This is a genomic window from Methylococcus capsulatus str. Texas = ATCC 19069 (assembly GCF_000424685.1).
Lineage (GTDB): Bacteria > Pseudomonadota > Gammaproteobacteria > Methylococcales > Methylococcaceae > Methylococcus > Methylococcus capsulatus.
In genome coordinates, this window is the sequence record NZ_AUKJ01000008.1 from 1 (window position 1) to 49459 (window position 49459).

Consider the following 49459-nt stretch of genomic DNA (forward strand, 5'->3'; position numbering starts at 1 on the left):
AGCGCGTGATTTTTCTGGTGGGCCAGGTCGAGGACTACATGGCCAATCTGGTGATCGCGCAGTTGCTGTTCCTGGAATCGGAGAATCCCGACAAGGACATACATCTCTACATCAACTCCCCCGGCGGGCTGGTGACGGCGGGACTGGCGATTTACGACACCATGCAGTTCATCAAGCCGGACGTCAGCACCCTCTGTGTCGGCCAGGCCGCCAGCATGGGGGCACTGCTGCTGGCCGGGGGCGCGGCCGGCAAGCGCTACTGCCTGCCGCATTCGCGGATCATGATTCACCAGCCGCTGGGGGGATTCCAGGGGCAGGCCTCGGACATCGACATCCATGCCCGGGAGATTCTGGCGGTGCGCGACCGCCTCAACAAGATTCTCGCCCATCATACCGGCCAGCCCATCGAGAAGATCCAGATCGACACCGATCGCGACAACTTCATGGGCGGAAACGACGCGGTCGAATACGGCCTGATCGATAAAGTACTCGTGAGTCGCGCATCCGGCGCGGCCTGAGCGGCCGCGATCCGGCGCACGGCCCGCCAGTCAATGGGTGAGTGACAGCCAAACACCGTTCCCAACCCGGGGAGTCAAGCGCCATGAACGAAGACAGGAAAAACAGAGAGTCCGGCAAGCTGCTGTATTGCTCGTTCTGCGGCAAGAGTCAGCACGAGGTAAGGAAACTCATCGCAGGCCCCGCCGTGTTCGTCTGCGACGAATGTGTCGAGCTGTGCAACGACATCATCCGCGAGGAGTTGCAGGGCAGCGAGGCGGGGTGCGTGGAGGGCCTTCCCAAGCCGAAGGAAATGAAGGCGATTCTGGACCAATACGTCATCGGCCAGGAGAAGGCCAAGCGCATCCTCTCGGTCGCCGTGTACAACCATTACAAGCGCCTCAAGGCCAGAACCTTCAGGAACGATGTGGAGCTGGCCAAGAGCAACGTCCTCCTGATCGGTCCGACCGGTTCCGGGAAGACTCTGCTGGCCGAGACCCTGGCGCGGGTGCTGGACGTCCCCTTCACCATCGCCGACGCCACCACCCTCACCGAAGCCGGGTACGTCGGCGAGGACGTCGAGAACATCATCCAGAAGCTCCTGTTGGCCTGCGATTACGACGTGGAAAAGGCCGAGCAGGGGATCGTCTACATCGACGAGATCGACAAGATTTCCCGCAAGGCCGACAGCCCATCCATCACCCGCGACGTGTCCGGGGAAGGCGTGCAGCAAGCCCTGCTCAAATTGATGGAGGGCACCGTCGCTTCGGTGCCGCCGCAGGGTGGGCGCAAGCATCCACAGCAGGAGTTCCTGCAGGTCAACACCGCCAACATCCTGTTCATCTGCGGCGGCGCCTTTGCCGGCCTCGACAAGACCATACGCTCCCGTTCGGAAAGGAGCGGCATCGGCTTTTCCGCCGAGGTAAAAAGCAAGGAGGAAAACACCAATGTCGGGGAGATCCTGGCGGGCGTCGAGGCCGAGGATCTGATCCGCTACGGTCTGATACCGGAGTTCATCGGCCGCCTGCCAGTCGTGGCGACGCTCGAGGAACTCGACGAAGCGGCACTGGTCAGCATCCTGACCGAGCCGAAAAACGCCCTCGTCAAGCAGTACGCCCGGCTGTTCGAAATGGAAGGCTGCGAGCTGGAAATCCTGCCGGAGGCCCTCGGAGCCATCGCCCGGCGCGCCATGGAGCGCAAGACTGGCGCGCGCGGCCTGCGGACCATCATCGAACATGCACTGCTCGATACCATGTACGAATTACCTTCTGCCGAGGATGTCGAGAAGGTCGTGATCGACGCGAAGGTGATCCGTGGCGAAGCCGAGCCTCATAGGGTGTACCGCAGCGTAGAGAGGCAGCGCGTTTCGGCCTAGCGGGCCGGCAATGGAAGAAAGGCCAGGGCGACCTGGCCTTTCATTTTCCTAGGGTGGTGTCGTATGCGGGTGTAAGATGTCACCCCCGCAGGCTGGGTTGAATCTACGACGTCGAACGATATCTCCCGATGAGCGCGAATCCCATTGACTCCTTCATTCCTGAAGATATCCGGACGCTCTATGAGATCCATAATTATCGCAATGCGGCGCAAGTGCTGGCGACGGGTTGTCCGGAGGAGTTTCACGAAATCATCGATGCGCTGAGCGCCTTTCGGCTGAGCCTGGCCGACATTCGCAAGCCGGGTGGTAATGAGTCGGACATACCGAAGCGGGTTTCCGGGCTGCTGCGCGCCAAAGGCTGGATGGAAACGCGGATCAAGGGCGATCTTCTCATTACCAAGGTGGCAGGATCGGGCGGAAAAGTCCTCGGATTGGAGGACGATGGCGAGGGAGATGAGGGAGACGCACTTGACGGAATCGAGGCGCTCAGAAAAAAGGGCTGCAGCGTCGAGCACATCACCCGTGAAAATTTTCTCGATGGACACAAGGTGGATTACGTGAAGAATCGTGTCGCGTTCGATCTGGAATGGAACAGCAAGGATCAGACATTCGATCGTGATCTCTATGCTTTCCGCGCGTTCCATGAGTGCGATTTGATCGACGCGGCGGTTCTTCTGACGCGCAGCGCTTCGCTCAATACGGTTTTCGAAAAATTGGGCCCGGAGTTGGATCGCGACGGAAATCCCAGGCTCGACGGCAAAGGCCGGCCCAAACTCATCAAGTCCAAATACGGCGCCAGCACGACATGGATGGGCAAGCTGCTGTACCGGCTGAATGCCGGACGGCACGGCGGTTGCCCGGTCTTGGCCGTTGGCATTACACCCAAGCTTATAACGGACTGGGAAGAATATGACAGAGAACACGCTTGATCCCGCCGCCGATTTGCTCGAGCGCCTCGGCGACAAACGTTTCAGGACGATCCTCGCCGATCCGCCGTGGCAGTTTCAGAACCGCACGGGCAAAATGGCGCCGGAGCACAAGCGCCTGAACCGTTACGGCACGATGAGCCTCGAGGCAATCGCGGGATTACCGGTGGAGCGGCTAACGGCCGACACAGCGCACCTGTATCTGTGGGTGCCGAATGCCCTGCTGCTGGAGGGTCTGAAGGTCATGGAGGCCTGGGGATTCACCTACAAGACCAATCTCGTCTGGCACAAGATCCGCAAAGACGGTGGTCCGGATGGCCGAGGCGTCGGATTTTATTTCCGGAACGTCACGGAGCTGGTGCTGTTCGGCGTGCGCGGGAAAAATGCGCGTACTCTGGCGGCGGGCCGTCGCCAGGTGAATTTCTTGGCTACCCGGAAGCGCGAACACTCGCGAAAGCCTGATGAGATGTACGGCATCATCGAGGCGTGCAGTCCGGGACCGTATCTGGAACTGTTCGCACGAGGTGCGCGGGATCGGTGGTCGGTGTGGGGTAACGAGGCGGACGAAAACTATTACCCGAGATGGAACACCTATGCCAACCACTCGCAGGCCGAAATCTGCCCCTTTGAATGAGGCCAGGCGGAAGCAGCGCGCTCGGTAGTGTAGCGTTCACCAGTTCGGTGCATTCCGTCGGTTTGTCGCAAACCTGACAACGGGGCGCTCGTCGGGTCGTCTTGACCCTCCAGCCCTTCCCAATCCGTACCATACCGGTCCTGTTTGCCGGGTCGGTCCTTCCACGAAGGATGCCCCGCCGCTTTGCCCGGTCCGCCCTTGTCGAAAACGAGACAAACCCCGGAGTCTCCGTATTCGACCAAAACACTGCAAAATCAAAAGGCTACGCGTTTGTCCGGAAGTGGCCCAGCGTTTGCTAGATAGAGGTCAAGGCAAACCGCCCGTCCCTCTGGCGAACTCGGAGAACAGCCAATGAAGCTACCGGTCTATCTCGATTACTCGGCTACGACGCCGGTCGACCCACGTGTTGCCGAGAAGATGATTCCATTCCTGACGGAAAACTTCGGCAACCCTGCCAGCCGCTCCCATACCTTCGGCTGGACCGCCGAGCAGGCGGTGGAGAACGCGCGGGAGGAAGTGGCGAAGCTGGTCAACGCCGATCCCCGGGAAATCGTCTGGACCTCCGGCGCGACCGAGTCGGACAACCTCGCCATCAAGGGTGCGGCCGAGTTCTACCAGACCAAAGGCCGTCATCTGATCACCGTGAAGACTGAACACAAGGCGGTGCTCGATACCATGCGTGAGCTGGAGTCGTCCGGTTTCGAGGTTACCTATCTCGAGCCGATGGCCAACGGTCTCCTGGATCTGGACGCCTTCAGGGCGGCGATCCGGCCCGACACCGTGCTGGCTTCGGTAATGCAGGTCAACAACGAGATAGGGGTGATTCAGGACATCGCGGCGATCGGGCGGATCTGCCGGGAACACGGCGTGATCTTCCACGTCGATGCCGCCCAGGCCACTGGCAAGGTCGAGATCGATCTGGAGCAGCTGCCGGTCGATCTCATGTCTTTCTCCGCCCACAAGACTTATGGTCCCAAGGGCATCGGCGCCCTCTACGTGCGCCGCAAGCCGCGCATCCGCCTCAAGGCACAGATGCACGGCGGTGGCCATGAGCGGGGTCTGCGCTCCGGCACCCTCGCCACGCACCAGATCGTCGGCATGGGGGAAGCCTTCCGCATCGCCCGCGAGGAGATGGCGGCGGAGAACGAACGCATCCGTCGGCTGCGTGACAGGCTGCTGGCCGGTCTCGCGGACATGGAAGAGGTGTTCATCAACGGCGATCTGGAACAGCGGGTGCCGCACAACCTGAACATCAGCTTCAACTACGTGGAGGGTGAGTCCTTGATGATGGCCATCAAGGACCTGGCGGTGTCCAGTGGTTCGGCCTGTACCTCGGCCAGCCTCGAGCCTTCCTATGTGCTGCGTGCTTTGGGCCGCAGTGATGAGCTGGCCCACAGCTCGATCCGCTTCACTCTGGGCCGCTATACCACGGCGGAGGACGTGGATTTCGCCATCTCCCTGATCAAGGACAAGGTCGCTCGCCTGCGCGAGATTTCGCCCCTGTGGGAGATGTACAAGGACGGGATCGACCTCAACACCGTTCAGTGGGCCGCCGCGCATTAGACACGCCCCACCCTCTTCACCATCCAATCGGGAGAACAACCATGGCATACAGCGATAAAGTCATCGACCACTACGAAAATCCCCGCAACGTCGGCTCCTTCGACAAGGACGAAGACGGCGTGGGCACCGGCGTCGTCGGCGCTCCGGCCTGCGGCGACGTGATGAAGCTGCAGATCAAGATCAATGAGGAAGGCGTGATCGAGGATGCCAAATTCAAGACCTATGGCTGCGGTTCGGCGATCGCCTCCAGCTCGCTGGTGACCGAGTGGGTCAAGGGCAAGACCGTCGACGAGGCCCTGGCCATCAAGAACTCCGATATCGCCGAGGCATTGGCGCTGCCACCGGTGAAGATCCACTGCTCCGTGCTGGCCGAAGACGCCATCAAGGCCGCCGTCTCGGACTACAAGGCCAAACTGGGCGTGGCCGATGATGGCTACGAAATTCGCAAATCGGCCGCCTGAAGGCGAGGACGACGTTATGACAGCCATGACCAGCATCGTCGATCTGACGCCTTCCGAGCCTGCATTGATATTCACCGGCAACGCCGCGGCCAAGGTGAGCGAATTGATCGCCGAGGAAGGTAATCCGGCGCTCAAGCTCCGGGTCTATGTATCGGGCGGGGGCTGCTCGGGGATGCAGTACGGCTTTGCTTTCGAGGAGGCCGTGAACGAGGACGACACGACAGTGGAGAAGGATGGTGTCGTCCTCTTGGTCGACCCGACCAGTCTGCAGTATCTGCAGGGTGCCGAGATCGATTACCAGGAGGGGCTGGAGGGTTCCCGTTTCGTCATCAAGAACCCGAACGCCACGTCGTCCTGCAGTTGCGGCAGTTCCTTCTCGGTCGACGGCGGCGCAAGCTGTTCGTCTCACTGACACCCGTGTGCCAGAAGGAGGACGAGATGGCGGTGACACTGACACAAAAAGCGGCGGCACAGGTCCAGAAGCATCTGGCGGCGCGGGGTACCGGCGTCGGCTTGAGGGTCGCCGTCAAGACGTCGGGCTGTTCCGGTCTGGCCTATGCCCTGGAATTCGTCGACGAGCCGGCACCGGAGGATCAACGTTTCGAAAGCCACGGTGTCACCGTGCTGGTCGATCCGAAAAGCCTGGTCTATCTGGAAGGCACCGAACTGGATTTCGTGCGGGAAGGCCTGAACGAAGGCTTCAAGTTCAACAATCCCAACGTCAAGAATGAATGCGGTTGCGGCGAGAGTTTCAACGTCTAGGAGCGATGGCCATGAGCGAAATGGCGCCCCGTAACTATTTCGAGTTTTTCCAGTTGCCCGAAATGTTCCGGCTGGACCAGAGCGTCCTGGACAGCCATTACCTGGAGCTGCAAGCCCGCGTCCATCCGGACAAGGCGGCCCATCTGAGCGACGTGGAAAAGCGCCTGTCTCTGCAATGGGCGACTTTCGCCAACGAGGCCTACCAGACCTTGAAGCGCCCGTTGGAGCGGGCGCGCTATCTGCTTCGCATCCACGGCGTGGATACGCGGGAAGAAGACAATACGGCGATGCCGGCGGAGTTCCTGCTGGAGCAGATCGAATGGCGGGAGGAAATGCAGGATGCCATCGCCGGCCGCAGCGAAGCGGCGCTGGACCGGCTCGGTTTCCGGCTGAAGAAGGAAATGGATCATCTGATCGAATCGCTCGGCGCCATGCTCGACGTCCAGCAATCGCATCCGGATGCCGCGGTGCTGGTGCGCCAGCTCGCCTTCCTGGAAAAACTCAAACGTGATCTCGATCAGGCGCACGCCCTGCTGGAGGACTGATGCTGCTACAGATTTCCGAACCCGGCGCCGGCGTGAAGCCGCAGCGGCGGCTCGCGGTGGGGATCGACCTGGGTACGACCCATTCGCTGGTGGCCACCGTCCGGGACGAACAGACGGTAGTGTTGGGCGATGCCCAAGGGCGGGTTCTGTTACCTTCGGTGGTGCGGTACCTCGGTGCCGGCGCGATCGAGGTCGGCTACGAGGCCAAGGCCCGGCAGGCCGAAGATCCCGAGAACACCTTCGTGTCGGTCAAGCGCTACATGGGCCGCGGACTGGGCGACCTCGCCAGCCATCACGGCGCGCCCTATCGTTTCGTCGAAGGCGAGGGCATGGTGCAGTTCGACACCCGCGCCGGGCGCATCAGCCCGGTCCAGGTCTCGGCCGAGATTCTCAAGGTCCTGCGCGACCGGGCGGTCGCGGAGCTGGGCGGTGAGCTGGCGGGGGCGGTCATCACGGTGCCGGCCTATTTCGACGAGGCCCAGCGCCAGGCGACCAAGGACGCCGCGAAGCTCGCCGGGCTGGAGGTATTCCGGCTGCTCAACGAGCCGACCGCGGCGGCGGTGGCTTACGGGCTGGACAACGCCGCCGAGGGCGTGTACGCGGTCTACGATTTGGGGGGAGGCACCTTCGACATCTCGGTGCTGAAACTCACCCGCGGCGTATTCGAAGTGCTCGCCACCAATGGCGATCCGGCTCTGGGGGGGGACGATTTCGACCGGGCGGTCTACGACTGGCTGCTCGCCCAGAGCGGGCTGAACGGCCTCTCCAGCAGCGACGCGAGCCTTCTCCTGACCGCCTCCCGTGCCGCCAAGGAACGGCTCTCCGAACAGACGGAGGCGACCGTCGACACCGTGCTGTCGGACGGCTCCCGGATCGTGGCGACCTTGAGCCGCGACACCTTTGCGGAGCTGACCGCCGGTTTGGTGAAGAAAACGCTCACCCCGGTGCGCAAGGCTCTGCGCGACGCCGGACTGGCCATCGACGACATCAAGGGCGTGGTCTTGGTCGGCGGCGCCACCCGCATGCCCTGCATCCGGGAGGCGGTGGCCGAATTCTTCCAGCAAACGCCGCTCACCGATCTCGATCCAGACAAGGTGGTGGCGCTCGGCGCCGCCATGCAGGCCAACCTGCTGGCCGGCAACCGCGCGGGCGGCGACTGGCTGCTGCTCGACGTGATTCCGCTGTCGCTGGGCATCGAAACCTTGGGCGGCCTGTGCGAAAAGATCGTGCCGCGCAATACCACCATACCGGTGGCGCGGGCCCAGGAATTCACCACATGGAAGGACGGCCAGACCGCCATGAGCATCCATGTGGTACAGGGCGAGCGTGAACTGGTGAGCGAATGCCGCTCGCTGGCGCGCTTCGAGCTGCGCGGCATCCCGCCGATGGTGGCGGGTGCGGCGCGCATCCGGGTGACTTACCAGGTCGATGCCGACGGCCTCCTCAACGTGACCGCAGCCGAGCAGACCAGCGGGGTCGAGGCGAGGATCGAGGTCAAGCCGTCCTACGGGCTCAGCGACGCCGAAGTGGCGCGGATGATCGAGGATTCCTATCTGCATGCCCGCGACGACCTGGAAGCGCGGCGGCTGCAGGAGCAGAAGGTCGAAGCCGCGCGTCTGATCGAGGCCACCGAGTCGGCCTTGACCGAGGACGGTGGACTCCTGACCGAGCAGGAGCTCGAGGTGCTGGTGAAAGGCTTGCAGGTTCTCAAAGGCGCAATGGAGGGCTCGGACTGGCAGGCGATCAAGAATGCCGCCGACGCGCTGAACGAGGCCAGCACGGAATTCGCCGGGCGACGGATGGACCACAGCATCAAGGCCGCCCTGACCGGCCAGAAGCTGGAGAGTTTGGGAGTCTGAGCATGCCGCAGATCAAGGTGTTGCCCCATGCCGAACTGTGTCCGGAAGGCGCCGTCATCAAGGCGAGCTACGGCCAGAGCATCTGCGATGCGCTGCTCCACGGCGGGATCGGGATCGAGCATGCCTGCGAGATGGCCTGCGCCTGTTCCACCTGCCACGTCATCGTGCGGGAGGGCTACGAATCGCTGAACCCGGCGGACGACGCCGAGGACGACATGCTGGACCGGGCCTGGGGACTGGAGCCGCATTCCCGCCTGGCTTGCCAGGCAGTGGTGAGCAAGGCCGACCTGGTCATCGAACTGCCACGCTACAGCCGTAATCTGGCCAAAGAACTCAAGTGAGGCCAGCCATGGTTACACAGCGGGTCACCATCAACGACACCACCCTTCGCGACGGCGAGCAGACCGCCGGCGTCGCTTTCACCGCCGAGGAAAAGCTTTCCATAGCTCGTGCGCTGGCTCGGGCCGGCGTGCCGGAAATGGAAGTGGGCATTCCCGTCATGGGCGCCGAGGAGCAGGAGGTGATCCGGGCCATCGCCGGCCTGGGACTATCGGCCCGGCTGATGGTCTGGGGCCGGATGTGCGAGCGGGATCTGGCGGCGGCCGCCGATTGCGGCGCCGATCGGGTGAACCTGTCGATCCCGGTATCGGACATCCATCTCCGCCACAAGGTGAACCGGACCCGCGAATGGGTGTTGGCCAGCATCGACCGTTTCGTGAAGCGGGGGCTGGACACCGGTCTGGAGGTCTGTGTCGGGTGTGAGGATGCCTCCCGCGCCGATCCCGACTTCATGCTGCAGGTCGCCGAGGCGGCGCAGCGGGCCGGCGCCCGGCGGGTCCGCTTCGCCGACACCCTGGGCCTGCTGGAGCCGATGTCCACCTTCGAGCGCATCCGCCGGCTGGCCGTGGCCACCGATCTGGAAATCGAGATGCACGCCCACAACGACTTCGGGCTGGCGACGGCCAACACCCTGATGGCGGTGCAGGCCGGGGCGAGCCATGTGAACACCACGGTCAACGGCCTGGGGGAGCGGGCCGGGAACGCGGCCATCGAGGAAACCGTGATGGCTCTGCACCAGCTCTATGGCGTCGATACCGGCATCGCCGTCGATCATTTCCCGGAGATTTCCGGACTGGTGGCGGCCGCCTCCGGCCGGCCGGTGGCCGCGAACAAGAGCATCGTCGGCGAGGCCGTGTTCACCCATGAGGCCGGCATCCATGTCGACGGTCTGCTCAAGAACCTCATCAACTACCAGGGCGTGGATCCGAAGGATCTGGGCCGTGAGCACCGTCTGGTGCTGGGCAAGCATTCCGGTACCCACGCGGTGAAGCGGAGCTTCCGCCAGCTCGGGATCGAGCTAAGCGAAACGGACGCCGGCAGGCTGCTCAAGCGCATCCGCATCCACGCCAGCCAGACCAAGCGCCCGCCCAGCGAGACCGAACTGAAGCTGTTCTACGCCGAAACCTCGGTGTCGTTCCAGCCGCGTCCGGGTCTTTTCGGCTGAGACGCGGGACCGGCAATGTAACAAACCTGAAGGGTAAGGAATCATCATGAATCCGGTTTTGCAGCGCCTACAAAGTTTTTCCGCGGCCGAGGAATTCCTCGATTTCTTCGGCGTGGAATACGAGCCCTCGGTCGTGCACGTCAATCGGCTGCACATCCTGAAGCGTTTCAACCAGTACCTGAACCGCAGCCCCGTCCCGGACGACATGGACGAGGCCAATGCCATGGCGACCTGCAAGGCGCTGTTGAAACAGGCCCACGACGACTTCGTGAAGTCCACGGCGGCCCAGGAGAAGGTCTTCAAGGTGTTCCAGGATCAGGATGGCAAGAGCATCTCGCTGGACAGCTTGAAGGCCAGCCTGGCCACGCGCGGCCAGCGGGCCTGAGATTTCGCCCTTCTCCCCCTGCGGGAAGGGAAAGTGTGCGGACGAGTGCCGCGGGTCCCCGGTGAGGGGACCGACGACGATTCAACAAAGGAGAGGACTTTTCATGCCAAAACCCAGTAAACACGTCTTCGTCTGCGCCCAGACCCGTCCGCCCGGCCATCCGCGCGGTTCCTGCGGCCAGCTCGGTTCCACGGCGGTATTCCAGACCTTCATGCAGCAGTTCGAGGCCGGCCAGCTCTACGGCCAGTTCGCGCTGACCAGCACCGGCTGCCTGGGCACCTGCGATCTCGGGCCGACCGTCCTGGTCTATCCGGAGGGCGTGATGTATTCCAAGGTGAGTCCGGCAGACGTGTCCGAGATCATCGAAGAACATCTGAAGAACGGCCGGCCGGTCGAAAGGCTGCTCGCCCCGGCCGCGCTCTGGAGCTGACGGGAGCCGGACGATGACCGCCAGCGCCGATCCCCTGCGCTCGTTCTACGCCGGCGAGGTACCCGCCCAGGTGGGAGTCCTCCTGGAGCAGGCGATGAGCGCCTATGCCGACACCGAGCAGGCCGAGGCCTACTTGCGGCAGGCGCACGCCGCGGCGCCCGAGGCCTTGTCGGTCTATTTCTCGATGTACAAATTCTATTTCTACAAGGGACGCCTGGCCGATGCCGAGCGGGTCGTGCGGATGGCGCTGGAGGCGGCGGCGCTGCAAGGCGGTTTTCCGAACGACATCGAGGCATTGACGCCGGCCACCGTCGACTGGCAGCGCTACGACGCGCCGCAGCATTTCTACCTGTTCTCGCTCAAGGCGCTGGCCTTCATCCGCCTGCGCAGGGGCGACAGGGAAGACTGCGAACGCCTGTTGGCCAAGCTGGGCGAACTGGACCGGACCGACAGTGTCGGCGCCTCCGTGATCCGGGCCTTTGCGGATGGGAGCGCGGCCTGACCGGACTTTTGGAATTTTTTACACCCACCAAGACACACACTTGAGAGGACGTCACATGTCTATCCTGACCATCCAGCCTTCCGGAAAAACCGTCGAGACCCGGGAAGGCGCATCCCTGCTCGAACTCATCATGGAAGCCGGCGAGGCCATCATGCACAAGTGTGGAGGCAACGCGCAGTGCGGCTCCTGCCACATCTTCGTGCAGGCGGGGCGCAAGAGCGTTTCCAGGATCGGCGCCGAAGAGAACGCCCGGCTCGACACCATCGTCGGCGTCGGTTCCAAGTCCCGTCTGGCGTGTCAGGCCAAAGTCACCGGCGAGGAGGACATCACCGTCGAACTGCTGGGCTTCGCGTCCGGCCTGTAAGTAGTGCGTTCCACACCTTCTCCTTTCGGGAAAGCCGGCGAAATCTCAGCCATCATCCCCTGCCGGGGACGAAGCGACTGGCGATTGGGCGGCATCGTCCCGGAAGGAGGGGTGAGGGCGAAAATTTCCTTCCAGTCCCAGAGGCACGTCCATGAGCACCATCGAAGACACCATCCGCGACCAGATCGCCAAACATCCGGTCCTTCTCTACATGAAGGGCGTGCCGGAGATGCCGCAGTGCGGCTTCTCGGCCAAGGCCGTGTCCTGCCTGCAGGCGGCCGGCGTACCGTTCGCCTATGTGAACGTCCTGGCGGCCCCCTCGATCCGGGAGACGCTGCCGAGCGTATCGCAATGGCCGACTTTTCCTCAGCTCTTCGTCGGCGGTGAGCTGGTCGGCGGCAGTGACATCGTCAGCGAACTCGCGGCGAGCGGTGAGCTGAAGACCCTCCTCGAGGCGGCCGCGGCCGGTCAGGCGCAAGGCTAGAGTCCATGGAAATCGACGAAGTCCGCACCCTCATCGAAGCGGGTATCCCCGGCTGCGAAGTCCGGGTGGAAGGCGAGGGCTGTAATTTCTCCGTAGTGGTCATCGGCGAGGCCTTCGAGGGGCTCAGCCCCGTAAAGCGCCAGCAACGGGTCCTGGCCGCCGTCAGCGAGCCCTTGTCCACCGGCGCCTTGCACGCCATCAGCATGAAGGTCTACACGCCGGCGGAATGGAGTCGGCAGGCCGGTTCCGCTTGAGTTCAACCAGGAGACGAGCCATGCCGTTATACGATTTCCACTGCCGCGACTGCGGCCAGACCACCGAATTGCTCATCAAGGCCAGTGACACGCCGCTCTGCCCGCATTGCGGCAGCGGCGCCATGGAGAAGCAGTTGGCTCAGATCGCGCCGCACATGAAGACGCCCGGACTGATCCAGAAGGCCCGTGCCCAGGCCGCCAGGGAGGGGCACTTCAGCAATTACAAACCGTCCGAGCGTCCGCGCTTGAAATGACCCATCGAACCCTGGGGCGAGGGCAGTGCCGTGAAACTTCAGATCGAAAAGCCTTATGTCGAAGCCATGGTCACCGAGTTCCCGCGTCTGGCAGGGCTGCAGGACCAGCTGCGGTTCGGGAACAAAGCGGAGATCGCCTTCGCCCAGCTGGAGAATGCCGAGGTCAATTTCCTGCGCAACCTGTACGAGGAGGCCGGTCCGGACTTGAAGCAGCGGGCGGTAGAGATTGCGGTACTGCAAAAAGCGCTCAACGACGATGGGGTACGCTTCGAGGCGAACGAATTGGAGCAGGCGGTGCCCGCCATCGCCCGCTATCTCGCGACCGATGCCATTCGCGGCTGGGTGTTCACGGCCAACGTCACCAACCGGCCCTTGCCTTACGTCGTCACCCGGCTCGATTACATTCCGGAATCGAACGACGAGACCGGGAAGATCATCATCGAACTGAAGGCCAACGCCAAGGGCAGTCTCGCCACGGTCGCGCTGCGGATCACCGCCAGCGATGTCGCCGGGCGCACCGTGGGGGAGATCTTCGCCGCCAAGGGATTCCTCAAGGAGACGCCCGCGCTGATCGACGACTACGATCGCATCACCGCCCGCTATTTCGACTGGCGCGCCCGCTACGGCGCCCAGTTTGCAGGGCAGGGTGTCGGTTTCTACGCCGAGGATCCGGCCGCCACCCACCGCGACACCGACTGGTCGCGCAAGGATGTGGTGGTGCTGTCCTCGGGCGGTGGCAGCGCTCGGCTGGTGAACGACGAAGGCATCCTCACCCAGCGGGCGCTGACCCTCGATGCCACGGGCGACATTCTGGGGCCGTATCTGCGCAAAGCGGCCAAAAGCAACCGCTACGACGCCGAGGATGAAGTCCAGGAGTTGCAGGACGCGATGCCGGAAGGGCTGTTCACCCAGCTTCCGGTGCATCCCTACATCCTGATGTTCCATCTGGAGCTGCATCATTATCTGTGGGTGCATGTGGAGGACATCGCTCCCTACGAATACCGGCCGGACTTGAAGCGCAAGCTGGTATTGCCGGAGGAGCAGACCGACCTGATCGACATCCTCACCGCCGAGATGGACGTGCTGATGGATGACATCGTGGCTGGCAAGTCCGGCGGCACCACCGTGCTTTGTGCGGGTCCCCCGGGCGTCGGCAAGACCCTCACCGCCGAGGTCTATTCCGAGATCATCCGGCGTCCGCTGTACCGGGTGCATTCCGGTCAGCTCGGTCTCAACGTGGCGGCGATGGAAACCTCGCTGAAGGACGTGCTGACCCGGGCGCAGCGCTGGGGCGCCGTCATGCTGATCGACGAGGCGGATGTCTACATCAAGCGCCGCGACGACGACATCACCATGAACGCGGTGGTCGGCGTGTTCCTGCGGGTGCTGGAATATTTCAACGGCCTGCTGTTCCTGACCACCAACCGGGTGGACGACATCGACGAGGCCATCGTCTCCCGTTGCATCGCCCTCATCAAGTTCCATCCGCCCGAACGGGAGGACCGCTGCAAGATCTGGCGGGTCATGACCGAGCAGTTCGCACTGGCGGTGGACGAGGCCCTGATCGGCCAACTGGCGGACGCTTTTCCGGCTGCCACGGGACGCGATATCAAAGGCTTGGCCAAACTGGTGGCCAAATATTGCTCGCACAAGCAGGCCGCGCCCAGCCTGGAGGTGTTCAAGCGCTGCTCGATCTTCCGCGGCATGGATCTCGGGATGGCTGAAGGGGACCGCGATGGGTGAACGTTTCGTCGTCGCAGAGATGAACACCCATCACTTCATGTTCCGAGGGGCCGGCGCCACGGCGGAGGCGGCCCGCCGGGCGCTGCTCAAGGCCTGGGCCGCACATCGCAGCGCGCTGCTGGCGCTGTACCCGGAGCGGGAAGGCAGCCTTCCCGAAGCCGAAAGGATGGAAGAGCATTTCAGGATTCATTACCTGGAATTCGAAGCGGACGCCGGATACCGTTGGCCGGACCGGCTGGTGTAATGGAACAGGATCGAACCCACCATGAACTATGCCTTCCCACCCGCTCCCGTGATCACCCTCGACGCCATGTCGAGCAAGCCGTTTCCGGTGCGCCGCATTTTTTGCCTCGCCCACAATTACCCTGAATCCGGCCGGGAAGCGGTCAAGCCCGCCGAGCCGGGCTTCTTCCTGAAGCCAGCCGGCGCCATCCTCCAGAACAATGCCGTGCTGCCGTATCCGCCCGGCACCGGCGCCCTGTGTCCCGAGGCGGAAATGGTGGTGGCACTGCACAAGGGCGGCCGCAACATTCCCGCGGACAGGGTCGATCACGAGTATGTGTTCGGCTATGCCGTGGGTCTGGACATGACCCTGCGCGATGCGCTCGATCACGCCATCGCCCAGGGCCTGCCCTGGGACAAGGCCAAATCGTTCGACCATTCCTCGCCATGCTCGGCGATCACGCCGGAGTTCTACGCCGGCAACATCGCCAGCGGCAGGATCGAGCTCAAGGTCAACGGCGAGGTCCGGCAGAGCGGCAACGTGGCCGATATGCTGTGGAAGGTGCCCGAGACGGTGCATTATCTTTCCACCCGGATGGAGCTGTTCCCCGGCGACCTCATCTACACCGGCTCGTCGGGTCTGGCCGGTCCGGTGTTCCAGGGCGACGTGATCGAGGCCACCGTCGCGGGATTGGAGCCCTTGATCATCACCATCGGATAGCGGAGGTAGCCATGCAGGTGACGACGATCCTGGTCGACGGCGTGCCCAGGGCGGTGGTCCGGCCCAACGACCGCAAGGATCTCGCCCGCTTTCTGCGCAATGGCCGTGCCTATTTCACCGCCGACACGCCGGACGCGGAACTGAGCCACCGTCCGGCCGACGAGGCCGAGGCGGCGCGCTGGCGTTCCGCCTACCGCTTGCATCTCGCCTGGGGCGGCAGCGAGGAATGGTTTTTCGGTGTGCCCTTGTAGCTTGAAGCCTCATCCCCGTTCTCTCTTCCTCTGGAAGAGGGGAAGGGGTGAGGGATGCCTACTTTCCGAGGCTGATACACACGGATATTCCACTGCATTTTCGTAGATTCGATTGGAGAGACCCATGGCGTTCATCATCACCATCGAGGGCGAGCACGCCGCCCTCGCGTCGGAAGACGAGATTGCCGACGGCATCGCGGCGGCGCGCGAGGTGTTCGCCCGCAACGAGGCGGATCCGCTGGCCTGCCAGCTTGCCGTGACCAAACTGGAGCAGGACGAACTGCTCAACCGCGAAGAAGCCCTGCTGTGCCTGATCTGGGACGAGGCCGAAGAAGCCGCCTTCCGCGCGGTGACCTTGGGCTGGCTGAGCCGCGCCGTCGACATCAAGCTTGCGGTTCGGGCGGAGTCGGGCGAAGAGGTGGTAGCCGTCCGCCTGACTCATTGAATTCACCTTCACTCGGGAAAACTCCCATGATCCATGTCGTCGAGGTAACAAGCCCGGGCAAGGCGAACGCCTGGTTCGCCTTCGACCGGGAGGACTTTTCCCGCAAGGTGAGCGTCGCCAAGGCACGGGAAGGCCGCGTGATTTTCACCGTGACCAGCCCCCGCCGGTTGCTGGAAGCCGCCGGCCTCACGCCGCAATCCCCCGAAGCCGGGGCCAGCCACGGCCCGATATTCGAACTGGCGGAAAAGCACGGCTGGGACACCGACCTGTACCGGGCCGACGATCTCCTGGGGGAAGGCGTCTATGACCCCGAGCCGGTCTCCGAGTTCGAAGCCTGTGTCGCAACCCTCGCGGAAGGGCTCCACGCCTGCCGGGTCTACCTTTCCGACGAGTCGGCCACCCGCGCCCTTTACGGCGACCCGTTCTACCAGGGCCGGGAGGGCTTCCCGGCGCACATGGCGCTGCGGGAACAGCTGATCGCGCTGGAAGTCATATCGGACGACCTGTGAGCCGGCGGTTCCACCGATGACCGTGGAGCAACTGATACGGGCGCTGCTCGAAATGCCGAGAGACGCCGTCGTTCTCTACGAAGGAGATGCCGGCTATGCGCGGGTGGGAGGGATCGATCTTCAGCGGAATGGAAACGGCGTTCCGGACGAAGTGATCCTGTCCCCCGATATGAGCGAGTGATCGCATCCCGGCGGAAAGTCTCCTCGAACCTTGGCACGCCCGTCCAATCATGGTTTCATTGCCCCCGTTTGGTGCATGCGGTCTCCCGGAAGGGTGAGAATCCGGCGGAGATGGCTTCCGGTCGGCGCGGACCGCGCCACGATACACAGACGGGGGAGTGATGGGGCAAGGTCCGAAATTCTTCGGTTTCAGCTTGTTGGGATGTCTGCTGGTGGCGCGGCCGCTCGAGGCGGCGGAGCTCGATGCAGCGGATACCGCTTGGATTCTCACATCGACCGGCTTCGCCTGGTTCATGACGGTGCCGGGGTTGGCCTTGCTTTACGCCGGCCTGGTCCGCACCAAGAACGTACTCTCTGTCCTGGCCCAGTGTTTTGCCGTCGCCGCCCTGGTGTCTCTGGTCTGGATGGGCGCCGGCTACAGCCTCGCCCTGGGTGGGGGGGAGTCCTCGTCGCCATGGCTCGGCGGCACGTCCAGGCTGTTCCTGCACGGTCTGACGGCCGACTCGGCGGTCGGGCCCGTTTCGGAAGCGGCGTACTGCATCTACCATCTCGGCTTCGCCGTACTGGCGCCGACGGTCATGGTCGGTGGCTTCGCCGAGAGGATGAAGTTCTCGGCCATGCTTTGGTTCACCACCCTGTGGATGCTGCTGGTCTATGCGCCGGTCTGCCACTGGCTGTGGGGCGGCGGCTGGCTGGCCCGTCTCGGTGCGGCGGACTTCGGCGGCGGGGTGGTGGTCCATGCGACCGCCGGCGTCTCGGCGCTCACGGCCGCCTGGCTGGTGGGGCCGCGGCGTGGGTTTCCGGATGCGCTCATGCCGCCCCACAATCTGACCCTGACGGCGGCCGGCGCCGGGATGCTGTGGATCGGCTGGCACGGCTTCAGCGCCGGCAGCGCCTTGATCACCAACGGTGCGGCGGCACTCTCGATGTTGAACACCCACTTGGCCGCTTCCGCCGGCGCGATGGTCTGGATGGTGGCCGAGTGGTGGCGCTTCGGTCGCCCCACGTTGCTCGGACTGGTGACCGGCATGATCGCCGGCCTGGTCGCGCTGTCGCCCGCGGCAGGTTACCTCGGGCCGCAGGGTGCCGTCATCGTCGGTGGCGCGGGCGGGCTGGCCTGTTTCTTCGCGATCCCCTGGATCCGGCGCAGGCTGGAAATCGACGATGCCATGGACGTGTTCCCGGTGCATGCGGCCGGCGCCCTGCTGGGCGTGCTCCTCACCCCCTTGGTCGCCGGCGGGGCTTGGGGCGGTTCGGGATTTCCGGGTGATTTGGGGGTGGGGCAGCGGATCGGCGTTCAGCTCGTCGCGATCGCTGCCGCCGGAGTTTGGAGCGGAACCGTCAGCTATTTCATACTCAAAGGTCTGAACCGTTGGCCGGGACTGCGCGTCGGCCCCGACGAGGAGACCGAAGGACTGGACTTGAGTTCGCACAACGGCAAGGGCTATTACTTCTGAGGCGGCGGTTCGCTCCGGGATGAACGGCGCGGCCTTCAGCGTTGGTCATTGGGCGGCGGTCAACGGAAAAAACGGGTATTTCGCCTGATTCAGCCGAGCCCCCGGATCGGGAGAGTCCAGCGGATGCCCTTTTTTCCGGTCAGGCCCGCTCGACCGACGGTAGCAACGGCAGCCCCAGTTCCTGGAGAAACCCGTTGTGCCGCTGAGTGGCCGTCTCGATCTTCCGGTCCAGCGCCACAAGCTCGGCATGCACCGCCGCCAGGTCGATTTCCTCCTCGGCTTGCGCCGTGCTCACGTAGCGCGAGATGTTCAGGTTGTAGCCGTTGGCCTCGATCTCCTCCATCGTCACGCGGCGGGCGTAGCGCGCTTCCTCCTTGCGGAACTGGTAGGTGTCGATGATCTTTTCGATGTGCCCCGGCAGCAGCTTGTTCTGGCGCTTGCCTTTCTCGAAATGCTCGGCGGCATTGATGAACAGCACGTCATCCGGCTTCTTGCACTTCTTCAGCACCAGGATGCACACCGGGATGCCGGTGGAAAAGAACAGATTGGCGGGCAGGCCGATCACCGTGTCGATATTGCCGTCCTTCAGCAGTTTGGTGCGGATGCGCTCCTCCGCGCCGCCACGGAACAGCACGCCGTGGGGCAGGATGATGGCCATCACGCCGTCCTGCTTCAGGTAGTGGAAGCCATGCAACAAGAAAGCGAAGTCGGCGGCGGATTTGGGTGCCAAGCCGTAGCTCTTGAAGCGCATATCCTCACCCAGCGCCGCGCTCGGCTCCCAGCGGTAACTGAATGGCGGATTCGCCACCACCGCGTCGAACTTGGGGCTCTTGGCCGGGTTGGTCTCGCGCAGCCAGTCCCATTCGTTGAGCAGCGTATCGCCGTGATAGATCTCGAACTCGCTATCCTTCACCCCGTGCAGCAGCATGTTCATGCGCGCCAGGTTGTAGGTGGTGATGTTCTTCTCCTGCCCGACGATCTTGCCGATGCCGCGCGGCCCCATGCGGTGGCGCACGTTCAAGAGCAGCGAGCCGGAACCGCAGGCAAAATCGAACACGCTCGCCAGATGCGGCTTGATGCCGGTGGCGGGTTCCTGGCTGTCCAGCGTGACGATGCCGGAGAGGATGCTGGAAATCTGCTGCGGCGTGTAGAACTCGCCCGCCTTCTTGCCGCTGCCTGCGGCGAACTGGCCAATCAGGTATTCATAGGCATCGCCCAGCGTGTCGCGGTCGGTGGAAAACTTCTCCAGCCCCTCGGCAATCGCCTTGATGATGGTGCAGAGCTTGGCATTGCGCGCCTCGTAATTCTTGCCCAGCTTATCCGAATTCAGGTTGATCTCGGAGAACAGCCCGCCGAAGGTGCTGGAGAAGGACTCGTTCTCGATGTAATCGAAACCGTTTTGCAGCGTGTGCAGCAGCTCCTTGTCCTGCGTGCGCGCCATCTCCGCGATGCTGCCCCAGAGGTATTCGGGCTGGATCACGTAGTGCGTCTTGCGGCGCATCTGTTTTTCAAACTCGGCGGTGTCTTTCGGATTCGCGGCATACCACACCGCCAGCGGCGCGCGGCGGTCGGTGGCCGTAAGCTTCGGGTAATCCGTCCCCAGCTCCTTTTTCGCCGCCGCCTCGTAGTTGTCCGAGAGGTAGCGCAGGAACAAAAAGGAAAGCATGTAATCGCGGAAGTCGTCCGCGTTCATCGCCCCGCGCAATTGGTCGGCAATGCCCCACAGGGTGTTGCCCAGTTGTTTCTGTTCTTGTTCGGTCATGGTGCGGCTTCCTCCGGTACATCGGGAAATAGTTCGGGATTGAATGGGTAGCGGCCAAGGAAATCGTTGAGGATTTTCTTGAAGTAGGCCTTGTTCTCTTCCAGCATCTCCTGCGGCTCATAGAGTGAATAATTGCCGTGGCTCAGAATGTTGATCAGCCGGGCATGGAGGATGCCATCCGGGTCGTCGTCATCCTGCTTAATGCAGGCCGAAAAGTTGGGGAAGCCGTGAAAGCTCGCCGACTTTTCCAACAGGCTGCGCAGCATGTTGAAGTGATAGGTGTAGAGCCGTCCGGATTTCGCCGCCTGATACAGCTCCGTGAGCATGGCGACATGATGGAAAAACGGCGTGGCGTTGGTATAGCGCAGCCGGTAGCCCGTGGCGTTGCGCGGCTGCGACAGGAAATAGGACGCCGTCTTCTTGGACTTGCGCGCATCCAGCTCGTTGTGCATCACGTTGAAGAACAGCGCGTGGTGCGAGGAAATCACCGCACGGATCGGGCTTTCCTTGGCCTTGAGCAGTTGCGCCAGATCGCTGGCCACGGCGATGGCGTTGTTATCGTCCAGCGAAGAGATGGGGTCGTCGATATAGAGGTACTTGACCCAGCTATACGCCTGCGCGCCATCCAAGACCAACTGCACGATGGCGAGAAAGAAACACCAGATGAAGATATTCTCCTCGCCACGCGACACCTTGATGTCATCCACGGTCACCGTCTTGGCCTGCTCGCCCTCGCCGGTGGTGATCTCGCGCGAGAAGCTGACTTCCCACTCAGTGGTGTCGATCCTGAAATCGAAATCGGCATAGCGGCTGAGCAGCGGGCGGATGCGGGTATCCATCTCCAGCTGGTCCAGCCCGGCGAAGAAGCGCGAATCCTTGTTGATCTTCAGCACCCGCTCGCGGTCATTGTTGAGATCGTTGTCCCAATAGAACAGATCCTCGGTAAAGGCGTTGAAGTAGAGCGTATCCCGCGCGTCGCCCTGCTTGCCGATGTCCTTGAAGGCCATGGACAGGCGCGTCTTGCCGGTGCCGTTGTAGGCATAGAGCAGGATGAACTTCTTGCTATTCAGCTCGCCGCGCAGATGCGCGGCCAGGCCATTCAGATTGGCAAAGGTTTGATCGGTCATCAGTCCACTGCTCCATCCATGATTTGCCAGGCCCTGCGATAGGTGCTGCCGACCGCCCCCAATGCCTGGTTCCAGTCCTGTTCCGTCAATGCGGCAAGACGCTGACGAACCGTCGGCAGAGATTCGTTCGAACGCAGAGCCATCACGCTCGCCAGCGGTGTCGCCGCCCGGCGCGGCACCCCGAGCAGGCGCAGGGCGATGGCCTCGTCCGTGGCTACCCCATAGAACACCTGCGACGGAAGATTGGCTAACTGTGTGCGCTCGTCGTCTGAAAGGCTGGATGCCGTGATCGCCAGCAGCGCATTCAGGCCCCAGGAAGAAGTCTGCGCCAGCTTGCCGAAGAGGTTTTGCCCGCACTTCGTAAGCGCCGCCACCTCGTCTTCACCCTCTTTGCGGAAATGCCGCGTGGCGATGGTGGTGATCTCCTCGCCATTCACCCAGTCCTTGAGGATGAGCGCAAGCTTGTCCCCGTCTGGCGCTTGGCCACCGAGGACGCTCTTCAAGTTCTCACGCAACTCGGGAACCCGCAGCAGCACGCCCATCATGTCCTGCAAGGTACGGTCGCCATCGCGGAACAGGCGCTCCCTGTCCCACGAATCCGGCCCGATGTTCCCTCGATTCGCCATCACCGTGCGGATGCTCTGCAACGAAAAGCCGGTGCTGTCCACCAGCTTCAAGGGCTGTTGCGGGCTGGAGATGTAATCGACATAGCCCCGCACCCCGTCGAGCAGACGGCGGGCGAGCTGGCTGGCGGTAGCGCGCAACTTCTCGAAGCCCAGCGTGCCGCGCAGCACCTGCTCGATCTGGTCGGCAAAGTTGGCCGGCGCGCCCATTTGCCGATAGGTGTGGACGAGGTACTGCAAGAAGCTCGACCACTCTGGATGGTTGTAAACGATTTTGCCAAGGTCACCCAGCTCACCAGACGCAGCTTGCGCCAGCTGAATCAGCGCGGAATTCAAGTCCCCGGTGTTGCTGTTGATGAATTCCCTGCGTTTGGCGACCTCCTCCTGATCCCTGGCCACCAGGGCCACCACGCCCAGCTGGCCTTGGGACACACGCCCGGCGCGGCCCGCGATGTTCCAGAAATCCTCCGGCGGCATGGTTTGCCCGTAGGGGTACTGCGTGGCCGCCATCACCACCCCGCTGACGGGGAAGTTCACACCCTGGGCGATGGTCGTGGTGGCGGCCAGCACATCGAGCTGCCCCTTCTCGAACAGCCACTCCATCAACATGCGGATCTCTTCCGGCAAACCGCCATGGTGCACGCCGATGCGATGCGCGAGCAGATCCACCAGCGGAAATTGCGCCCCCAGCTCGGCCTTCACATAGTCCTGCACAAAGCGCACATCGCCGGACACGGCCTCGGCTTGCCCGGACTTGAGCCGCTCGGCCAGCTTCCAAACATAGTCCGGGCGGCTGTGCATGGCGATGACCGGCCCGCGCGCCTTGAGCTTGCGCGCCGCGATGGCGGCCAGCGTCCCCACATCCTGCGCTTCCGAAAGCGACCCGGCCAGCGACTCGTCCTTGCCCAGCGAAAAGGCTTCGTCCAGCACGATGCTGGGGCGCGTGGTGTGCACCGTCTCGAAATCCAGCCGGTAATCCCGGGCGCGGCCTTTCTTCTGACCATCATCTACCGGGCTGACGATGCCGATGGCCCGATCATTGGGCTGCCAGTCCACCCCCAGGCTGATGTCCTCCGCGTTCTGACCACCGAGCCAGCGTGCCACCTCGCGCGCGTTCTGGATGAAGGGTGTGAGCAGCAGGAACTGCGCATCGCGGCACTCCTGGTTGATGGTCGCCAGCAGCAACTCCAGGCGCAGGCCGCGCTCCTTGTCCTGGATGGTGTGCGCCTCATCCACCACCACCAGGGTCAGCGGTCGGTCGATCTTTTCCTCCCAGCCCTGGCGCAACATCAGGTCGAACTTCTCGGGCGTGGCCACGAGGATGCGGAAGCGCGCCTCGTCGCGCGACTCCGTCAGCACGCCCGCTTCGATGCCGTCGATCTCCATGGCCGGGCTCACTCGCTCCACCACCAGCCCCAGCGGCTGGAAATCACGGCGCAACTGCCGCGTCACCTGATTGACCAGCGCCCGGCTGGGCGCGAGATACGCCACCCAGCCCTTGCGGTCCTCGAACTGGTTCAGCGCCTGCAACATGCGGAACTGAGCGATGAGCGTCTTGCCGCTGGAAGTCGGCAAGCTCACCACCACGGCCTGACGGCTGGAACCCAGTAAGCCCCGCTCGGCCAGGGTGCGGCGCTGTGGCGGCAACACGTCGAACAGGGCACGGTCGCCGCGTCCGCGCCCGACCAGCTCGCGCACGAATTGGGTCACGCGCGAATTCACCTTGCGCGTCACCGTCCACAGGGCGTTGTCCACCATCTGCGATGCGGCGCGGGCCAGCAAGCGCGCGAACGGCCCCAGTTCGATGAGCTGCGCCGCCTCGCAGGCATCGATGGCCCGGTCGAAGTGGCTGTCCAGCAAGGGCTGCATCTGGAAACTGCCATCCACTTTGCCGTCGGTGATGTAGTGAGCCAGCACATCGGCCGCCTTCGCCAGATGGTAGATGGCGATCAGCTCCAGCGCGCTGCGCTTGGCCTCCAGCGGCGTGAAGGTGTGCAGATAATCCCGCTCGAATTCCTCCTGCGCGCTGCGCAGCGCCGCCACATGCTCCAGCACCGCATCTCGGTCGCCCCAGCCCTTCTTGCGCACCAGCCTGAGCCAAACCTCGGTGATGGTGGCCCGGCAACGTTCGCCCCAGTTGCGCGCAGAAAGCGGTAAGGCGGGCCATTTCCCCGCCTCGTCCAGCGTGCGCAGCCAGCGCGCCGCGTCCGCACCGCGATCGCCCAGCACGGCCAGCACCGAGGCGCGCAGCAGATGCGTGCCCGCTGCCATGGGCTCGGCGGGCAGGGGCAACACGCGCAGCAGCCGGAAGGCCTCCGTTGCCGCCTGGCGCGACAGCTCCAGCCGCTCGGGATCATCGGCCAGGCGGTCCACCTTCAGGTCGAGCACGGCGATTTCCAGCGCGGCGGCCGTCTCGCGCAGCGGCGCCTCATCGAAGGCGGGCACCTCGCGGCCCATCTCCCGATAAAACTGCACGCGATCGGCCTCGCGCAGCGCCATGCGGCGGCGGTCCGCCATCGCATCGAGCAGCCAGTGGGTCATGCCGCACCTCCCTGAGCAATGGCCTGCGGCAGTTGCGCGATGGGCCAGGGCAAATAGAGGGCGATGAGGCGGCAGCGCGTCGGCGCTTGCAGGCTGCCCGCCAGTTGGCGGCCCCGCGCCTGCAAATCGGACTCTTGCGCCGTCTGGTCGCGCACCAGAATTCCGAACAGCGCCAGATCGCGCAGCCCGGAATTGAAGTAGCGGGTGCACGCCGCATTGAAGGCAAGCTCGTGCGCCGTATTCTTCACGCGCGGCAACAGCCACTTGAGTAGTTGGCAGATCGTGCCGAGGTTAGTTGCAAGCGTATCGAGCTGGTGGGGCATGCCGCTTCTGCCGCTCATCACTTGCGGCGGCGATTTCGCCTCGGACGAGCACTTGACCTCGCCCAGCGCCAGCCGGTGGGAACCGCCTTCGCGCTGAAAGCCCACAATGTCCGCGCCAGGCAACGAAGCGAAGGGGTTGCGCTTGTCGCGCTCGGTGTTCCAGGGCAGCACCACATCGTGGTGCGTCTCCAGCATTGCCTCGGCCAGCGCCTCGCCCGCCGCCCAGTCGCGCATCTCCGGCACCTCGGCGGCCAGCACCTCTTGCAGCGCCGCCTGCCCCATGCCGGTGAGGCTCAGCCCATGCAGATGCTCACTCAACGCCTTGCCGCCCTCGGCATCGTTCAGCCGCGCAGCCACCGGCCCTTGCAGAAATTCTCCCAGCGCAGGGCCATCCTGCGCGCACTCGCCCTGCCAGGTGACGCAGCCTTCAGTCGCTTGGTAGGCGGTTTGCCAGCTCATCCCTGCACCTCGTCAACGGAGGGGAAGAGCTGCTGCATCAGCCCTTTCTTGTGCGCCTTGAGCGCGTCGAGCTTCTGGGCCTGGGCGGCGATGAGCGCGTCGAGGGAGGCGAGGCAGTCGGCAATGCATTGCTGTTCGGCCAACGGAGGAATTGGGATCTCCATTTGCTTTAGGTGAGTTGGGCCGAAGTGCTTGATTCCTCCACCAACTGCGGCAGATTCAGCTTGTTGCGCAAAGTGAGGGCTTCCCAGAAAGGCCTTTAGATAGCCAAAATTTAATCGTTCATTATTGGGGCGGAGCCGAATAAGCCCGGTGTAGAAAACGGCACCGGCTGCAGCGTGCGTTACAATCGATGAAAGGCCAAAGGTTGCGCTGGTTGAAATAAGGAGATCGTTAACTTCGAGACGAAAATGCGCCCACTTCTGCGCTACCTTTTCGGGATCAAGATAATTGCATCCATCAAGTGTGACAGCCGCCCCGCCAACCCCGGCAAGCCTAACAAGCGGCACTCCTTCACTGCGAAAATCAACGGCCATTATTCCCGGGCCTTCTTGAAAAAAGACGACCTCAGGCAAGCTAACCACAGTCCAATCGCCCTCGTTTGCAAAGCGGAGTTGGGGCAGGGTTTCGCCGTCGCGCGGGAAGAGTTGCTGCATCAGCCCTTTCTTGTGGGCCTTGAGCGTGTCGAGCTTTTGCGCCTCCAGGCTGACCAGCTCGTCGAGGGAATCGAGGCAGTCGGCGATTTTTTGTTGTTCGCCTAAGGTGGGGTTCGGTAACAACAATTCCGAGAACTGCTTGAAACTAATCATTTTCCCGTCGCGCAAACCTTCTAGGTTTTTCGTGAGCTGCTGAATAAATCTGTAGGATTTAAACAGATGCTTAAAAAACGCCTCAGAAAGCTCGACTTTCTTTCGAAGAATTACGTAGGCCGGACTACAAACTCCGTGGTATTCAGAAAATTCGATACCGCCTTGAAACGACCTGAGGCTGATAATGAAATCGCCTGGCTGAACCTCTTTGTAGGTCTCGACGCTCTTGTCGGTTACAGAAACATGGTAGTCGATTGCATCCCGAGGAATTGCTCCATGCTCTTGAGTGATCGCGAGAATCGGGAGACCTGGAGTCGCCTGCCGATTGTTGATTTGATCGAACAGTTTATCGCCATAGTCATCCCCCCATCCCGGATGGTCCCGAAATTCAGGAAAGCGCAGCTTCGGCACCAGGGCACGCTTCGCGCCCGGTTTCATGGTCTTGTCGTCCGCCTTATTGCTCATACGCCCCCAGCCCTGAAATCTCGCGCCCGCCGGCGAGTTTTTTGAGCAGCGGGATGAGGTCTTCCATCAGCGCCAGTTCCTTTTGCGTGCGCGCCTTCCAGCCGAGTTCCGCGGCGGCGAAGAGGTCGGAGAGCGCATCGCCGTCGAACACGAGGCGGCGCAGGATGGTCTCCACGAAGCTTTGCAGCGCGGCGCTGTCGAGGCGGTGCTTCTCCGCGATGGCGGCGAGCTGCCGCGCGTGCTTTTCGGCCTTGAAGCGTTCATAGCCCGCCTTGATGGCCTTTTCATCCAGCGCCTTGCCCGCTTGCAGGGTGTCGATGTATTCCGCGATGTCGTCGCGCTCGTCGATGAACTTGGCATCGGACTGGATGAGGCCGATGAGCTGGGCGCGGTTCATCTTCTGCTTGTCGGGTGTCTGCTGCGAGTAGCGGGCGATCAGCGCCATGATGTAGTCGTAGTCGATCACGGCGCTGGCGAAGAGCACGAACTCGAAATCGAGCTGCTGCACTTCGGCGGGGGGGTGCTCGCCGCTCTTCTCCTGCTGGTCTTTGAGGCGCTGGGCGGTTTCGAGGTACACGCCCTTGAAGCCTTGCAAGGTTTCGCCAGGCAGCACCTGCTCGATGGTTTGCTTGTTTTCGTCGGTGAGGTCGGTGTACTGGTCGAGCTGGGTCTTGAGGCGCTGCACCTCTTTGAAGAGGTTGATGAACTGGGCGCGGGCGGTGTCGCCCTTCAAGTTGGGCACGGCTTCGGGTTTGTTGGCCAGCCCTTGCGAATGCATGAAGTCGCCCAGCTTCTGCACGGCGGTTTGCAGTTTTTCGATGACCACCGGGGCCTTGTCCACCAGCCAGATTTCCTTGGGCGGCCTGGTGGCCTCGCCGGAGAAGAGGCCGATGGCGGCATCCACGGCATCATTTTGCTGGCGGAAGTCGAGGATGTTGCCGTAGGGCTTGGTGTCGTTGAGCACGCGGTTGGTGCGCGAAAACGCCTGGATCAGGCCGTGGTACTTGAGGTTCTTGTCCACGTAGAGGGTGTTCAGGTATTTGGAATCGAAGCCGGTGAGCAGCATGTCCACCACGAGGGTGATGTCGATCTTCTGCGCGTGCGGCAGGTCGGCATTGGGCCATTGCTGGTCCTTGATGCGCTTCTGGATGTCCTGATAGTAGAGGTCGAAGTTGCTGAGGTCGTGGTTGGTGCCGTATTGCGCGTTGTAGTCGGCGATGATGGCCTTGAGGGCTTCCTTCTTCTTGTCCGGTTCCTGTTCGTTGTCGGCGCGCTCCTGCGGCAGGTCTTCCTGGATCTGCCGCACGTCCTGGTTGCCTTCGGCGGGCGGGGAGAAGACGCAGGCGATGTTGAGCGGCTTGAAGCCGGGGTCGCTGGCCCGCTTTTCCGCCTGCACGGTCTTGAACAGGGCGTGGTATTCGATGGCGTCGGGGATGCTGGCGGTGGCCAGCAGCGCGTTGAACTTGCGGCCGTTGGTGGCGGCATCGTGCTTGGCGAGGATCGCCTCGACGATGGCGCGCTTGGCCAGCGCTTCGCCGGGCTTGGGTTTGTTCTTTCCTTCCGGCTTGTAATAGTCCACATGGAAGCGCAGCACGTTGCGGTCTTCGATGGCGTGGGTGATGGTGTAGGCGTGCAGCTGCTGCTGGAAGATGTCGGCGGTGGTCTTGTAGCTGGCCTGCTGGCCTTCGATCTGCTGATAGCTTGCATTCTGCTCAAAGATGGGCGTGCCGGTGAAGCCGAACAGCTGGGCGTTGGGAAAGAATTCCTTGATGGCCTTGTGGTTCTCGCCGAATTGCGAGCGGTGGCATTCGTCGAAGATGAACACCATGCGCCGGTTGCGCAAGGGTTCGAGCCGCGCCTTGTAATTGCGCTTGTTCGTTTCATCGAGCGCAAGGCCGAGCTTCTGGATGGTGGTGACGATGACCTTGTCGGCGTAGTCGTCGGAGAGCAGCCGCCGCACCAGGGTTTCGGTGTGGGTGTTCTCCTCGACGCAGTTTTCCTGGAACTTGTTGAATTCCTCGCGCGTCTGGCGGTCGAGGTCCTTGCGGTCCACCACGAACAGGCATTTGTCGATGTCGGGGTTGTCTTTCAAGAGCGTCGAGGCCTTGAACGAGGTGAGCGTCTTGCCTGAACCTGTGGTGTGCCAGATGTAGCCGTTGCCGCTCTTGCGGTGGATGCACTCCACAATCGCCTGCACGGCATAGATCTGATAGGGCCGCATCATCAGGAGCTTCTGCTCGCTGGCGACCAGCACCATGTAGCGGCTGATCATCTGGCCCAGCGTGCACTTGGCGAGGAAAGCGTCGGCGAAGTCATCCAGATGGGTGATCTTTTTGTTGTCTTCGCTGGCGTACTGATACAGCGGCAAAAAGCGCTCGTCGGCGTTGAAGCTGAAGTGGCGGGTATTGTTGTTGGCGAAGTACCAGGTATCGCTGCGATTGCTGACGATGAAGAGTTGCAGGAAGCACAGCAGGGTCTTGCCGTAGCCGTTGCCGGGGTCGTTCTTGTAATCGACGATCTGCTGCATGGCACGGCGCGGGCTTAGGCCTAACGTCTTCAGCTCGATCTGCACCACGGGCACGCCGTTGATGAGCAGGAGCACGTCATAGCGGTGGTGGCTGTAGTCGGTGCTGATGCGCAACTGGTTGACCACCTCGAAGCTGTTCTTGCACCAGTCCTTGATGTTGACCAGGGTGTAGTAGAGCGGCGTGCCGTCGTCGCGCTCGAAGCTGTTCTTCTCGCGCAGGTGTTTGGCGGCAGTGAACACGTCCGGCGTGACGATGGTGTCCAGCAGGCGGTGGAATTCGCTGTCGGTGAGGTGGACGCGGTTTAACTCCTCGAACTTCTCGCGGAAATTCCGTTCCAGCGCGGCGCGGTCGCGGATGTCGGGGCGGTAGGTGTATTTCAGCCCTTCCAGCTTCTCGATGAAGTCTTGTTCGATCTGGCTTTCCGTGGTGGTCATTGTTTCGTTCCTGCCGTCGATGGTCCGTTGGTTTGGCGGTCGGGCTGACCCAGGCGATTCTTGGAAGCCCCATCAGGCGTTCCCGTTGGTGGCTTCACCGCTTGGGCGATCGGGCTTCAGCCCGTGTGTCCGCGCGTACTCCAACACCAGAATCTCGATCATCGAAGCGAGGGATCGCCGTTCGCGCTCTGCGGCCATGCGCAACAGCTGCTTGATCTCGGCGGAGGTGCGTATGGAAAGGGTTTCGTCCTTCCGGCGTGACATGGCGGCATCTCGTCAGCGATGAGACGCCAATGTACTGCCTTTGGCTTTTCTGGGGCAACACGATACGGATGATGTGCCGGTCGCTTTGGCGATGCCTCCTTGCTTAGACGCCGCTCGGCGTTCAGCCCACGGCCGCTTCGCCGCTTTCCTGCGTGCGGATGCGGACGGCCTGTTCCGGTTCGAAGACCAGTATCCGGGCATCCTCGGCCGCCTTCGGGCCCAGGATGCCGATGAGCGATTCGACGACGGCGCCCGCCATGCGTTCGGTGGCGAGTATCTCCAGCTTGAACGAGCAGTCGTCGGCGCGGGGCGCGTGCCTTTCGCACGCCTCGCCGAGAATGCGGCTGATGGTGAGGCCGGTGGCGCCGGTTTCCAGGAGGGCCTCGCGGGCTTCATCCAGCTTGCGTGAGGGTACGATTGCGGTCACCAGTTTCATTCGCCTGTCCTCTCTTCGCGAGACCGGGGCGAGGTGCGTCCGCCGGTCCCGCTTGGTGGCTAGTCGATTCCCTTGCCGACGGGTTCCTCGAGCAGGTCGCTCCAGTCGGTACGCTCGCGCATTTCCTTCTTCACGCCGGGCGGCAGCAGTTCCCGGCCTTCCCGAATCTCCCAGCCGCCACCCAGCGCCTTGTACATGGCGATGACGCTGCGGGCGACGTCTCCGCGGCTGGCGGTCAGCCGGTCTTGCTGCTGCACCAGGAACAGTTCCGAATTGAGGACCCGGGTGTAGTCCTCGAGTCCGTTCTGGTATTGCCGCAAGGCGAGTTCCGCGGCGCGCTGGGAGGCCCGGACGCCGTCCGACAGGCTGGCCACCCTTTCCTCGGCTTTTTTGAACGCGATGATCGCGTCTTCCACCTCGCGCAGGGCGCGCAATACGGTGCTGCGGTAGTCGGTCAGGAGTTCCTGGAACTTGGCGTCCTGGACCCGGACGTTGTTGGTCAGCCGTCCGTACTGGAAGATCGGCCAGATGACGGTCGGTCCGAATTTGCCCGCCAGCCCGGAAGGGCTGATGGCGTTGGCCACGTCGAGTCCGTCGATGCTGCCGGAATTGAAGCCGACGGTGCCGACCAGGGAAAGGCGGGGGAGGAGTTCGCTCTCGGCGATCCCGATCTGGGCGCATTGGGAGGCGGCCTTGTATTCCTGGGCGCGCACGTCGGGGCGGCGGCGCAGGATGTCGGTGGGGATGCCCATGGCGATCTCCGACCGGGCGGCGGGGATGTCGCTGTCCGGGCCCAGTTCCTTTTCGAGGTGGCTGGGCTGCATCCCCAGCAGGACGCTCAGGGCATTCTTCGACTGGCGCAGTCCCACTTCCAGGTTGGCGATCTCGGCCAGGGTCGCCTGGTGCAGCGCCTTGGCCTGCTGCATGTCGAGTTCGGTGCTCAGGCCGTTGCGGAACTGCGATTCGGCGACGCGGAAGCTGCGTTCTTGCAGGTCGGCATTGCCCTTGGCGAGCGCCAGGCGCTGATTGAACGTGCGTATCTGGACATAGGCGGCAGCCACTTCGGCGGTCAGCGTCACCACCATGTCGTCATATTGCAGGGTCGATGCCGCCAGTTCCGCACCCGCGGCATCGATGCCGCGGCGGAACCGGCCCCAGATGTCGAGCTCCCACATGGCGTCGAATCCGGTCTGGAAATAGGTGAACGTGTGGAAATCGCTTCCCTGGTAGTAGGGCGAGTATTCGCTGATGCGTTCATAGAATGTGTCCATTCCCACGTTCTGTTTCTGGGGGAACAGGTAGCCTTTGGCGATGCCGAGCTGGGCGCGCGCCTGATAGATGCGGATCGCCGCTTTCTGGACGTCCAGATTCTGCCGGTAAGCCTTCTCGATGAGACGATCCAGCACCGGATCGTTGAACAGTTTCCACCAGTTGCGGAAATCGCCGGCCTTGGCGGCTTTTTTCGGCGCATCCAGCCAGGTATCGGTGAGTTTGATTTCTGGCCGGTGGAAGTCCGGGCCGATTTTGTTGCAGCCGTCGAGCAGGAGCCCCAAGCCGGCCGCAAGCGCGAGGCGCAGCAGCAGGACTCGAGCCGAATCGTACAGGGTGATGCGCATGGCGTGGTCTCTCGAGCCGGTTCCTGGGCGAAACTTCTTCAGGATTTGCCGGAGCCGATCTTGATCGGGACCACGGCCGCCGCGGGCGCCTGGCGCCGGTTGCGGATGTCCGCCGCCGGATTGGCGCGGCGGTTGGGGCGGGTCGCCGCCCCGCCGCCGTCGGCACGGGCGAAGCGGGGGGACAGCCCCAGCCCGTATTGCACCACGATCAGGATCAGCAGCGAGAGCGGCCAGAACACCAGCCAGAAACCGTAAGTGGATTTCACGTACTCGAGCATGCGCATGAGCAGCACGTGTTCCCGCGTCTGTTTCAGGTACGCCTCGTATTCCCGGCTGTCGTATGCCGCGAGAAACTTGAGAAACTGGAAGAATTCCCCGCTGCGGTGGTTGCCGTAGGCCGATCCGAGATAGGCGCGCAGCGCCTTCAGCGGTTGTTGCAGATGCTCGGGATTGGCGCGGTAACGCGCGGCGAGATAGTCCACCACGTCCTCGACGTTCTCCGCTTCCTGCGGCAGGGTCATGTGCGGTACCACATAACGCAGCAGACTGGGGCGGCCATGGGTCGACTCGTAGATATGGTTGAGGTAATGCAGCAGGATGCCGACGGATTCCTGTGATTCCATGGCCAGAAGCACCTTCAGCGCCTCGGTTTTGACATAGGGCTCCTCGGGAGTCTCCCCCAATATTTCGATGAGGCTTTGCACCGCGGCTTTCTCCTCCTCGCTTTTCCAGGCCGGCGCGGCCTGTCCCATGACGGAGTGCACCGTGGCGCCGTCATTGAAGATCAGGTCGAGGACGTAGAGGGCTTTTTGACGGTCGCCGACGGTTGCCAGCGCATAGAGGGCGAAGACCCGGGCGAAGGTATCGGCATTGGTCCGGTAATTCACCAGCATCCGGACGATCTCGGTGAATTTGCGGTCGTTCGCGCTCTGCATGTCGATGATCTTGAAATTGCCTACCGCGATCGCCGCCAGCCGTCTGACTTCCGGATGGGAGTCCTGCATGAGTTCGAAGATCAGCGGCAGGGTATAAGGGTCCTTGCGCTCGGCGAGATACCAGGCCAGGTTGCCGCGCACGGCAGGATTCTCGTCGATGACCATGGCGTCGACGGCATCGGGCAACCCCTCCTCGAAAGCCTGGACGATCTTGGCGTAATCCGCCGCGGCGAGACCCATGACCGGCTGGCCGGCCGCAGGGACCCGGTTTTCGAGGCCGATGCGGATGAGGCTGTGCCGCAGGTAGTCCTGCTCGTAGGCGGCTCCCGAGAGTTTTCCCAGCGGCGGATATTTTTCCCGGTTCAGGAAGTCCTTGACCGCGATGGGTTCGACCGGGCCGTAGAGGGGGCGTACGCGCTGTCCGAACGTCTGTTCCAGAAACCGGTCGAGCCGGGCCTGCGAGTAACGAATCTCGGAAATGGTTTTCTTGCGGTAGTCGAGCAGGGGCTGCAGCCCCGGCTGGCCGATCCGTGCGAACCCCCTGAGAATGGCATTGCGCTTCTGCAGGTAGAGGCTGAGGAACTCGTGATTCAGGCGTTTCTGGCGGGGATATTCGCTGTCCAGCGCCTCGTAGAGATTGATCAGCGGCTTGACCAGTCTGACATCGCTGGAAAAGCGGTCCACCATGAAATCGATCAGTTCGACCTTGTGAGTCTCATCGACTTCTCTGTCTTCCAGCAGTTGGAGCATCACGTGGAACAGTTCCTCGGCCTGTTTCGAGCGGAAGGCCTGTTCGTCACGGTCGGTCAGCCGCCACGTCTCCAGGATCGTGTGGTAGCGCGCCTCGGAAATCGCCCCGTCGTGCAGGAGGTTCTCGACATTGTCGCGGTGGACGGCATGGCGGCGCATGCCAGTGCTGTTCACGGCGATCTGGTTCAGGCTGGCGAGCATCTCCGAAAGGTCGCGCTCCTGCTTCTCCCGCAGTGCGATCAACACGTCGCGGACGTGGGAGTCGTGCGCCATCAGCGGTTCGACGTCGCTCCAGCTCAGGCTGACGCGGACGTTGTCCGCGGGCCGGGGTGGTGTCCCGGCAGGGGTGGGGGCGGTCGGCACGGAAGTGCCGGCGGCGCTGCCGAGGGGCAGGCCGGCGATCCATTCCTCCCGGAGATCGGCATCGGAGAGCGGTTTGGGCTGGTTGGCCGAAAGCGCGGCGAAGGGGCGGTCACCGTAGGGCACTTGGGTCATGGTGTACAGATAGCCGCCGAGGAACAGATGGGCGACGGTCAGGCTTCCGTAACCGATCTTGCCCCAGAATCCCGCGGCCAGCGTTTCCAGCGTCAGGAACGCCAGGCCGAACGTGAAACAGAGCACGACCAGGTAGGGGTTGAGTTCGGACCCCAGCGCCTGCGCCACCAGCCCCAGACCGGCCAGCAGCAGCAGTACGGCCCGGTAAAGCCGGACGATGGTGTTGCCACGGCTTTGCATGAGGCGGTAAAGGAAAAGGTTGAGCGAGATCGCGACGAGAAAACCGGCGACGGCGGTCAGTAGCATGGCGAGTCACCTCCAGTCTGTGTAGCGGTGTGTCAGGCCGCTGCTTCCAAATGGCTCGGTGAGCCGAGGTGATAATGGTGAAGCAGGTAATGCCGCTGCTCCGGATTCAGGCTGCCCAAGAGGACGGCCATCCTCAGGTCGGCGGTTTTGTTGCGGATGACCAGGCACGGTTCGCCGTCGATGCGGTCCAGGGTGCCGACGAATTCGCCCGCTGCGGCATCGCCCGTTTCGCTGATCAGGCGGCCGCGGTCGCTGCCCCGCCCCGGTTTCAGGATCACCTCTTGTACCCGTCCCTGCGGCTGCTCCAGCATGGCGTGGCGGTTCAGATGAAGGGCGAGGTGGTGTTCGGAAAACACCAGGACGGCGAAGGAGTCGTCGGGGGCCTGCTCTTCCGTGCGCAACGCGTCGAAAGTCGATCTCGGAACCATGGTCCGGGTATGGATGTCCAGCGGGGAGACCGGATGCTTGGTGGACTGGATCTGTGCCTGGTTGGCGGTATCGGCCTCGCCGGCGAGGTTGGTCAGATCCAGCCCGTTGCGCAGGAACACTTCGTACACCAGGCTTGCGCCGGGAATCCAGCGGATCACGTCCCACAGCGCCCGGTTGACGATTTCCTTGCGCCGGAAACCGATCACGAATTCGGTGATGAGACCGTCGCAAAGGTCGATCAGCCGGCGGTTCACCAGGCGGAACACTTCCGGGGACAGTTTGCCGTCATATTTCGCCCGCAGGCCCGCCAGGCTGTCGGACAGTACGGTCTGGTAGGGGCGCGATGCGCTGACATAGCAGGAGCCCTGGCGCACCTTGTCCCGCGATTGCGGCTGCCCGCCGTTGAAACGGATGCCGCCGAGCTGGGCGTAGACCATGTTCTCCTCGGCGGCGTTGTTGGCTTCCTCGATGCCCATGCGTTCGTCGGGCAGGCGGTGAATGGTCACCACTCCCCGATGGGCCCGGATGCCATAGCGGTGCAAGGCGTCACGCACCGTGTCGGCCCAGTAGAAGAACGGAGTCAGGAACGCCGGCATGTTGGAGAACAGGGTGGCGTTGTAACGCTCGACGATGCGGGCGATGTACTTGCGGTCGATATAGACTTCCGCTCGCGCGCCGATCCGCTCGAACACCGGCCGCCCCTGCCAACGGCGGACGCCGAGATGGATCAGCCAGAGCGCGGTGAGGAACAGCGCCGCGTCCAGCACGTGGGCCGCCAAGCCGACGCCGGCCAGGAAATCGAACGGGGAGAACAGCAGGCCGAACACCGGCACCCCGAACACCGTGGCGATCACGATGTAGGCCGCGAAAATGGCATAGGAGCGTACGAACTCCACCTGGTTTTCCGCCCGCGCCGCGGCTTCGCGGTTCAACGCCTCCGTATCCGGCGAGTCGATGCGTTCACCGGCCGCGTTGCAGCCGACCCGGTTGGGAATGTCGACGCCGTAGACCGCAGCCTGGAATTCCCGGAAAGCCTTGATGTCGGACATCTGCAGGTCGCTGCGCAGTTCGAAGTCGCCGCTTTGTCCGGTCAGGACTTCCCGGCTCAGCGTGCTATAGGCTTCGATGGCCTTCCGGGCCAGGTGGATGAGAATTTCGGTGAGCACCGCCTGAGTCGCCACCACCACGATGGTCGCCGCTTCGGCCCGACGCCGGCCGCTGGTGCCATCGGGGGAGAGGTGGCTGAGGTTGACGAAGGTGTTGGGCAGAATCGGATCATCGGGCTGATAGCCCTGGCCCAGGGCTTCGGTCATGGAGTTCAGGAACGATTGGGAAAGGACGAAGCAGCGCTCCGCGCCGACCAGGTCGCGCGCCTTACGCACCACGGCCAGTGTGGACTGGGTCTGGGCGGAATTGCTCACGCCCAGGAACACGGTCGAGGGACCGTAGCAGCCGATGCCTTCCCGCTGGGTGCGCTTCATCTCTTTCAGGACGTTGCCGGAATTTTCCGCCCGGATGCGGAGGCCCGGCAGGACGGAGTGCAGGGCGATCGCGAATTCGTTGAGCAGGTCCTGGTTGAAGTCCACCCCGTAGAGCACGAGGTCGTGCATTCGCGGGTCCCGGTTCGGATTCAGCAGATTCTGGAACAGCAGTTCGCCGAAGTGGTTCATCGTGGCGTGGTTCTCGCCGCCGGGTTCGAACGAGTCGAGCACCCGCTTCAGCACGAAAGGGATCTCCCGCAGGTCTTTTTCCACGGCATTCCCCGGCGCCGGCAGCTGATGATTACGGCTGATCTTGGCGTTGTCGTTGACGGCGAACCAGTTGGACCGGACGCCCGCCGCCCGCTGTTCCGCTCCCGGCGGCAATGCCTTGGGCGAGGGCCGGGGCGCTTGCAGGAAATCGTCGCCCACCTTGGCGCGGTCATAGATGCGGATGAATTCCGAAGGACTCGCCGCACGATACTCGATGGTGGCGTACTGGCCGTCTTCCAGGTAGATCTGCAGCGCGTCGTCGTCCGGCTCCCCCTGGTGCAGGGCCGAGGTGACGCCCAAGGGTTCCGCGCTGCCGAAGATTTCCCCACGGGTGCGGTTGTGGCCGAGGGAGAAGGCCTGGGTCAGGGAAAACACGCCCATGCGGGGCTCCAGGGTGGAACAGACCATCAGCGCGAATTCCCCGACCAGGTCGCGCGAAGCGGTGCGCATCACCCAGGTCAGGTCGTGATGGCAGAAGGCTTCCTCGAAGGTGGCGAGAAAGCCGGGGAGGACGTCCGCTTCCAGGGCGGTTCCGACTTCCCGGGTCAGTACTTCGCGCAACCGTTGCCTGGACTCGGCGGAGAGGTCCGCCAGGGATCGTGCCGGGGCCGCCAGGGCGCGCTGGCCCAGTTCCTTGCGTAGATTCAACAACGCCAGATCGGTGGCTTCGGCCCAGCGGAGGAGCAGATCGAGGTTGAAGTTCCCGCCGGCGATGTCACGGTTGTAATCCAATGCGGCGGTGAAATAGGCGTAACGCAGCGCTTTGTAGCTCAGTCCTTGGGTATAGATGAAATCCACCCATTCGGCGACGCTGCGGGAATCCGAGTCGCCCTTGGAACTGGTCCTGGGCATCATGCTCAGGAATACCCCACGGGCTTCTTGCTGAGTGAAGAAATGCCGGCGTTTCTCGCCGTCCACGGTGAACTCGAGGTAGACGCCGTCCATGTCGCCATTGTGGGCGATCATGTTGAACACTTCGCCGGGCTGGGATACCAGGGTCTGGCCTTCCACCCGGTGGTGCATCATCGCGTCGTAGTATTCGTACCAGTGCGGCTGGGCATTGTGCCAATGCGTCGCTCCGCCGGTGGCGTAACGCAGATGGAGCAGGATGGCTTCGAAGTCCGGGGGGCGCCTGTAGCCTTCTCGGCCGGCTTTCTCGAGCAGGCCGTCCAGGCGCCCGGACAGCACTTCCACGATGTCGTCCCGCTTGCCTTTGACGACTTTGTCGAAGATGACCGACTGGGCGCCGCCTTTGTCCACCAGTACCGAGAATCCCGCCGATTGGCCGCCGCGGGTCGATGCCTCACGCGCCAGTATCCGCGCCATTTCCCGAAGACGGTCAGAAATCAGCAGGGGATCGTTCTCTTCCCCTTGCAGGTTGCAACGGACCGCGAACGCCGGGCCACAGGCCCAGTAAGGCGTAGAACCGCGGACCACGGCCAGGACATCCGGTACCGAAAGCATTGCAAGGATCGAGCTGACGCAGAAACAGGTCCAGCCGAGCACTGCCACGATCCCGTCAAAGCTTTCCAGGCACCGGGAGGCGGCGGCGAGCGCCAACAGATTGGCGACGGTGCCGGCCGCCGCGACCACCCGGCAGCGCCAGCCCTCGCACGAGGATGCCGGAATGCGGGGAGAATGCGAGGACAACTGGGGAATCGGGCCGAATGGCAGAAGGCTCCTGCCGAGGTGTCGGAACGGGATTCCTTCCAGAATCGTGGTGGCGGAGAAAGCGGACGGATCGCGGGTAACCGCGAACAACGCGAGCGCATGGCCCAGGCCGTGTATCACCAGGGCCAGGGCGTTGGTGAACCGCAACGGGGCCAGCATGAGTTCCAAAAGAACTCGCGGCTTCGCGCGCGAAGCCGGAACGATGCTTCCTGTCATGGCATCAATCCTCGGGTAGGGTGCAAGGGTCTCCGGCATCCTTTCGCCAAGGCGAGGGCCGGGACTCCAGGCTGCGTCGGCATGCCGGATCGCAGTGGATCGATCCGGCCGGCTCGAAGCGCCGATTGTTTTTTTGTAAGTGTCGATTCAATACGAGCAGGCTTACGTTAGAGCATGGCGCGAGGTGCGTCAATATGTCGCGCACATAAAAAGTGCAATGCACCAATATGGTGCGACATATTGATTATTTGTGGTGCGATCGGCCTTTCTTCAGAAGGCTGGGCCGGGCGCGGAGGGGCGGATGGGCCGTCCGGGGAAATGGCAGCAGGATCAGGGTCGATCGGAAAAGGAGCCAGGACAGGCGGGCTGAGCGTTCGCTTTGCCGGTTCCCGAACCACCGCCCGCGAGCGCGGCCTTGAGCACCCTGGCCAAGTGCAGGCCCTCCCGCCCCGCGCCGTCGCGGATCTGGTGGCGACAACTGACGCCGTTGGCGATGAGCAAAGTGTTTTTGTCCGTTTCGCGTATCCGTGGCAGTAAGGCGAGTTCGGCCATTTGCATGGACACTTCGTAATGTTCGGCTTCCAGTCCGAAGGCGCCGGCCATGCCGCAGCAGCTCGATTCGACGAGTTCCGCCTGCAGCTCCGGTACCAGGCTGAGCACTTTGCGCATCGACTTCATCGCGCCGAAGGCTTTCTGGTGGCAGTGCCCATGGACCAGTGCCCGCGCCTGCGGCAAGGGGCGGAGCGGAAGTTCGAGCCGCTTGGCGTCGTGTTCGCGGGCCAGGAATTCCTCCAGCAGCAGGGCGGATTTCGCGACGGCGGCCACGGCCTCGCCCAGTCCCAGCGCGTAGTATTCGTCGCGCAGCATCAAGAGGCAGGACGGTTCCAGACCGAGGACGGGCAGTCCGCGCTCGGCATAGGGTCGCAAGGCCTCGACCATGCGTCCGGCCTCCGTCCGCGCCTGCTCGATCAGGCCATGGGAGAGGAAGGTGCGTCCGCAGCACAACGGTCGTTCTCCGGTGAGCGGGCGGGCGACATGGACCCGGTAGCCGGCGGCGGTAAGCACGTCGAGCGCCGCCTGCGCGGTTTCCGGTTCGAAATGGTTGGAGAAGGTGTCGACCAGCAGGACGACCTCGCGTCCGTCGGCGTTGCCGACCGGTTCGGTCGGGGCGGTGGCGAGGAACGCCATCGGTGCGCTCAGGGGCAGCGAGCGTTTGGCGGCGATGCCGATCCAGCGCTCGCCCAGCCTGGCCAGGAGCGGCATCCGTGCGCGGAGCCTCACCAGCCAGTTCAGCCGGGCCAGCTTCCCCGCCCAGTGCGGAATGTGCGCCAGCAGGCGTTCCCGCAGCGGCACGCCGCCGAGCTGTTTCCAGCGCTGCGCCAGCGCTTCGATGCGCAGCAGGGCCATGTCAACCCCGTTGGGGCATTCCCGTTTGCAGCCCTTGCAGCCCACGCACAGGTCCATGGCGGCATCCAGCTCCGGTCCGACGAAGGGCTGGGGGCCATATTCGCCGTTCAGTGCCGCCTTCAGCGTTTGGGCCCGGTGGTGAGTGGAGTGCGCCGCATCTCGTGTGACCCGGAAGCTCGGGCACATCACGCCCTTTTCGGTGCGCTGGCACTGCCGGTTGCCGATGCAGACCGCCGCCGCCTTGCCATAGGCGCCGCCTTCGGAAGGCACGGCCGCATAGGCATCGCCCGCGCCATAGCTGTCGTAGGCCGACCAGTCGAGTTGTGTCTCCATGCTTCAGAACCTTGCAAATGAATCCGTCCAAGCAGGACTGATGCCATGCCGGTGGCTGTGTTCAAGTCATTGTTATTATTCTGAGCGTGGGGGGGTGAGGCGCTCGTCGGGTGTGCGAAGTGCGACAAAGCCGCCGATCGGCGGATCCGTCCGACGTTATCATCCGGTGAGATGGGACGAGACCGCGAAAAAACCCGCCACGCCTCGCGGGTTCTGGGACGTCATGAGACGGTGTGACAAGGGTAAATGGCGGAGAGGGAGGGATTCGAACCCTCGTGCCGGGTTTCCCCGACCATCCGATTTCGAGTCGGCGCCGTTATGACCGCTTCGGTACCTCTCCCGTACAGACAATGATATCATAATTGATTCGTTGCAGACATACGAACGGTGCGTGACATGAATTCGAAGTTCATGGCGGACGGCGTTCTGAAAGTCGGGCAAGCCAGGCTTTTGTTTCGCAAGTTCAGTCGCCGTACCCGTCGGCGCTGCCTCGGTGCAGGGGCCGCGGTGCTTCTGGTGTCCCAGCTTTACGGCTGCGGTGATCCGCTTCCGGAGCAGCGCAAGCTGTCCCACTTCGACAGGATCAAGGCGGCCGGGGAATTGCGGGTGCTGGTCCGCGACAAGCGTTTTGCCTCGTCCCGCCCCGCTTCGGGGACGGCGGGATTCGAGCGCGACCTGCTTCATAGATTCGCCAGTCACCTCGGCGTCAGGCTCCGGTTCATCCCAGCCAATGCGCGCCCGGTGACGGAGCGGCTGCTTCGCGGGGAGGCCGATTTCGCGGCGATGCCTTCCCGTTCCGTTGCCGGAGAGGTCTTGCCCACTGGCGGGCCTCCGCCATTCGCCGGGGTGACGCCCGTGGGAGGCTGGGTCGGCGCGCTTGCTGGCGGTCTCAAGGGGATGGCTCGAAACAGTGCGCAAAAATTCAATCCGCGGATGGCGTTTGCGGAATACTCGCCACGCCGTGTACACACACTGAAGTGGGCCTTCCCCGAAAACGCCGGCGTTCGCGGCCCGCGTGCGCTGGCATGGATGTTCGCTGAGCCGGAGGGGGACCATCTGGCGATGATGGCCGAGCATTTCCTGCGCGATATGTGCGAGCGGAAAGGTCTCGACCCGTTGCTCGACCGCCATTTCGGTCACAACGAGGGTGCGGACCCTGCTCTGGATCGGAATCTGCGTGAATCTTACGGCCGCCAGTTGGGCAAATACCGCAGGACCTTCGTCGAGGCGGCGGCGCGCCATGGTCTGGACTGGCGGCTGCTGGCCGCGGTGGCTTTCCAGGAATCACGATGGGACGGTCATGCGGTGTCGGCCGAAGGCGTGCGCGGCATGATGATGCTGACCGGCGCGACGGCCCGCGAACTGGGGGTCGATCGCAACAACCCAGGGCAGAGCATCCATGGCGGGGCCCGCTATCTGAAGGCGGTGTGGTCGCGCCTGCCGGAAGAGATCGCCGAACCCGACCGGACCTGGTTTGCTCTTTCCGCCTACAACCTGGGCCCGGGCCGGGTCGAGACTGCACGCCGGCTCGCGAAGAAGCTGGGGCGCGATCCCAACAAATGGGCCGAGGTCAAGAAGACCCTGCCGTTGGTCGGAGCTGGACGCTCCGGCGGCCGTTTCCGCCACCCTTCGGCCCGGGGGAAGCTGACGGTCCAATACGTCAACCGGGTGCGACATTACTACGATCTGCTGGTGCGCCTCAGCGAGAAGAAACGCTCCGGCCCGTCCGGGCGGGGCTAGCGGCGGTTCCGGAAGAAGTCGCGGAGGAGCTGGCTGCATTCCTCGGCCAGCACGCCTTCCAACAGCTCGACGCGGTGGTTCATAAACTCGGCCTCGTTCAGGCGGAGCGCGCTTATCGCCGCGCCGCGCCTGGGATCGGCGGCGCCGAACACCAGCCTGCCGACGCGGGCATGCAGGATCGCACCCATGCACATGGCGCAGGGTTCGAGCGTGACGTACAGCGTTGTATCCACCAGCCGATAGTTGCCCAGGCGCGCGCCGGCCGCGCGCAAGGCGACGATTTCGGCATGCGCGGTGGGGTCGTGGGTGGAAATGGGTTGGTTATGGCCTTCGCCCAAGATTTCGCCATTCTTGACCAGCACGGCCCCGATCGGGACTTCGCCTGCCGTTTCGGCGGTGCGGGCCAGCATCAGGGCATGGCGCATCCATGCTTCGTCCGAGCCGGGTTCGCTCACTCCCATTCGATCGTCGCCGGCGGTTTCCCCGAGATGTCATAGGTGACCCGGGAGATGCCGGGAATTTCGTTGATGATGCGGCGCGAGACCAGGTCGAGGAAGTCGTAAGGGAGGTGGGCCCAGCGGGCGGTCATGAAATCGATGGTTTCCACGGCGCGCAGTGCGACCACGTAGTCGTAGCGGCGGCCGTCGCCCATGACGCCGACCGATTTCACGGGCAGGAACACGGCGAAGGCCTGGCTGACCTTGTCGTACAGGTCGTGGCGGTAGAGCTCTTCGATGAAGATGGCGTCGGCGCGGCGCAGCAGGTCGGCGTATTCCTTCCGGACCTCGCCGAGGATGCGCACGCCGAGACCGGGGCCGGGGAAGGGATGGCGGTACACCATCTCATAGGGCAGGCCCAGTTCGAGGCCGATCTGGCGCACCTCGTCTTTGAACAGTTCGCGCAGCGGCTCGACCAGTTGCAGCTTCATGGTCTCCGGCAGGCCGCCCACGTTGTGGTGGGATTTGATGACATGCGCCTTGCCGGTCTTGGAGCCCGCGGATTCGATCACGTCCGGGTAGATGGTGCCCTGGGCCAGCCAACGGGCGTCTTCGATCTTCGCGGCTTCTTCGTCGAAGATCTCCACGAACAGCCGGCCGATGATCTTGCGCTTGTCTTCGGGGTCGGCGATACCCTGCAACGCCTGCAGGAAACGTTCTTCGGCATTGACCCGGATCACCCGCACGCCCATGTGTTCGGCGAAAGTGGCCATGACCTGGTCGCCTTCGTTGAGCCGCAGCAGGCCGGTGTCGACGAACACGCAGGTCAGTTGTTCGCCGATGGCGTGCTGGAGCAGGGCGGCGACCACGGACGAGTCCACGCCGCCGGAGAGGCCGAGCACCACCCGTTCGGCGCCGATCCGATTCCGTACCCTGGTGATGGCGTCTTCGACGATGTTGCCCGTGGTCCAGCGGGCCTCGCACTGGCACAGCTTGCGCACGAAGCGTTCCAGGATGCGCTTGCCCTGGCGGGTATGGGTCACCTCGGGGTGGAACTGCAGGGCGTAGAACCGGCGTTCCTCGTCTGCCATGCCGGCGATGGGCGCGCTTTCGGTGCTGGCGATCAGCTTGAAGCCGGGCGGCAGGCCGACGACCTGGTCGCCGTGGCTCATCCACACGTCGAGCAGTCCATGACCTTCGGGAGTGGTGTGGTCCTCGATCCCATTCAAAAGCTGTGAGTGGCCACGGGCGCGGACCTGGGCATAGCCGAATTCGCGGTGTTCGACGGCTTCCACCTTGCCGCCGAGCTGGGCCGCCATGGTCTGCATGCCGTAGCAGATGCCGAGCACCGGCACGCCGAGGGTGAACACCGAAGCCGGGGCGCGGGGCGTGCCAGTGCCGGTGACGCTTTCGGGGCCGCCGGACAGGATGATGCCCTGCGGGGCGAATTCGGTTATGAAATCGTCGCCACAGTCGTAGGGATGGATTTCGCTGTACACTCCGAGTTCCCTCACCCGCCGCGCGATGAGCTGGGTGTACTGGGAGCCGAAATCCAGGATCAGGATTTTTTGGGCGTGGATGTCGGTCATCGGGGGGTGTGGTGGACGGGTTCAGTCGAGGCGGTAGTTCGGCGCTTCCTTGGTGATCGTCACATCGTGCACATGGCTTTCGCGCATGCCGGCGGTGGTGACCCGGACGAAGCGCGCATGTTCGCGCATTTCCTCGATGGTGCGGCAGCCGGTGTAGCCCATGGAGGCGCGGACGCCGCCCACGAGCTGGTGCAGGATGGCGACGAGGCTGCCCTTGTGTGGGACCCGGCCTTCGATGCCTTCCGGCACCAGTTTCTCGGCCTCGGTGCTGTCCTGGAAATAGCGGTCGCTGGAGCCTTGCTGCTGGGCCATGGCGCCCATCGAGCCCATGCCGCGATAGGCCTTGTAGGAACGGCCCTGGTACAGTTCGACTTCGCCGGGCGATTCTTCGGTACCGGCGAACAGCCCCCCGATCATCACGCAATGGGCGCCGGCGGCGATCGCCTTGGCGACGTCGCCCGAATAACGGATGCCGCCGTCGGCGATGACGGGGATGCCGGTGCCGGCCAGTGCTTGGGCGACGTTGGAGACGGCGGTGATCTGCGGTACGCCGACGCCGGCGATGATGCGGGTGGTGCAGATCGAGCCAGGGCCGATGCCGACTTTGACCGCATCGGCGCCGGCTTCGGCCAGTGCCCGGGCGGCGGCGCCGGTGGCGATGTTGCCGCCGATCACCTGGACCTGCGGGAAGTGGGTCTTGACCCAGCGGACCCGGTCCAGCACGCCCTGCGAGTGGCCGTGGGCGGTGTCGACCACGATCACGTCGACGCCTGCTTCGACCAGTGCCTCGACCCGTTCCTCGGTGCCGGCGCCGGTGCCGACGGCCGCGCCCACCCGCAGGCGTTCGAATTCGTCCTTGCAGGCCTGCGGGTAGTCCTTGGATTTCTGGATGTCCTTCACGGTGATCATGCCGCGGAGCTGGAAGGCCTCGTTGACGATCAGGACTTTCTCGATGCGGTGCTGATGCAGCAGGCGGATGGCTTCTTCCTTGCTGGAGCCCTCCTGCACCGTGACCAGCCGTTCCTTCGGCGTCATCGCCCGGGTGACGGGTTCTTCGTAGCGCGTCTCGAAACGCAGGTCGCGGCTGGTGACGATGCCGACCAGTTCGCCGCCGTCCACCACAGGAACGCCGGAGATGTTGCGGGCCCGGGTCAGCTCCATGACTTCGCGGATGGTCGCGGTCGGCGGCACGGTGATCGGTTCCTTGATCACGCCGCTTTCGTATTTCTTGACGCTCCTGACTTCCGCCGCCTGGCGTTCGGTGGTCATGTTCTTATGGATGATGCCGATGCCGCCTTCTTGGGCGATGGTGATCGCGAGCCTGGCTTCGGTCACTGTGTCCATGGCGGCCGAGAGCAGCGGGATGTTCAGGGGAATGGCCCGGGTGAGCCGGGTGGTCAGGGAAACGTCGCGGGGGAGTACGTTCGAATATGCAGGAACCAGCAGGACGTCATCGAAAGTCAGCGCTTCTTGTTCGATACGCATGGTATGCTCCCGGCAGGTAAAAATTTATCATTATAACTTTTTTCTGGGTCGTGTGAACCGTCTGATGCCTGCCGCCCTGCCGAGCCCGACCCCGCGTGGAGCCGGCGGCGGTTCAGATGTCCGTCTGGGCGCAAATCCCGGCGAACGCAGGGAAATCCCTCGCCAGGGCGTCCGAGAGCTCGCTGCCATTCTTGGGGGCGGGGAGCTTCAGGAACAAGTCGAGCATGGCGGCCATGGCGATCGCGTCCAGAAAAGCGGCCTTGATGGTCCAGGCCAACAGGAACGCAAACACATAGGGCCAGATGCCGGGATCGAGCGGAAGACCCGCGAGAATGCCCTGGATCGCTGCCAGCAGGACCGGGAAGGCCGCGAAACAGCCCAGCCAGCCGAAGCCGGACAGGTACAGCCGGTTACGCAGGATCGTGGGGAGATGCGCGGCCAGGAGGAGCAGGCCGTCCCGCGCGGAGCGGGCGAAACTGTTGGCCGGCTGCGCGAAGTGATAGCCGAGCAGGGTCAGTGTCTCGGTGGTGACAAGCAGTCCTTTTGCCTGGAGCAGCCAGCGTTGCGGCAGCGTTTGCGGCGCTGGTTCCTTCCAGCCGGGAAGCGCGGAGGCTACCGACCGTATCGCCGCGATCAACGGGCTCAGCGCCGGCGGAGGAGGGAGACGTTCCGCTACCCGGCGGCGGGCGTAGTCGATCTGTGCTTTGCCTTTGGGGACCGGTTCCCTGAGTGCCTCGGCGCCGAGCAGCGCGGCGTTGCGGGCCTGAACGCCGGTCAGGAAGCCGTTGCGGAACTTGTACAGGATCCAGCCGACGACGCCCATGCCGATCCAGGCACCCGTGCCGGCGAACGCGGTCGGGTTGGAGCTCAGCGAGCCGATGCCGATGGTGGTGCCGGCACCGATGATCGCGCCGAAGATGTAGGCCAGCCCGACGCCGAGATAGATGAGCCAGCGATGGAGCACGAAGGCCATGCTCTTTTCTAGGGTGCGGGTGGCCGAAAGCAGATTGAAATCCCACATGACGGAAGACCTCTTCTTTATCATTTGGCTCGAAATCCGGAGGCTGGGAGCTCAGCGCCCTTTTTTCAGTTTGCGGCCCGCCGGCTTTCGGGCTCGCAGGGGCAGGACGGCGTGCCGGGTCCGGAACGGCCTGGTGCCGTGGTGCGTCACGGTCTCGGCGGTGCCCGGCTTCTGCGGCTGCCAGGCCGGGATCAGATGGTGCTTGCCATTGCCGATCAGGTCGGTCCTGCCCATCCGCTTCAGCGCTTCCCGCAGGAGCGGCCAATTCTCCGGATCGTGGTAGCGCAGAAAGGCTTTGTGCAGCCGGCGTTGCGTGAGCTTGCGGGGTGTTTCGACGGTTTCGCTGGTGCGCGAGACGCGATGCAGCGGGTTCTTGCGGCTGTGGTACATGGCCGTGGCCACCGCCATGGGTGAGGGTAGGAAGGCCTGCACCTGGTCGGCGCGAAAGCCGTTTTTCTTGAGCCACAGGGCCAGGTTCAACATGTCCTCGTCGGTGGTGCCGGGATGGGCTGCGATGAAATAGGGGATCAGGTACTGCTCCTTTCCTGCTTCGCGTGAATATTGGTCGAACATCGCCTTGAAGCGGTCGTAGGTGCCTATCCCCGGCTTCATCATCTTGGAAAGCGGCCCCGGTTCGGTATGCTCGGGTGCGATCTTGAGGTAGCCGCCGACATGGTGGGTCACCAGTTCCTTGACGTATTCCGGCGACCTCACCGCCAGGTCGTAGCGCAGCCCCGAGCCGATCAGGATCTTTTTGATGCCAGGGAGTTGGCGGGCGCGGCGGTACAGGCGGATCAATGGGCCGTGGTCGGTGCCGAGATTCTTGCAGATGCCGGGGTAGACGCAGGAGGGCCGGCGGCAGCTCGCTTCTATTGCGCGGCTTTTGCAAGCCAGCCGGTACATGTTGGCTGTCGGCCCCCCCAGATCAGAGATCACTCCGGTGAAGGCCGGTGAGGTGTCGCGGATGACTTCGATCTCGCGGAGGATGGATTCTTCCGAGCGGCTCTGGATGATCCGTCCTTCGTGTTCGGTGATCGAGCAGAAGGTGCAGCCGCCGAAACAGCCGCGCATGATCGTCACCGAATGCTGGATCATCTCGAAGGCCGGAATGCGGGCGTCGCCGTAGCTGCGATGGGGCAGGCGGCTGTAGGGTAGGCCGTAGACCCGGTCCATTTCCCGGGTGGTCAGCGGCAGCGCCGGCGGGTTGAGCCAGACATCGATGGCCCCATGACGCTGGACCAGGGCCCGGGCATTGTGCGGATTGGTCTCCTGGTGCAACACCCGCGAGGCATGCGCGTACAGTACCGGGTCGTCGTGCACCGCCTCGAAAGCCGGCAGGCGGATCACCGTATTGCTCCGGCCGCGGGCGGGGGGAGTGAAGTGGACGAGCGCACGGGGTTCCGGCGCCGGCGGGGCACAGCCGGCGGGGGATTCCCGATAGGGGTCGGGAACGGCGCTGATGGCACCGAGCCGGTCGATTTGGGTGGAATCGATTTCGCGCCAGCCGGCAGCGGGCGTCCGGCGGAGGTAGGCCGTGCCACGGATGTCCGTGAGGGCGGAGACCGGTTCCCCCCCGGCGAGGCGGTGAGCGATCTCGACTACCTGGCGTTCTCCATTGCCGTAGACCAGCAGATCCGCCTTGGCGTCGACCAGTACGGAACGCCGGACCTTGTCCGACCAGTAGTCATAATGGGCCGTGCGGCGCAGGCTGGCTTCGATCCCGCCCAGCACGATCGGTACGTCTTTGTAGGCTTCGCGGCAGCGCTGGGCGTAGACCAGCACGCAGCGGTCCGGGCGGCGGTCGGCGGCGCCGTCGGGGGTGTAGGCGTCGTTGGAGCGGATGCGGCGGTCCGAGGTGTAGCGGTTCACCATGGAATCCATATTGCCGCCGGTCACGCCGAAGAACAGATTGGGGCGGCCGAATTCCTTGAACGGCTCGGCCGAATGCCAGTCCGGCTGGGCCAGGATGGCGACCCGGAAGCCTTGGGCTTCCAACAGGCGGCCGATCAGCGCCATGCCGAAGCTGGGATGATCGACATAAGCGTCGCCGGTGACCAGGACGATATCGCAGGCGTCCCAGCCGAGCTGCTCCATGTCGGCGCGGGACAGCGGCAATTGCGGGGCGATGCCGAAACGGCTGGCCCAGAATTTTCGATAGGAGAAGATGTCCCGTGCTTGCTGCATGATGCCGAGGACCTGAATGGGGTGACTAGTCTAGCGGATCGGGCGAGGCTGCCGCCAGACCGAACGTACGTCGCCGCATCAGTCCCGCGGCGGGACCGATTTGCCATCGTGGCCGGCTTGTTTCAGATGGGCACGGGATTCCCTGAAAACGCCGAATCCCCAGATTCCCCAGGAGGCGGTCTTCAGCATGATGAGCGGTATGGCCACGGTTTGCAGCCCCCAGACGGCTACCGCCATGGCGCTGGCGCCGGAGATGCCCCAAGCCACCAAGCCCCAGCGCCCGCCGATCGCGGTTTTCCCCCATCGCAGGGCGGCTCGTTTTTTTTCTTGTTTTTCCATCCCCGTGCGGTTATCGGGCGGCATCGACAGGCGTCGTCTCGTGTTTGCGTGGAGCCTTGCCGGTGAGCGCCGCAGGGCGTCGAAACGCGATCGTAACAATGAGTCAGTAGTTATGCAAACGAGGATGGGTGGATGTCCTATCCCGCCCGAGGGCGGCGGCGGTGAAACTGGAACGAAAAGAGCCACCGCCCGAGCCGGGGGCGCGGACGGTGGCTCCCTGGTTTTTCGGCATCGTCGCCTCCCTCGGGAGGCGGCTGCCCTTGGGGACCTACGCCGGCATCAGCGGATGTCCGGGCACAGGTCGCGTTCGAACAGGTGCGAGAAGCTGTAGAAGGTCTGGGTCAGGGTGCCCATGACGGCCAGTGCCAGCCAGCCGAAGATCACGAAGCCGTAGTGCAGCGGCGCCACGAACAGCTCCTCCATGAACCAGAAGGTGTGGCCCCATTCGTTCAGACCCACGTTCGGCAGAATCATGAACGGACCCACCACCAGCACCAGGTACGGCAGCGAGATGCCCTTCGCGAAGAACGGCAGACGCGTCTTGGCGTAGATGAACGCCGCAAAACCGGTGATGATGTAGATCGGGTAGCTCAGATAGAACTCGATGATGTGCGACGGCGTGAAGTCGGTGTCGCGCACGATCGTCTGATGCCAGGTGC

47 protein-coding genes and 1 tRNA gene are annotated in these 49459 nt (G+C 63.5%); 28 read left to right on the top strand and 20 right to left on the bottom strand.

Going from position 1 to position 49459, the window contains the following annotated elements:
• The 27 genes from H156_RS0101765 to H156_RS0101895 form a co-directional block, all read left to right on the top strand.
• A partial coding sequence (locus H156_RS0101765) for an ATP-dependent Clp protease proteolytic subunit (RefSeq protein WP_026597563.1) occupies window positions 1–518 on the top strand: 518 nt, incomplete at its 5' end.
• Window positions 519–601: 83 nt separating this feature from the next.
• Entirely contained in the window at window positions 602–1870 is a 1269-nt protein-coding gene (gene clpX, locus H156_RS0101770; protein WP_026597564.1) for an ATP-dependent Clp protease ATP-binding subunit ClpX, read from the top strand.
• A gap of 128 nt (window positions 1871–1998) precedes the next feature.
• Window positions 1999–2799 carry a BglII/BstYI family type II restriction endonuclease gene (locus H156_RS0101775; RefSeq protein WP_017364719.1) on the top strand — a complete coding sequence of 267 codons (801 nt, stop codon included), beginning with the start codon at window positions 1999–2001 and terminating at the stop codon, window positions 2797–2799.
• A gap of 13 nt (window positions 2800–2812) precedes the next feature.
• Window positions 2813–3430 (top strand): MT-A70 family methyltransferase, encoded by a 618-nt coding sequence (locus H156_RS0101780; RefSeq protein WP_238536820.1) that lies wholly within the window; start codon window positions 2813–2815, stop codon window positions 3428–3430.
• A gap of 351 nt (window positions 3431–3781) precedes the next feature.
• The gene (locus H156_RS0101785) at window positions 3782–4993 is read left to right on the top strand and encodes an IscS subfamily cysteine desulfurase (protein ID WP_017364717.1); all 1212 of its coding nucleotides are present in this window, start codon (window positions 3782–3784) and stop codon (window positions 4991–4993) included.
• Between the two features lie 41 nt (window positions 4994–5034).
• Window positions 5035–5454, top strand: a complete 420-nt coding sequence (iscU, locus tag H156_RS0101790) for a Fe-S cluster assembly scaffold IscU (protein ID WP_010959612.1) — start codon at window positions 5035–5037, stop codon at window positions 5452–5454.
• A gap of 25 nt (window positions 5455–5479) precedes the next feature.
• Window positions 5480–5866 (top strand): iron-sulfur cluster insertion protein ErpA, encoded by a 387-nt coding sequence (gene erpA / locus H156_RS0101795; protein WP_010959613.1) that lies wholly within the window; start codon window positions 5480–5482, stop codon window positions 5864–5866.
• 26 nt (window positions 5867–5892) lie between these two features.
• Window positions 5893–6216 carry an iron-sulfur cluster assembly protein IscA gene (gene iscA, locus H156_RS0101800; RefSeq protein ID WP_010959614.1) on the top strand — a complete coding sequence of 108 codons (324 nt, stop codon included), beginning with the start codon at window positions 5893–5895 and terminating at the stop codon, window positions 6214–6216.
• 11 nt (window positions 6217–6227) lie between these two features.
• Entirely contained in the window at window positions 6228–6761 is a 534-nt protein-coding gene (gene hscB / locus H156_RS0101805; protein WP_010959615.1) for a Fe-S protein assembly co-chaperone HscB, read from the top strand.
• Window positions 6761–8620 (top strand): Fe-S protein assembly chaperone HscA, encoded by a 1860-nt coding sequence (hscA, locus tag H156_RS0101810; RefSeq protein ID WP_017364714.1) that lies wholly within the window; start codon window positions 6761–6763, stop codon window positions 8618–8620. Before hscB ends, hscA begins: the two co-directional genes overlap by 1 nt.
• Window positions 8621–8622: 2 nt before the next feature.
• Window positions 8623–8961 (top strand): ISC system 2Fe-2S type ferredoxin, encoded by a 339-nt coding sequence (gene fdx / locus H156_RS0101815; RefSeq protein WP_010959617.1) that lies wholly within the window; start codon window positions 8623–8625, stop codon window positions 8959–8961.
• Between the two features lie 8 nt (window positions 8962–8969).
• On the top strand, window positions 8970–10124 hold the full coding sequence (gene nifV / locus H156_RS0101820; RefSeq protein ID WP_017364713.1) for a homocitrate synthase: 1155 nt from the start codon (window positions 8970–8972) through the stop codon (window positions 10122–10124).
• A gap of 46 nt (window positions 10125–10170) precedes the next feature.
• Complete coding sequence (nifW, locus tag H156_RS0101825; RefSeq protein WP_017364712.1) at window positions 10171–10509, top strand: nitrogenase stabilizing/protective protein NifW; 339 nt, start codon at window positions 10171–10173, stop codon at window positions 10507–10509.
• A 103-nt stretch (window positions 10510–10612) separates the two neighbouring features.
• Window positions 10613–10939 (top strand): (2Fe-2S) ferredoxin domain-containing protein, encoded by a 327-nt coding sequence (locus H156_RS0101830; protein ID WP_010959620.1) that lies wholly within the window; start codon window positions 10613–10615, stop codon window positions 10937–10939.
• A gap of 13 nt (window positions 10940–10952) precedes the next feature.
• Entirely contained in the window at window positions 10953–11441 is a 489-nt protein-coding gene (locus H156_RS0101835; RefSeq protein ID WP_017364711.1) for a hypothetical protein, read from the top strand.
• Between the two features lie 55 nt (window positions 11442–11496).
• The gene (locus H156_RS0101840) at window positions 11497–11805 is read left to right on the top strand and encodes a 2Fe-2S iron-sulfur cluster-binding protein (protein WP_017364710.1); all 309 of its coding nucleotides are present in this window, start codon (window positions 11497–11499) and stop codon (window positions 11803–11805) included.
• Between the two features lie 151 nt (window positions 11806–11956).
• On the top strand, window positions 11957–12289 hold the full coding sequence (gene grxD, locus H156_RS0101845; RefSeq protein WP_010959623.1) for a Grx4 family monothiol glutaredoxin: 333 nt from the start codon (window positions 11957–11959) through the stop codon (window positions 12287–12289).
• A 5-nt stretch (window positions 12290–12294) separates the two neighbouring features.
• Complete coding sequence (locus tag H156_RS0101850) at window positions 12295–12543, top strand: BolA family protein (RefSeq protein WP_017364709.1); 249 nt, start codon at window positions 12295–12297, stop codon at window positions 12541–12543.
• Between the two features lie 20 nt (window positions 12544–12563).
• The gene (locus H156_RS0101855; protein WP_010959625.1) at window positions 12564–12797 is read left to right on the top strand and encodes an FmdB family zinc ribbon protein; all 234 of its coding nucleotides are present in this window, start codon (window positions 12564–12566) and stop codon (window positions 12795–12797) included.
• A gap of 30 nt (window positions 12798–12827) precedes the next feature.
• Window positions 12828–14540, top strand: coding sequence for an AAA family ATPase (locus tag H156_RS0101860; protein WP_017364708.1), 1713 nt, complete (start codon window positions 12828–12830; stop codon window positions 14538–14540).
• Window positions 14533–14784, top strand: coding sequence for a hypothetical protein (locus H156_RS0101865; RefSeq protein ID WP_017364707.1), 252 nt, complete (start codon window positions 14533–14535; stop codon window positions 14782–14784). Before H156_RS0101860 ends, H156_RS0101865 begins: the two co-directional genes overlap by 8 nt.
• Window positions 14785–14805: 21 nt before the next feature.
• Complete coding sequence (locus H156_RS0101870; protein ID WP_017364706.1) at window positions 14806–15483, top strand: fumarylacetoacetate hydrolase family protein; 678 nt, start codon at window positions 14806–14808, stop codon at window positions 15481–15483.
• Between the two features lie 11 nt (window positions 15484–15494).
• The gene (locus H156_RS0101875; RefSeq protein WP_010959628.1) at window positions 15495–15734 is read left to right on the top strand and encodes a hypothetical protein; all 240 of its coding nucleotides are present in this window, start codon (window positions 15495–15497) and stop codon (window positions 15732–15734) included.
• A gap of 124 nt (window positions 15735–15858) precedes the next feature.
• The gene (locus tag H156_RS0101880; RefSeq protein ID WP_017364705.1) at window positions 15859–16179 is read left to right on the top strand and encodes a hypothetical protein; all 321 of its coding nucleotides are present in this window, start codon (window positions 15859–15861) and stop codon (window positions 16177–16179) included.
• Window positions 16180–16205: 26 nt separating this feature from the next.
• Window positions 16206–16688 carry a hypothetical protein gene (locus H156_RS0101885; protein ID WP_017364704.1) on the top strand — a complete coding sequence of 161 codons (483 nt, stop codon included), beginning with the start codon at window positions 16206–16208 and terminating at the stop codon, window positions 16686–16688.
• 16 nt (window positions 16689–16704) lie between these two features.
• On the top strand, window positions 16705–16869 hold the full coding sequence (locus H156_RS17200; RefSeq protein WP_017364703.1) for a hypothetical protein: 165 nt from the start codon (window positions 16705–16707) through the stop codon (window positions 16867–16869).
• 160 nt (window positions 16870–17029) lie between these two features.
• The gene (locus H156_RS0101895; protein WP_017364702.1) at window positions 17030–18325 is read left to right on the top strand and encodes an ammonium transporter; all 1296 of its coding nucleotides are present in this window, start codon (window positions 17030–17032) and stop codon (window positions 18323–18325) included.
• Between the two features lie 139 nt (window positions 18326–18464).
• On the opposite strand, the gene H156_RS0101900 is transcribed toward H156_RS0101895, so the two are convergent.
• The 13 genes from H156_RS0101900 to H156_RS0101960 all read right to left on the bottom strand — a co-directional run bounded on the left by H156_RS0101900 (window position 18465) and on the right by H156_RS0101960 (window position 40345).
• Window positions 18465–20087, bottom strand: a complete 1623-nt coding sequence (locus H156_RS0101900; protein ID WP_017364701.1) for a type I restriction-modification system subunit M — start codon at window positions 20085–20087, stop codon at window positions 18465–18467.
• On the bottom strand, window positions 20084–21214 hold the full coding sequence (locus H156_RS0101905) for an AAA family ATPase (RefSeq protein ID WP_017364700.1): 1131 nt from the start codon (window positions 21212–21214) through the stop codon (window positions 20084–20086). Before H156_RS0101905 ends, H156_RS0101900 begins: the two co-directional genes overlap by 4 nt.
• Entirely contained in the window at window positions 21214–24378 is a 3165-nt protein-coding gene (locus H156_RS0101910) for a DEAD/DEAH box helicase (protein WP_017364699.1), read from the bottom strand. Before H156_RS0101910 ends, H156_RS0101905 begins: the two co-directional genes overlap by 1 nt.
• Window positions 24375–25160, bottom strand: a complete 786-nt coding sequence (locus H156_RS0101915) for a hypothetical protein (protein WP_017364698.1) — start codon at window positions 25158–25160, stop codon at window positions 24375–24377. Before H156_RS0101915 ends, H156_RS0101910 begins: the two co-directional genes overlap by 4 nt.
• Complete coding sequence (locus H156_RS0101920) at window positions 25157–26434, bottom strand: restriction endonuclease subunit S (protein WP_017364697.1); 1278 nt, start codon at window positions 26432–26434, stop codon at window positions 25157–25159. Before H156_RS0101920 ends, H156_RS0101915 begins: the two co-directional genes overlap by 4 nt.
• Window positions 26424–29396 (bottom strand): type I restriction endonuclease subunit R, encoded by a 2973-nt coding sequence (locus tag H156_RS0101925; RefSeq protein WP_017364696.1) that lies wholly within the window; start codon window positions 29394–29396, stop codon window positions 26424–26426. The genes H156_RS0101920 and H156_RS0101925 overlap by 11 nt, the downstream gene beginning before the upstream one ends.
• Before the next feature lie 72 nt (window positions 29397–29468).
• Entirely contained in the window at window positions 29469–29660 is a 192-nt protein-coding gene (locus H156_RS0101930) for a hypothetical protein (RefSeq protein WP_017364695.1), read from the bottom strand.
• 121 nt (window positions 29661–29781) lie between these two features.
• Window positions 29782–30096, bottom strand: coding sequence for a P-II family nitrogen regulator (locus H156_RS0101935; protein WP_010959647.1), 315 nt, complete (start codon window positions 30094–30096; stop codon window positions 29782–29784).
• Between the two features lie 59 nt (window positions 30097–30155).
• A complete protein-coding gene (locus tag H156_RS0101940) occupies window positions 30156–31712 on the bottom strand; it encodes an efflux transporter outer membrane subunit (protein WP_017364694.1) in 1557 nt (518 codons plus the stop codon).
• A gap of 38 nt (window positions 31713–31750) precedes the next feature.
• Window positions 31751–34198 (bottom strand): HEAT repeat domain-containing protein, encoded by a 2448-nt coding sequence (locus H156_RS0101945; protein WP_017364693.1) that lies wholly within the window; start codon window positions 34196–34198, stop codon window positions 31751–31753.
• Between the two features lie 32 nt (window positions 34199–34230).
• Window positions 34231–38265 (bottom strand): class II glutamine amidotransferase domain-containing protein, encoded by a 4035-nt coding sequence (locus tag H156_RS0101950; protein WP_017364692.1) that lies wholly within the window; start codon window positions 38263–38265, stop codon window positions 34231–34233.
• A gap of 330 nt (window positions 38266–38595) precedes the next feature.
• Window positions 38596–40005 (bottom strand): (Fe-S)-binding protein, encoded by a 1410-nt coding sequence (locus H156_RS0101955; protein ID WP_017364691.1) that lies wholly within the window; start codon window positions 40003–40005, stop codon window positions 38596–38598.
• A 247-nt stretch (window positions 40006–40252) separates the two neighbouring features.
• Window positions 40253–40345, bottom strand: a tRNA-Ser gene (locus tag H156_RS0101960).
• 56 nt (window positions 40346–40401) lie between these two features.
• Here H156_RS0101960 and H156_RS0101965 point away from each other — a divergent pair.
• Complete coding sequence (locus H156_RS0101965) at window positions 40402–41745, top strand: MltF family protein (protein WP_017364690.1); 1344 nt, start codon at window positions 40402–40404, stop codon at window positions 41743–41745.
• Here the strand turns inward: H156_RS0101965 and tadA are convergent.
• The 7 genes from tadA to H156_RS15655 all read right to left on the bottom strand — a co-directional run.
• Window positions 41742–42206 (bottom strand): tRNA adenosine(34) deaminase TadA, encoded by a 465-nt coding sequence (gene tadA / locus H156_RS0101970; RefSeq protein ID WP_017364689.1) that lies wholly within the window; start codon window positions 42204–42206, stop codon window positions 41742–41744. The genes H156_RS0101965 and tadA overlap by 4 nt on opposite strands.
• Window positions 42197–43771 (bottom strand): glutamine-hydrolyzing GMP synthase, encoded by a 1575-nt coding sequence (gene guaA, locus H156_RS0101975; RefSeq protein ID WP_017364688.1) that lies wholly within the window; start codon window positions 43769–43771, stop codon window positions 42197–42199. Before guaA ends, tadA begins: the two co-directional genes overlap by 10 nt.
• A 21-nt stretch (window positions 43772–43792) precedes the next feature.
• Window positions 43793–45256 (bottom strand): IMP dehydrogenase, encoded by a 1464-nt coding sequence (gene guaB, locus H156_RS0101980; protein WP_017364687.1) that lies wholly within the window; start codon window positions 45254–45256, stop codon window positions 43793–43795.
• A 112-nt stretch (window positions 45257–45368) separates the two neighbouring features.
• Complete coding sequence (locus H156_RS0101985) at window positions 45369–46301, bottom strand: hypothetical protein (RefSeq protein WP_238536819.1); 933 nt, start codon at window positions 46299–46301, stop codon at window positions 45369–45371.
• A gap of 27 nt (window positions 46302–46328) precedes the next feature.
• Window positions 46329–48461 carry a YgiQ family radical SAM protein gene (locus tag H156_RS0101990; RefSeq protein ID WP_010959657.1) on the bottom strand — a complete coding sequence of 711 codons (2133 nt, stop codon included), beginning with the start codon at window positions 48459–48461 and terminating at the stop codon, window positions 46329–46331.
• Window positions 48462–48539: 78 nt separating this feature from the next.
• On the bottom strand, window positions 48540–48800 hold the full coding sequence (locus H156_RS0101995) for a hypothetical protein (RefSeq protein ID WP_017364685.1): 261 nt from the start codon (window positions 48798–48800) through the stop codon (window positions 48540–48542).
• A 279-nt stretch (window positions 48801–49079) separates the two neighbouring features.
• Window positions 49080–49459 (bottom strand): methane monooxygenase/ammonia monooxygenase subunit C (locus H156_RS15655; protein WP_036245890.1); only part of this gene is annotated, 380 nt, incomplete at its 5' end.

Bases quoted from the DNA above. Each gene is read 5' to 3' on its own strand.
- nifW (WP_017364712.1), top strand. From the start codon at position 10,171: ATGAATCCGGTTTTGCAGCGCCTACAAAGTTTTTCCGCGGCCGAGGAA.
- H156_RS0101930 (WP_017364695.1), bottom strand. From the start codon at position 29,660: ATGTCACGCCGGAAGGACGAAACCCTTTCCATACGCACCTCCGCCGAG.
- hscB (WP_010959615.1), top strand. From the start codon at position 6,228: ATGAGCGAAATGGCGCCCCGTAACTATTTCGAGTTTTTCCAGTTGCCC.
- H156_RS0101850 (WP_017364709.1), top strand. From the start codon at position 12,295: ATGGAAATCGACGAAGTCCGCACCCTCATCGAAGCGGGTATCCCCGGC.
- H156_RS0101855 (WP_010959625.1), top strand. From the start codon at position 12,564: ATGCCGTTATACGATTTCCACTGCCGCGACTGCGGCCAGACCACCGAA.
- H156_RS0101870 (WP_017364706.1), top strand. From the start codon at position 14,806: ATGAACTATGCCTTCCCACCCGCTCCCGTGATCACCCTCGACGCCATG.
- H156_RS0101840 (WP_017364710.1), top strand. From the start codon at position 11,497: ATGTCTATCCTGACCATCCAGCCTTCCGGAAAAACCGTCGAGACCCGG.
- H156_RS0101900 (WP_017364701.1), bottom strand. From the start codon at position 20,087: ATGACCGAACAAGAACAGAAACAACTGGGCAACACCCTGTGGGGCATT.
- H156_RS0101865 (WP_017364707.1), top strand. From the start codon at position 14,533: ATGGGTGAACGTTTCGTCGTCGCAGAGATGAACACCCATCACTTCATG.
- iscU (WP_010959612.1), top strand. From the start codon at position 5,035: ATGGCATACAGCGATAAAGTCATCGACCACTACGAAAATCCCCGCAAC.
- H156_RS0101895 (WP_017364702.1), top strand. From the start codon at position 17,030: ATGGGGCAAGGTCCGAAATTCTTCGGTTTCAGCTTGTTGGGATGTCTG.
- H156_RS0101835 (WP_017364711.1), top strand. From the start codon at position 10,953: ATGACCGCCAGCGCCGATCCCCTGCGCTCGTTCTACGCCGGCGAGGTA.
- guaA (WP_017364688.1), bottom strand. From the start codon at position 43,771: ATGACCGACATCCACGCCCAAAAAATCCTGATCCTGGATTTCGGCTCC.
- grxD (WP_010959623.1), top strand. From the start codon at position 11,957: ATGAGCACCATCGAAGACACCATCCGCGACCAGATCGCCAAACATCCG.
- H156_RS17200 (WP_017364703.1), top strand. From the start codon at position 16,705: ATGACCGTGGAGCAACTGATACGGGCGCTGCTCGAAATGCCGAGAGAC.
- H156_RS0101875 (WP_010959628.1), top strand. From the start codon at position 15,495: ATGCAGGTGACGACGATCCTGGTCGACGGCGTGCCCAGGGCGGTGGTC.
- nifV (WP_017364713.1), top strand. From the start codon at position 8,970: ATGGTTACACAGCGGGTCACCATCAACGACACCACCCTTCGCGACGGC.
- H156_RS0101985 (WP_238536819.1), bottom strand. From the start codon at position 46,301: ATGATAAAGAAGAGGTCTTCCGTCATGTGGGATTTCAATCTGCTTTCG.
- H156_RS0101955 (WP_017364691.1), bottom strand. From the start codon at position 40,005: ATGGAGACACAACTCGACTGGTCGGCCTACGACAGCTATGGCGCGGGC.
- H156_RS0101775 (WP_017364719.1), top strand. From the start codon at position 1,999: ATGAGCGCGAATCCCATTGACTCCTTCATTCCTGAAGATATCCGGACG.
- erpA (WP_010959613.1), top strand. From the start codon at position 5,480: ATGACCAGCATCGTCGATCTGACGCCTTCCGAGCCTGCATTGATATTC.
- H156_RS0101885 (WP_017364704.1), top strand. From the start codon at position 16,206: ATGATCCATGTCGTCGAGGTAACAAGCCCGGGCAAGGCGAACGCCTGG.
- H156_RS0101905 (WP_017364700.1), bottom strand. From the start codon at position 21,214: ATGACCGATCAAACCTTTGCCAATCTGAATGGCCTGGCCGCGCATCTG.
- H156_RS0101950 (WP_017364692.1), bottom strand. From the start codon at position 38,265: ATGACAGGAAGCATCGTTCCGGCTTCGCGCGCGAAGCCGCGAGTTCTT.
- H156_RS0101965 (WP_017364690.1), top strand. From the start codon at position 40,402: ATGAATTCGAAGTTCATGGCGGACGGCGTTCTGAAAGTCGGGCAAGCC.
- H156_RS0101945 (WP_017364693.1), bottom strand. From the start codon at position 34,198: ATGCTACTGACCGCCGTCGCCGGTTTTCTCGTCGCGATCTCGCTCAAC.
- fdx (WP_010959617.1), top strand. From the start codon at position 8,623: ATGCCGCAGATCAAGGTGTTGCCCCATGCCGAACTGTGTCCGGAAGGC.
- H156_RS0101940 (WP_017364694.1), bottom strand. From the start codon at position 31,712: ATGCGCATCACCCTGTACGATTCGGCTCGAGTCCTGCTGCTGCGCCTC.
- tadA (WP_017364689.1), bottom strand. From the start codon at position 42,206: ATGGGAGTGAGCGAACCCGGCTCGGACGAAGCATGGATGCGCCATGCC.
- H156_RS0101920 (WP_017364697.1), bottom strand. From the start codon at position 26,434: ATGAGCAATAAGGCGGACGACAAGACCATGAAACCGGGCGCGAAGCGT.
- H156_RS0101910 (WP_017364699.1), bottom strand. From the start codon at position 24,378: ATGACCCACTGGCTGCTCGATGCGATGGCGGACCGCCGCCGCATGGCG.
- H156_RS0101785 (WP_017364717.1), top strand. From the start codon at position 3,782: ATGAAGCTACCGGTCTATCTCGATTACTCGGCTACGACGCCGGTCGAC.
- guaB (WP_017364687.1), bottom strand. From the start codon at position 45,256: ATGCGTATCGAACAAGAAGCGCTGACTTTCGATGACGTCCTGCTGGTT.
- H156_RS0101995 (WP_017364685.1), bottom strand. From the start codon at position 48,800: ATGGAAAAACAAGAAAAAAAACGAGCCGCCCTGCGATGGGGGAAAACC.
- H156_RS0101880 (WP_017364705.1), top strand. From the start codon at position 15,859: ATGGCGTTCATCATCACCATCGAGGGCGAGCACGCCGCCCTCGCGTCG.
- iscA (WP_010959614.1), top strand. From the start codon at position 5,893: ATGGCGGTGACACTGACACAAAAAGCGGCGGCACAGGTCCAGAAGCAT.
- H156_RS0101990 (WP_010959657.1), bottom strand. From the start codon at position 48,461: ATGCAGCAAGCACGGGACATCTTCTCCTATCGAAAATTCTGGGCCAGC.
- H156_RS0101935 (WP_010959647.1), bottom strand. From the start codon at position 30,096: ATGAAACTGGTGACCGCAATCGTACCCTCACGCAAGCTGGATGAAGCC.
- clpX (WP_026597564.1), top strand. From the start codon at position 602: ATGAACGAAGACAGGAAAAACAGAGAGTCCGGCAAGCTGCTGTATTGC.
- H156_RS0101925 (WP_017364696.1), bottom strand. From the start codon at position 29,396: ATGACCACCACGGAAAGCCAGATCGAACAAGACTTCATCGAGAAGCTG.
- H156_RS0101915 (WP_017364698.1), bottom strand. From the start codon at position 25,160: ATGAGCTGGCAAACCGCCTACCAAGCGACTGAAGGCTGCGTCACCTGG.
- H156_RS0101830 (WP_010959620.1), top strand. From the start codon at position 10,613: ATGCCAAAACCCAGTAAACACGTCTTCGTCTGCGCCCAGACCCGTCCG.
- hscA (WP_017364714.1), top strand. From the start codon at position 6,761: ATGCTGCTACAGATTTCCGAACCCGGCGCCGGCGTGAAGCCGCAGCGG.